General features: G+C 63.7%; 41 protein-coding genes and 1 tRNA gene (1 of these 42 running past the window's edge). 19 read left to right on the forward strand and 23 right to left on the reverse strand.

Annotated features, from left to right (window positions below; genetic code table 11):
* Nucleotides 1–159 (forward strand): ureidoglycolate lyase (locus tag PCA31118_RS22790; RefSeq protein WP_174990570.1); only part of this gene is annotated, 159 nt, incomplete at its 5' end.
* Between the two features lie 131 nt (nt 160–290).
* Here the strand turns inward: PCA31118_RS22790 and PCA31118_RS22795 are convergent.
* The 9 genes from PCA31118_RS22795 to PCA31118_RS22835 form a co-directional block, all read right to left on the reverse strand.
* On the reverse strand, nt 291–701 hold the full coding sequence (locus tag PCA31118_RS22795; RefSeq protein ID WP_150627371.1) for a RidA family protein: 411 nt from the start codon (nt 699–701) through the stop codon (nt 291–293).
* 2 nt (nt 702–703) lie between these two features.
* On the reverse strand, nt 704–1,174 hold the full coding sequence (locus PCA31118_RS22800; RefSeq protein WP_150627266.1) for an acyl-CoA thioesterase: 471 nt from the start codon (nt 1,172–1,174) through the stop codon (nt 704–706).
* An 81-nt stretch (nt 1,175–1,255) separates the two neighbouring features.
* Entirely contained in the window at nt 1,256–2,899 is a 1,644-nt protein-coding gene (locus tag PCA31118_RS22805; protein WP_150627267.1) for an AMP-binding protein, read from the reverse strand.
* A 184-nt stretch (nt 2,900–3,083) separates the two neighbouring features.
* Nucleotides 3,084–4,268 carry an acyl-CoA dehydrogenase family protein gene (locus PCA31118_RS22810; RefSeq protein WP_150627268.1) on the reverse strand — a complete coding sequence of 395 codons (1,185 nt, stop codon included), beginning with the start codon at nt 4,266–4,268 and terminating at the stop codon, nt 3,084–3,086.
* 2 nt (nt 4,269–4,270) lie between these two features.
* The gene (locus tag PCA31118_RS22815) at nt 4,271–5,134 is read right to left on the reverse strand and encodes an enoyl-CoA hydratase family protein (RefSeq protein WP_150627269.1); all 864 of its coding nucleotides are present in this window, start codon (nt 5,132–5,134) and stop codon (nt 4,271–4,273) included.
* Between the two features lie 216 nt (nt 5,135–5,350).
* Nucleotides 5,351–6,190, reverse strand: a complete 840-nt coding sequence (locus PCA31118_RS22820) for an SDR family NAD(P)-dependent oxidoreductase (protein ID WP_150627270.1) — start codon at nt 6,188–6,190, stop codon at nt 5,351–5,353.
* A gap of 9 nt (nt 6,191–6,199) precedes the next feature.
* A complete protein-coding gene (locus PCA31118_RS22825; RefSeq protein ID WP_150627271.1) occupies nt 6,200–8,542 on the reverse strand; it encodes a bifunctional salicylyl-CoA 5-hydroxylase/oxidoreductase in 2,343 nt (780 codons plus the stop codon).
* 260 nt (nt 8,543–8,802) lie between these two features.
* The gene (locus tag PCA31118_RS22830; RefSeq protein WP_150627272.1) at nt 8,803–10,197 is read right to left on the reverse strand and encodes an MFS transporter; all 1,395 of its coding nucleotides are present in this window, start codon (nt 10,195–10,197) and stop codon (nt 8,803–8,805) included.
* Complete coding sequence (locus PCA31118_RS22835) at nt 10,194–11,591, reverse strand: M20 family metallopeptidase (RefSeq protein ID WP_150627273.1); 1,398 nt, start codon at nt 11,589–11,591, stop codon at nt 10,194–10,196. The genes PCA31118_RS22830 and PCA31118_RS22835 overlap by 4 nt, the downstream gene beginning before the upstream one ends.
* Before the next feature lie 327 nt (nt 11,592–11,918).
* Here PCA31118_RS22835 and PCA31118_RS22840 point away from each other — a divergent pair, with 327 nt between their 5' ends.
* Entirely contained in the window at nt 11,919–12,836 is a 918-nt protein-coding gene (locus tag PCA31118_RS22840; protein ID WP_150627274.1) for a LysR family transcriptional regulator, read from the forward strand.
* Nucleotides 12,837–12,873: 37 nt separating this feature from the next.
* Here the strand turns inward: PCA31118_RS22840 and mdtD are convergent, their stop codons facing one another.
* The 4 genes from mdtD to gloB form a co-directional block, all read right to left on the reverse strand.
* On the reverse strand, nt 12,874–14,328 hold the full coding sequence (mdtD, locus tag PCA31118_RS22845; protein ID WP_246190390.1) for a multidrug transporter subunit MdtD: 1,455 nt from the start codon (nt 14,326–14,328) through the stop codon (nt 12,874–12,876).
* 219 nt (nt 14,329–14,547) lie between these two features.
* Nucleotides 14,548–16,449: a propionate--CoA ligase gene (locus tag PCA31118_RS22850; protein WP_150627275.1), complete on the reverse strand. Its 1,902-nt coding sequence runs from the start codon at nt 16,447–16,449 to the stop codon at nt 14,548–14,550.
* A 301-nt stretch (nt 16,450–16,750) separates the two neighbouring features.
* A complete protein-coding gene (locus PCA31118_RS22855) occupies nt 16,751–18,436 on the reverse strand; it encodes a transglycosylase SLT domain-containing protein (protein ID WP_150627276.1) in 1,686 nt (561 codons plus the stop codon).
* A 377-nt stretch (nt 18,437–18,813) separates the two neighbouring features.
* Complete coding sequence (gene gloB, locus PCA31118_RS22860; RefSeq protein WP_246190391.1) at nt 18,814–19,659, reverse strand: hydroxyacylglutathione hydrolase; 846 nt, start codon at nt 19,657–19,659, stop codon at nt 18,814–18,816.
* Nucleotides 19,660–19,673: 14 nt separating this feature from the next.
* Between gloB and PCA31118_RS22865 the strand changes: the two genes are divergently transcribed.
* The 4 genes from PCA31118_RS22865 to PCA31118_RS22880 all read left to right on the forward strand — a co-directional run bounded on the left by PCA31118_RS22865 (nt 19,674) and on the right by PCA31118_RS22880 (nt 22,174).
* On the forward strand, nt 19,674–20,540 hold the full coding sequence (locus PCA31118_RS22865; RefSeq protein WP_150627277.1) for a methyltransferase domain-containing protein: 867 nt from the start codon (nt 19,674–19,676) through the stop codon (nt 20,538–20,540).
* Nucleotides 20,541–20,551: 11 nt separating this feature from the next.
* Complete coding sequence (gene rnhA, locus PCA31118_RS22870) at nt 20,552–20,998, forward strand: ribonuclease HI (protein ID WP_150627278.1); 447 nt, start codon at nt 20,552–20,554, stop codon at nt 20,996–20,998.
* Nucleotides 20,999–21,094: 96 nt separating this feature from the next.
* Entirely contained in the window at nt 21,095–21,832 is a 738-nt protein-coding gene (gene dnaQ / locus PCA31118_RS22875; RefSeq protein ID WP_150627279.1) for a DNA polymerase III subunit epsilon, read from the forward strand.
* 267 nt (nt 21,833–22,099) lie between these two features.
* Nucleotides 22,100–22,174, forward strand: a tRNA-Val gene (locus PCA31118_RS22880).
* 103 nt (nt 22,175–22,277) lie between these two features.
* On the opposite strand, the gene PCA31118_RS22885 is transcribed toward PCA31118_RS22880, so the two are convergent.
* Both PCA31118_RS22885 and PCA31118_RS22890 read right to left on the reverse strand, forming a co-directional pair.
* On the reverse strand, nt 22,278–23,531 hold the full coding sequence (locus PCA31118_RS22885; RefSeq protein ID WP_150627280.1) for a hypothetical protein: 1,254 nt from the start codon (nt 23,529–23,531) through the stop codon (nt 22,278–22,280).
* Between the two features lie 79 nt (nt 23,532–23,610).
* Nucleotides 23,611–24,984, reverse strand: coding sequence for a surface lipoprotein assembly modifier (locus PCA31118_RS22890; protein WP_150627281.1), 1,374 nt, complete (start codon nt 24,982–24,984; stop codon nt 23,611–23,613).
* A gap of 629 nt (nt 24,985–25,613) precedes the next feature.
* Between PCA31118_RS22890 and PCA31118_RS22895 the strand changes: the two genes are divergently transcribed.
* Nucleotides 25,614–27,854: an NADP-dependent isocitrate dehydrogenase gene (locus PCA31118_RS22895; RefSeq protein WP_044456426.1), complete on the forward strand. Its 2,241-nt coding sequence runs from the start codon at nt 25,614–25,616 to the stop codon at nt 27,852–27,854.
* A gap of 216 nt (nt 27,855–28,070) precedes the next feature.
* On the opposite strand, the gene PCA31118_RS22900 is transcribed toward PCA31118_RS22895, so the two are convergent.
* From PCA31118_RS22900 to PCA31118_RS22915, 4 genes are all read right to left on the reverse strand, one after another.
* Nucleotides 28,071–29,381 (reverse strand): MFS transporter, encoded by a 1,311-nt coding sequence (locus tag PCA31118_RS22900; protein WP_150627282.1) that lies wholly within the window; start codon nt 29,379–29,381, stop codon nt 28,071–28,073.
* A 400-nt stretch (nt 29,382–29,781) separates the two neighbouring features.
* Nucleotides 29,782–30,984, reverse strand: a complete 1,203-nt coding sequence (locus PCA31118_RS22905) for an arabinose transporter (RefSeq protein WP_150627283.1) — start codon at nt 30,982–30,984, stop codon at nt 29,782–29,784.
* Between the two features lie 407 nt (nt 30,985–31,391).
* Nucleotides 31,392–32,999 (reverse strand): Na/Pi cotransporter family protein, encoded by a 1,608-nt coding sequence (locus PCA31118_RS22910; RefSeq protein ID WP_150627284.1) that lies wholly within the window; start codon nt 32,997–32,999, stop codon nt 31,392–31,394.
* 37 nt (nt 33,000–33,036) lie between these two features.
* Complete coding sequence (locus PCA31118_RS22915; protein ID WP_246190392.1) at nt 33,037–33,687, reverse strand: TetR/AcrR family transcriptional regulator; 651 nt, start codon at nt 33,685–33,687, stop codon at nt 33,037–33,039.
* A 150-nt stretch (nt 33,688–33,837) separates the two neighbouring features.
* Here PCA31118_RS22915 and PCA31118_RS22920 point away from each other — a divergent pair, with 150 nt between their 5' ends.
* The 3 genes from PCA31118_RS22920 to PCA31118_RS22930 all read left to right on the forward strand — a co-directional run bounded on the left by PCA31118_RS22920 (nt 33,838) and on the right by PCA31118_RS22930 (nt 37,485).
* Nucleotides 33,838–34,677, forward strand: a complete 840-nt coding sequence (locus tag PCA31118_RS22920; protein ID WP_150627285.1) for a metal-dependent hydrolase — start codon at nt 33,838–33,840, stop codon at nt 34,675–34,677.
* Between the two features lie 371 nt (nt 34,678–35,048).
* Complete coding sequence (locus PCA31118_RS22925) at nt 35,049–36,089, forward strand: porin (protein WP_150627286.1); 1,041 nt, start codon at nt 35,049–35,051, stop codon at nt 36,087–36,089.
* Nucleotides 36,090–36,192: 103 nt separating this feature from the next.
* Nucleotides 36,193–37,485, forward strand: a complete 1,293-nt coding sequence (locus PCA31118_RS22930; protein ID WP_150627287.1) for an NCS2 family permease — start codon at nt 36,193–36,195, stop codon at nt 37,483–37,485.
* Nucleotides 37,486–37,584: 99 nt separating this feature from the next.
* Here PCA31118_RS22930 and PCA31118_RS22935 read toward each other — a convergent pair whose 3' ends face one another.
* Entirely contained in the window at nt 37,585–38,310 is a 726-nt protein-coding gene (locus tag PCA31118_RS22935) for a GNAT family N-acetyltransferase (protein ID WP_150627288.1), read from the reverse strand.
* A gap of 105 nt (nt 38,311–38,415) precedes the next feature.
* Between PCA31118_RS22935 and pdxR the strand changes: the two genes are divergently transcribed.
* Nucleotides 38,416–40,005: a MocR-like pyridoxine biosynthesis transcription factor PdxR gene (pdxR, locus tag PCA31118_RS22940; protein ID WP_174990571.1), complete on the forward strand. Its 1,590-nt coding sequence runs from the start codon at nt 38,416–38,418 to the stop codon at nt 40,003–40,005.
* Nucleotides 40,006–40,082: 77 nt separating this feature from the next.
* On the opposite strand, the gene PCA31118_RS22945 is transcribed toward pdxR, so the two are convergent.
* Nucleotides 40,083–41,339, reverse strand: a complete 1,257-nt coding sequence (locus PCA31118_RS22945; protein ID WP_246190393.1) for an MFS transporter — start codon at nt 41,337–41,339, stop codon at nt 40,083–40,085.
* Between the two features lie 142 nt (nt 41,340–41,481).
* Nucleotides 41,482–46,470 carry an NAD-glutamate dehydrogenase gene (locus tag PCA31118_RS22950; protein ID WP_150627289.1) on the reverse strand — a complete coding sequence of 1,663 codons (4,989 nt, stop codon included), beginning with the start codon at nt 46,468–46,470 and terminating at the stop codon, nt 41,482–41,484.
* Nucleotides 46,471–46,688: 218 nt separating this feature from the next.
* On the opposite strand from PCA31118_RS22950, the gene dbpA reads away from it, so the two are divergent.
* Together dbpA and PCA31118_RS22960 are read left to right on the forward strand one after the other, a co-directional pair.
* On the forward strand, nt 46,689–48,128 hold the full coding sequence (dbpA, locus tag PCA31118_RS22955; protein ID WP_150627290.1) for an ATP-dependent RNA helicase DbpA: 1,440 nt from the start codon (nt 46,689–46,691) through the stop codon (nt 48,126–48,128).
* A 45-nt stretch (nt 48,129–48,173) separates the two neighbouring features.
* Nucleotides 48,174–48,776, forward strand: a complete 603-nt coding sequence (locus PCA31118_RS22960) for a hypothetical protein (protein WP_150627291.1) — start codon at nt 48,174–48,176, stop codon at nt 48,774–48,776.
* 15 nt (nt 48,777–48,791) lie between these two features.
* Here PCA31118_RS22960 and PCA31118_RS22965 read toward each other — a convergent pair whose 3' ends face one another.
* Entirely contained in the window at nt 48,792–49,751 is a 960-nt protein-coding gene (locus PCA31118_RS22965; RefSeq protein WP_150627292.1) for a LysR family transcriptional regulator, read from the reverse strand.
* 244 nt (nt 49,752–49,995) lie between these two features.
* Here PCA31118_RS22965 and PCA31118_RS22970 point away from each other — a divergent pair, with 244 nt between their 5' ends.
* The 6 genes from PCA31118_RS22970 to PCA31118_RS22995 form a co-directional block, all read left to right on the forward strand.
* A complete protein-coding gene (locus PCA31118_RS22970; protein WP_174990572.1) occupies nt 49,996–51,252 on the forward strand; it encodes a D-amino acid dehydrogenase in 1,257 nt (418 codons plus the stop codon).
* Between the two features lie 146 nt (nt 51,253–51,398).
* Nucleotides 51,399–52,298: a transporter substrate-binding domain-containing protein gene (locus PCA31118_RS22975; protein ID WP_150627294.1), complete on the forward strand. Its 900-nt coding sequence runs from the start codon at nt 51,399–51,401 to the stop codon at nt 52,296–52,298.
* A gap of 86 nt (nt 52,299–52,384) precedes the next feature.
* On the forward strand, nt 52,385–53,113 hold the full coding sequence (gene cuyB / locus PCA31118_RS22980) for a cysteate racemase (RefSeq protein ID WP_150627295.1): 729 nt from the start codon (nt 52,385–52,387) through the stop codon (nt 53,111–53,113).
* 522 nt (nt 53,114–53,635) lie between these two features.
* Nucleotides 53,636–55,417 (forward strand): putative bifunctional diguanylate cyclase/phosphodiesterase, encoded by a 1,782-nt coding sequence (locus tag PCA31118_RS22985; protein WP_150627296.1) that lies wholly within the window; start codon nt 53,636–53,638, stop codon nt 55,415–55,417.
* 22 nt (nt 55,418–55,439) lie between these two features.
* Nucleotides 55,440–56,939, forward strand: a complete 1,500-nt coding sequence (locus PCA31118_RS22990) for an HDOD domain-containing protein (protein WP_150627297.1) — start codon at nt 55,440–55,442, stop codon at nt 56,937–56,939.
* Between the two features lie 506 nt (nt 56,940–57,445).
* Nucleotides 57,446–57,671, forward strand: partial view of a nucleobase:cation symporter-2 family protein gene (locus PCA31118_RS22995; protein WP_150627298.1) — the beginning only. It continues 1,145 nt past the right edge of the window; 226 of the gene's 1,371 nt are visible here — the first part of the coding sequence; it begins with the start codon at nt 57,446–57,448; its stop codon lies beyond the right edge, outside the window.

Raw genomic sequence — 57,671 nt, forward strand, 5'->3', positions numbered from 1 at the left:
TGGCATCACCCGCTGCTGGCATTGCACGAGGTGAGCGACTTCATCGTCGTGGACCGGGGCGGCGATGGACACAACTGCGACGAACTGGATCTGCCCTCGACGTACTGGCTCACGCAAGCGGAGCTGGACGCCGCACAGGGCAGACCAAAAGCGGCGTGATTCAGAAGGCGCAGGCGGCGTACAGGACCTGGAGGAAGCAAAAGAAGCAAAGGAAGCCGGCATGAAAAAACGCCGGGCAGTTCAAAACGCCCGGCGTTTTCCATGGAACCGATGACGACGTCGTTGTGGGCTCAGGCGGCAGGCGGCACTACAGCGGTCACTTCGATCTCGACCTTGGCCTCGTCCTCGACCAGATCGGCGACTTCCACTGCCGTCATCGCGGGAAAGTGCCGACCGATCACGGCGCGGTAGTGTTCACCGATGGCGGGATAGTTGGCCACGTACTCGCGTTTGTCCTTCACGTACCAGGTCATGCGAACGATGTGCTCCGGCTTCGCATTCCCTTCGGCCAGAATCGCCACGATGTTCTCGAGGGTCTGGCGCACCTGAAGCGCAAAATCATCGGTTTCGAAACGTTGCTGCCCGTTCCAGCCGATCTGACCGCCAACGAACACGATGCGGCTGCCGGCCGTCATCTCGAAAGCCATGCCATTGGCGTAACCGCGCGGTTTCGCCCATTCGGGCGGTTGCAGAACTTGCAGCATCAGGACACTCCTTCAATCACAGAATCAGGTGCGGCAAAGCGCACGATCGCTTCACGCTGGGCCGCAGGCACAGCGATCGGGGCGGGCCTGCCGCCCTCGCCTTTCGCGACCCAGACCAGCACCAGCGTTGCTTGCAGACGCGTCTCGTCGTTCGCGCCGGCGAATCGAATACGCAGCGTCATCGACGAACGGCCAAGGCGCGTGACTTCCAGCGAGCGCACGAGCGTGTCGCCAAGAAAACTCGGCGCGCTGAAGCAGCATTCGATATTTGCCGTCGGCACGCCCATCCCGTCGCGCAGATGCATCTCGCCGAACGACAGGCCCAACCCTTCGGCGCACCAGTCCTCGACAAGATCGTTGATCATCTCGAAGTAGCGCGGATAAAACACAATGCCCGCCGGATCGCAGTGTTTGAACCGCACCAGCAATGGCTTCACGAAAGCGTGTCGCGCCACGTCAGCCTCCGTCATCGTCTGCCTCCGTCCTCATTCGTCTTCCCCACAAAAGTCAGTGGGCGCCCACTGGAGCGCCCACTCTCCCATCACGACCGCTTATTGCGCCATCTGACGCAGCTTGAAGCGCTGCAACTTGCCGGTCTCCGTGCGCGGCAGCGTGTCGACGAACTCGATCGCGCGCGGGTATTTGTACGGCGCGATGTTAGCCTTCACATACTCCTGCAGTGCCTTCACCATCGCGTCGTCGCGCGGTTGGCCCGCCTTGAGCACCACGTAGGCCTTCACGATCTGGCCGCGTGCGTCATCGTTGGCGCCCACCACGCCGCACTCCGCAACCGCCGGATGCTGCAACAACGCAGACTCCACCTCGGGACCCGCGATGTTATACCCGGCGGAGACGATCATGTCGTCCGAGCGCGCCTGATAGTAGTAATTGCCCGCTTCGTCGCACATGAACGTGTCGCCCGGCAGATTCCAGCCGTTCTTCACGTAATTCTTCTGACGCGAGTCCGCCAGATAGCGGCAGCCCGTGGGGCCTTTCACGGCCAGCTTGCCCACCGTGCCCGGGGGCACCGGCTGCATCTTCTCGTCCACGATCATCGCGATGTAGCCAGGCACCGGCTTGCCGATCGCGCCCGGCACCACGTCGCCGTTGGCCGCCGAGATAAAGATGTGGATCATCTCCGTGCCCCCGATGCCGTCGATCATCTCGATGCCGGAGGCCTGCTTCCAGAGTTGACGCGTCGCGTCGGGCAACGCCTCGCCCGCCGACACCGTCTTCTTCAGACTGGACAGATCGTACTTGCCGACCAGCGCCGCCATCTGACGATAGAACGTGGGGGCCGTGAAACAGATCGTCGCGCGATAGTCGGCAATCGCTTGGAGCAGACTGTCCGGCGTGAGCTTTTCCAGCAGCACCGTCGCCGCACCGACGCGCAGCGGAAACGTCAGCAGGCCGCCCGTGCCGAAAGTGAACGCTAACGGGGGAGTGCCGCAGAAGATGTCGTCCGGTCCCGGCTTGAGCACATGACGCGGGAACAGATCGCACATCGCGAGCACGTCGCGATGGAAATGCATCGTGCCCTTCGGCTGCCCCGTCGTGCCGCTCGTGAAGGCAATCAGACAGACGTCGTCGACCGCCGTGTCACAGGCCTCGAAGCTCGCCGGCTGACGCGCCATGCGCGCCTCCAGTGAGTCCTCACCAACGTCATGGAAGTACACGACGCTCGACAGTACCGGGCAGTAGTACTCGTGTCCGGCCTGACGATTGAACTCCAGCTCCTCTTTGAGCCGGCCATCGCACAATGCGGCGCTCACTTGCGCCTTGTCCACGATCTGCTTGAGTTCCTTTGCGCGCAACAACGGCATCGTCGGCACGCCGACCAGCCCTGCCTTGATCACGGCAAGCCATGCGGCGGCCATGAACAGATTGTTCGGTCCACGCAGCAGCACACGGTTGCCCGGCACCAGCGCCATATCGTTACGCAACACGTGGGCAATGCGATCGACCATCTCGCGCAGGCCGAGATAGGTCGTGACGGTCGGCTTGCCGTTCTCGACCGAGTAGATCGCGGGTGCGTCGCCGCGTCCATCGGCAATCGCGCGGTCGAGCAATTCGGCGGCGCAATTGATGCGCGCCGGGTATGCCACGTCCGGATTGTCGAGCAGAAACTCGGGCCACTGATCGGCAGGCGGCAGATTGTCGCGTGCGAAAGTGTCGAGATGTCCAGATCGTTCCATGTGCTTCTCCTTGCCCCCGGTAATCAAGCATGACGCCGGCGCATCGCGCCGCGCGCAGTCCTAGTGCTTCCAAGTGTTATTGCAAGACGCCATGCCATCCCTGTCTCCGTGGGTTGCCACTGCGCACATCACAAACCCATCCAACATGTCCAACATGCCCCGCACGTCGAACGCCAGGCCCGAATCAACCGTCCTTGAGCAGTTCGCGCGCGATGATCAGTTTTTGTACTTCCGTTGCCCCTTCGTAAATACGCAGTGAACGGATCTCGCGATACAGGCGCTCCACCACCGCCCCCGACACCACACCCGCTCCACCGAACATCTGCAAGGCGCGGTCGATCACCTGCTGCGCCGATTCCGTCGAATACATCTTGGCCATCGCCGCCTCGCGCGTCGTACGCTGGCCCAACACGTCGCGCTGCCACGCGGCGCGATACGTGAGCAATGCGGCGGCGTCCACCGAGGTCGCCATGTCGCCCAGCGCGGCCTGCGTCAGCTGGAAGTCCGCCAGCGTCTGCCCGAACATCTCGCGCGACTTCGCGCGCGCCAGTCCCTCGTCCAGCGCACGCCGCGCAAAACCCAGCGCCGCGGCGGCCACCGACGCACGGAAAATATCCAGCGTCATCATCGCGACCTTGAACCCCTGCCCCGCTTCGCCCAGACGTTGCGACGCCGGCACGCGGCAGTTGTCGAACTTCAGGCGCGCCAGCGGATGGGGCGCGCTCACGTCGATGCGCTCGGCAATCGTCAGCCCCGGCGTGTCGGCGTCCACGACGAACGCGCTGATCCCACGCGCACCCGGCGCCTCTCCCGTGCGCACGAACACGCAATAGAAATCGGCAATGCCGCCGTTCGAAATCCACGTCTTCTCGCCGCTCAGCACGTAATGGTCGCCGTCGAGCGTGGCGGTACACGCCATCGCCGCAACGTCGGACCCGGCGTTCGGCTCCGAGAGGGCGAACGCGGCAATCGCCTCGCCCGACGCCACACGCGGCAAATAACGCTGCTTGAGTGTTTCACTGCCCGCGAGCGTGATCGCACCGCTGCCCAGTCCCTGCATCGCAAAGGCGAAATCAGCGAGGCCGTCGTGGCGGGCCAGCGTCTCTCGCAGCACGCACAGCGCGCGCGAATCGAGCTTGTCCAGCGCGCCCCCGTGGCTTTGCGGCACGCAGTACTTCAACCAGCCTGCTCGGCCAAGCTGACGCACCAGCGACACGCACGTGGCGTCCGTATCCGCGTGATGGTCGACGCTCAGCTCGCGCGTACACCAGTCGTCCAGGTCCGCGCCCAGACGCCGATGCGCCGCGTCGAAAAACGGCCACGCGAGAAAGTCGGCGTTCCGGGCGTTGTGAGGAGTGAGGTCGCTCATCGTCAGTCGCCCTTGAAAACCGGCTTTTGCTTCGCCACGAAAGCGTCGTAGGCACGACGAAAGTCTTTCGTCTGCATGCAGATCGCCTGGGCTTCGGCTTCGGCCTCGATGGCCTCGTCAACGCCCATGTTCCATTCCTGATGCAGCAACTTTTTCGTCACGCCATGCGCAAAGGTCGGGCCGCATGCGATCTGATCGGCCAGCGTCTGCGCTGCCGAGAGCACAGCACCGCCGTCGTGCAGCGCATTGAAAAAGCCCCATTGCAGACCTTCGTCCGCCGTCATCACGCGTCCGGTGTAGAGCAGTTCCGACGCGCGCCCCTGACCGATCATGCGCGGCAGCAACGTGCAGGCGCCCATGTCGGCGCCGGCGAGACCGACGCGCACGAACAGGAACGCCGTCTTCGCCTGCGGCGTGCCCAGGCGCATGTCCGAGGCTAGCGCCACCATGGCGCCGGCGCCGGCGCAAATGCCGTCGATGGCGCTGATGACAGGCTGCGGGCAGGCGCGCATCGCCTTGACGAGATCACCCGTCATGCGGGTGAAGTCCAGCAGCTCCGGCATGCTCATCTGCGTGAGCGGACCGATGATTTCGTGGACGTCGCCGCCCGAGCAGAAATTGCCGCCCGCCCCGGTCACCACGACGGTCTTGATGTCCGTTGCATAGACCAGCCCGCGAAACAGATCGCGCAGCTCGGCATAGGAATCAAATGTCAGCGGATTCTTCTTGTCGGGACGATTCAGCGTGATCGTGCCGATACTCGGACGCCCTTGCGCGTCGTTCGACACCGACCACAGAAAGTGTTTGGCTTCATAGTTCGCGAACGGGCGCTTGTGATGCGCCATGGTCAGTTTCACGTCACTCATTGGCCGATCTCCTTTGATATTGCGCTGTCATCGCTTTGATATCGCGTTGACGTTGCTTTGACATCGCCCGGCATGCTCGTTTCGGCATCGTGTGCCGATGACGCCCGGCGGTCCTGCTGGTTGGAACGACGTCGCGCGCTATCGCACCGCGTCGACATCCTGAAATATTGCTGTCGCTACCGTTGCTGTCTTTGCCGTCTGCCTGCGTCCGGGGCGTCACCCAACCGTCACTTCGCCGCCTGCCACGGCGATCGACTGGCCCGTGACGGCACCGGCGCCCGGCTGGCACAACCACAGCACCGCGTCGGCGACTTCCTGCGGCTGCACGAGACGGCCCTGCGGATTGCGTTTGGCCAGCTCGGCACGCGCCTCGTCTTCGCTACGCCTCGTCTTGGCCACGATGTTCGCCACCGCGTCGCGCACGATGTCCGTTTCCGTATATCCCGGGCACACGGCATTGACCGTCACCCCTTTCTTCGCCACTTCGAGCGCCAGCGCACGCGTGAGGCCCACGACACCATGCTTGGCCGCGCAATACGCCGTGACGTACGGGTAGCCGATCAGCCCGGCAGTACTCGCCACGTTCACGATACGGCCCCACCCTGCGCCGAGCATGGCGGGCAACGCCGCCGCGATGCAGTGATAGGTGCCTGTCAGGTTGACGTCGATCATCTGTTGCCAGAGCTGCGCGTGCGTTTTGCCGAACGGTGCGCTCACTGCTTGCCCGGCGTTGTTCACCAGCACCTGCACCGGGCCGAAACGCTGCGCCGCACGTGCGAACGCCGCTTCTACGGCACCCGCGTCGGCAATGTCAGCCGCCACCCAAGCCACCTCGCCGAGCGCGGCCAATGCCTGCACGCCCTCGGCCAGTCGGGCTTCGCTGCGCCCGAGCAGCGTCACGCGCGCGCCCTGGGCGAGCAGCGACGCCGCGACCGCTTCGCCGATGCCGCGCGCACCGCCCGTGACCAGCGCGTGCACACCGTTGAGCGTTGCCGGCGCCCCGCCGGTGGCCGCTGCCGTGGGCGTTGCGGTGGTCGTGTTGTCCGTAGCCGTCATGAACTGTCCTTATTTACCGATCTGTTGCGCGTAGGCGGCAGCACGCTCCAGATTGGTCTCGTACTGGCGTTTGCCGGCATAGTACTGCGGCGGCCACGGCAAGTCCTTGTAACCGATCTTCGCCGCTTCGTGCAGCGTCCAGAACGGGTCGGCCAGATGCGGGCGCGCGAGTGCACAGAGGTCGGCACGCCCGGACGCAATGATGCTGTTCACGTGGTCCGCCTCGAAGATCGCGCCAACCGCCATCGTCGGCACACCGGCGTCGTTACGCACGCGATCGGCGAACGGCGTCTGGAACATGCGGCCATAGACCGGCTTTTCTTCCTTGCTGACCTGCCCCGACGAGCAGTCGATGAGGTCTGCCCCCGCGCCCTTGAAAGCGCGGGCGATGGCGACGGCGTCGTCCGGCGTGATACCGCCCTCGACCCAGTCGTGCGCCGAAATACGCACCGACATCGGCTTGGCGGCAGGCCACACGTCGCGCACCGCTTCGAACACTTCGAGCGGATAGCGCAACCGGTTCTCCAGCGAGCCGCCGTATTCGTCCTGACGATGGTTCGTGAGCGGCGAGATGAAGCTCGACAGCAGGTAGCCGTGCGCACAGTGCAGTTCGAGCCAGTCGAAGCCCGCTTCGGCGGCGCGGCGCGCCGCTTGTACGAAGTCGTCCTTGACGCGGTCCATGTCGGCGCGGGTCATTTCGCGCGGCGTTTGCGACACCCCTTCGATGTACGGCAGCGGCGACGCCGAGATCAGCGGCCAGTTGCCGTCGTCGAGCGGTTGATCGATGCCGTTCCAGGCAAGGCGCGTCGACCCCTTGCGACCGGCGTGACCGATCTGCATGGCGATCTTGGCGTCGCTGCCCGCATGCACGAAGTCGACAATGCGCTTCCACGCGTCGCGCTGCGCATCGTTCCACAGACCGGGGCAGCCCGGCGTGATGCGTGCGTCCGGCGACACGCAGGTCATCTCCGCGACGATCATGCCGGCGCCGCCGAGCGCGCGGCTGCCCAGGTGAACGAGGTGAAAGTCGCCAGGCACGCCGTCGACGGCGGAGTACATGGCCATCGGCGACATCACGATACGATTCTTGAGCGTGAGTTCGCGCGCGCGGAACGGCGTGAACATCGGCGGAATGGCGTGCTGCCCCGCCGCCCGCTTAACGCCTGCCTGTTCGGCGAGCCAGTTCTCGTATCCCTCGACGTAGCTCGCGTCACGCACGCGCAGGTTCTCGTGCGAGATACGCTGCGAGCGCGTGAGTAGCGAGTAAGCAAACTGCTCCGGCGCGAAGCGGGCATACCGGTCGACGGTCTCGAACCATTCCGTCGAGTTGCGTGCGGCGTTCTGGATCTTGAGCACTTCGATGCTGCGCGCGGCTTCGTAGTCGGCCAGCACGCCGGGCAGGGCGTCGATCCCCTGGGTGCCCAGGCCGTCGGCAAGGGCAATCGCGTCTTCGAGCGCGAGCTTGGTGCCCGAGCCGATGGAGAAGTGCGCAGTGTGCGCAGCGTCACCCATGAGCACGACGGGCACGCGCTTGCCGTCCATGTCATGCCAATGAACCCAATGCTCGCAAATCACACGCGGGAACTGAATCCAGATGGCCGAGCCGCGCAAATGTTTGGCGTTGCTCATCAGCGGGTTGCCGCCGAGATACTTGGCGAAGAGGTTTTCGCAGAACTTGACCCCCTCCTCCTGGCTCATCTGGTCGATGCCATGGGCACGCCAGACCGACTCCGGCGTTTCTACGATAAACGTCGACGTGTCGGCATCGAACTGGTAGGCGTGCGCCTGGAACCAGCCATGCTCGGTCTTCTCGAAAGCGAACGTGAAGGCGTCGAAACGCTGGTGCGTGCCGAGCCAGACGAAGCGGTTCTGACGCGTGTCGATGTCGGGTCGGAAGGTCTCGGCGTAGCGGGTGCGGATACGGCTGTTGAGGCCGTCCGAGGCGATCACCAGATCGGCCTGATAACGGCGCGCGATTTCCTGATCGTCGCTCACATCGGTCTCGAAGACGAGTTCGACGCCGAGCGCTTCGCAACGCGCCTGCAGAATATTCAGAAGCTTCTTGCGGCCGATGCCGATGAAGCCATGCCCGCCCGAGGTGATCGTGCGGCCTTCGAAGTGGATGTCGATGTCGTCCCAGTGGTTGAAGGCGGCGTTGATCTCCGCGGCGCTCGTCGGGTCGGCTTCCTGGAGGTTGTCCATGGTGGCGTCGGAGAACACCACGCCCCAGCCGAAGGTGTCGTATGGCCGGTTGCGTTCCACGACCACCACGCGATGGGACGGTTCGCGCAGCTTCATCAACAGCCCGAAATACAGGCCCGCGGGACCACCGCCGATACAGACGATATTCATCTCCACCCTCCGGATTCACAAGATCGCCACGGCGCGCAGCAGGCGCACCGTCGTTCGCTCTTTGTTAAATCGTAAATAGTTTATGCCTAAAATACTAGCGAAAAAAATTTCCGACGGCAAGGTCGGCGGTAAGACGAAATCGGGAGGGAAAGTACTTAGACGAGAGAGGCGCGCGAGGGCGTGCGGAGGGGTGGAGAGAAGCTGCGTGGGCGGGTCGCGGTAAGGGCGTGGAAGATGAACCCTCCCACGCCCGCATTGCTTCAGCGCGCGCCCATCCTCACGCGTGCAATCAGGAGTGTCGTCAGACTGATCACCGCCCCCACCATCAGGTACAACCCCGGCGCCAGCTTGTTCCCCGTCGCCGCAATCAGCCATGCCACGGCCAGCGGGGTGAAGCCACCGAAGATCGTCGTGCCCAGGTTGTAGCCGACCGCCATGCCGGTAGCCCGTGTCCGGGTCGGAAACAGCGACGACATCAGCGCCGGAATCGGTGCGAAATAGACCGCCTTCAACGTGCCGACCCACAGCATCACGATCATCATCGTGGCGAGCGATGCATGCGCGTTCATGAAAGCGAACGCGGGATACACCGTACACAGGAACAACACCCCGGCGGCGAGCATGATACGAATGCGACCGACCTTGTCCGACCAGTGCCCGACGAACGGCGTGAGCGTCATGATCACGAACCCTGTCACCAGCGTGGCGATGAAACCCTGGGCCGGCGGCAGACCCAGCTGTTTCGTGGCATACGTCGGCATATACAGAATCATGTAGTTGGCCGTGGTCGTGAGAATGAGCGCTCCGATACAGACGAGCAGGCGCGCCTTTTGCGTCGCGAGCACTTCCCATACCGGCGACCTGGCGAGCTTCCCGACATCGGCGCCATCGGCAAGCGCTCCCGCGGCGCTCGTTTCCCCGGCCTGTCGACGGGCAACGTCCTTGGCGAACGCCGGTGTCTCGTCGACATATTTGCGGATGTACAGACCGATCGGCCCGACCAGCATGCCGAAGAGGAACGGAATGCGCCAGCCCCATGACTCCAGCTGGGGCTGTGTCAGCGCGCCCGTCAGTACCGCCCCGAATGCCGACGCGAGCAGCGTGCTCGCGCCCTGACTTGCGAACTGCCAGCTCGACATGAAGCCCGGCCGATGCGGCACGTGCTCGACCAGAAACGCCGTCGAACTTCCGAATTCGCCGCCCGCCGAAAAGCCCTGCATCAGCCGCGACGCGAAAATGCCGATCGGTGCCCAGACGCCGATCGCAGCGTACGTCGGCATGAACGCAATCAGCCCCGTTCCGACCGTCATCATGGCAATCGACAGCATCAACGACGCGCGGCGGCCCCGGCGATCGGCATACGCGCCGAGCACGAACGCCCCCAGAGGGCGGGCCAGGTACGACAGTGCGAACGTGCCCAGCGCCATGAGCAACGACACCGTCTCGTCGTGCGCGGGAAAAAACAGCTTTGAGATCGTCACGGCAAAGTAGCCGTACACAATCAGGTCGTACCATTCCAGCGCGTTGCCGATGGAGGTCGCAACGATCAGCTTGTAGACCGGGACCTCGGCGCGTGCCCCGGCGCTGGCGTCCCTGGCATCGCCCGAGGCGTCGTGGGCGTGATCCGCCCCGGAGGCGGCAGCAGAACTGTTCATCGCGGCTTCCCCTCTTTCAGATTCACTTCACCAAGATCCCAGAACAGCCCGGCCATGATCTGCAACGCCTCGCGCGCGACAGAGCCGAGCAGGTGTTCGTCGGGTGCGTGCTGGGAACACGCGGGATAGGAGTGCGGCACCCACAACGTAGGCAGCCCGAGCACGTCCGCAAAGACATCGTTGGGCAACGTGCCGCCAAGGTTCGGCAACAACACCGGGGGTTTGCCGGTGGTCTCGCGCATCGACGCCAGCGCCCACAGCACCCACGGGTCTTCCGGATCCAGGCGCGTCGCCATGACCCCGCGCTCCACCTCGACCTCCACCATCGGGAAACCGTGGGCGTCGAGGTGCGCGCGGACGATCTCGCCCAGACGCTCCCAATCCGTGCCGACGACGAAGCGAATCTGCATGTGCGCGTAGGCATACGGCGGAATGGCGTTGACCGGTTTCTCCGGATTGCCGGTCTTGAACGCGAGCACTTCGATGTTGTTCCAGCCGATGACGCGCTCGGTCGGCGTCAGCCCCGGTTCGCCGTAGTCGACGTCGACTGCCGGGTCGTTGGGACCGCCGCCGACTTCCAGCCCGGTCAACGCCCGGCGCACCGACGCGGGCAACGCGGGCGGACGCAACCCTTCGACGAGGATCTTGCCGTTGCCGTCGACCATCGACGCGATCGCATTGGCCAGCACGATGCCCGGATTGCGCAGCAAGCCGCCCCAGTTCCCCGAATGATGACCGCCTTCGCGCAGATTCAGACTGAGCTTGAAGTTCACGAGTCCGCGCGAGCCGAGGAACACCGTCGGGCGCGCCGCCGACAGGCGCGGACCGTCCGACGCAATCAGCACGTCGGCACGCAGTTCATCGCGCAGTTGCTCGCAAATCGCGTGCAGTCCGGGCGAGCCCATCTCCTCGCCCATCTCCACAATCATCTTCACGTTGTAGCCGAGCTTGCCGCCACGCACGGCCAGCACTTGCGCCAGCGCCGACAGATTGATCGTGTGCTGGCCCTTGTTGTCCGCGGTGCCGCGGCCGTACCAGCGATCGCCTTCGACAACGATCTCCCACGGCTTCAGCCCGTCGCGCCACTGCGCGTCGTAGCCACGCACGACGTCGCCATGCCCGTAGGTCAGCACCGTCGGCAAATCGTCCCCTTCATGGCGCTCGGCAATGAGGAATGGCCCGCCCCCTGCCACGGGATTCGGCACGATGCGCGACGTGAAACCCAGCGCCGCCAGCGCTGGCGTCATTTCGTCGGACAGGTACGCGTGGAGCACGTCGCCGCTGTCGGGCTCCTGACTCTCGGTCTTGTAGGCGACGCGACGATTGAGGGTGTCGAGAAAGGCGCCCGAATCGTATTGGGCGGTGGCTTGGGAAATCGCTGCGCTACGGGTCACTGCTTGTCTCCAGATGGCGTTGTGGATACGGTTGCGGATCTCGCACATCGCTGCGACGCGTGTCGGTGGCACGCTGCGGCACAACCGTTCAGGCCATTCTAGGAGCGGGTATTTTTGACAACAATGATAATATTTCGAAGGTTTCGTTGCCGTTTCGGCAAAGCAGAAAGACCATCCTGACAGAGCATTCGGAGCGCTTGCAGTATTTCGGACGCGTTCGACGCCGCTCGCACTCGCGTGGCTGACGCGGCGGACGTGTCTGCTACGGCTGATTCAACGGACACCGCTTCCGCCCTTCCTCCCTTCCCGACTTCTGAGGTGCTTTCCATGCAAACTCATGCACTGCGCTACTTCCTCGAAGTTGCCCGCACCGGTTCGCTCAGTCGGGCGTCGGAGCGCCTGCATGTGGCGGTATCGGCACTGAGCCGACAAATCGCGAAGCTCGAAGAGGATCTCGGCACGCCGCTGTTCGAACGGCGCCCGCGCGGCATGGTCCTGAGCGAGGCCGGAGTGTTGCTTGCCGATCATGCGCGCCGGGTCCTGCTCGATGCCGAGCGCGTCACGTCGGAAATTCGGGGATTGACCGAAGCGGGCCGCGCAACGATTCGCGTGGCGAGTGCGGAAGGGGTGGCGCGCGACTTCCTGCCTCAGGTCTTCGCGCGCTTTCGGGAAACCTATCCGGGCGCGCATTTCCTGCTGGACGTCGTCTCCCCATTTGTCGCAACGGAGCGTGTGCGCGACGGCGACGCGGATATCGCCGTGTGCTTCAGCGTCGCGCCCGAGAAAGGCGTGCAGGTGGTTCACACCCAACCCGCGCCCATTTATGCGTTGATGGCAAAAAAACACCCGCTTGCCAAACGACGCAACATTGCCCTGGCCGACTTGCTCCCGTACCCGATCGCCCTGTCGAACGCCGGTGTCACGATCCGTCAGATGTTCGATCTGTGCTGCTCGCTCGAAGGCCTGCTGTTCGAGCCGGTTTTCATCAGCAACTACCACGCCGCGCTACACAGCTTCGTGCGCTCGGGCAATGCCGTCACGCTCACCGGCCTGCTCACGGTACGCAGCCGCCTCGCCCCGGAGGGCCTCGTGGCGATCCCGATCCGCAATCCGGCATTGCATCAACGATCGCTGCAAGTGCAAACCATGGCCGCACGCACGCTGCCCGCGCCCGTCGAGGCGTTTCTCGGTCTGCTCATCGACGCCATTCGCGCGCCGGAAATTCTCGACAAGCCCTTCTCATGACGTCACACGCCGTGGCTGCAGACGTTGAGAACGCGCGTTAATTCGCCGGTGGCGGTGGCGTCGTTGCGGCCGCCTTCGCCCGCGCATCGCCGTCGTCGGAGGCCATTTGTTCGCGATCGGTCAGTTGCGCGAAGATCCACGCCGAGCAACATGTGATCAGCCCCACGCATGCGAACGTCGCACGGAATGCCGGCAACGCCCCCACCCCGGCGCTCTCGCCGAATGTGCCGGTGAAAGTCACCAGCAACGCGCCGCCCACGGTCAGACCGAAGCTCATGGCCAGCATTTGCACCAGCGAGAACAGGCTGTTGCCACCACTCGCGTCGTCCGGATTCAGATCCTTGAGCGTAAGCGTGTTCATGGCCGTGAACTGAATCGAATTGATGCCACCGAGAATACCGAGCTGCACGATGAGCAAGGGCACGGGGTAATTCGGCGTCACCACGGCAAAACTCGCCATCACGCAGCCCGCCAGAATCGTGTTCCAGACCAGCACGGGCCGATAGCCGTAGCGAACGACGAGATGTGTCGCGAGGCTTTTCGCGAAGATGCCGGTAATGGTGATCGGCAGCATCAGCAACCCGGCTTCGAATGCGGAATATCCGAGACTGACCTGCAACAGCAGCGGCACGAGATACGGCACTGCCGCGATGCCGATACGCGCGAACAGATTGCCGAGCAAGCCGACGCTGAACGTGTGCACTTTGAACATTGCCAGCGAGAACAACGGTTGCGGCGTGCGATTTGCATAAAGGCCGTAAGCGACGAAACCGGCGAACCCCAGCACCAGCAACACGAGCATCAGCGCGTGCGCCCCCGCCATGTCGGCATGACGATCGAGCGCCAGCGACGTGGCGACCATGCCCACGCACAGCAGCAAATACCCTTTGATGTCGAACGCCGTTTGATGCGGCGCGCGCGCGTTCGTGAGGAAGAAATGGGCCGCCACGCACCCCGCCGCGCCGACCGGCACATTGATCAGGAACACCCAGTGCCACGACGCGACTTTCACGAGCCAGCCGCCGAGCGTCGGGCCGATCAACGGACCGATCATGCCCGGCACCGCCACGAATGCCAGCGCCTGCAAGTACTGTTCGCGCGGGAAGGTGCGCAACACGGCCAGACGTCCGACCGGCAACAGCATGGCGCCCCCGAAACCCTGGACCACGCGCCAGGCGACCAGCGCATCGAGCGTGCTGGAATAGGCGCACATGGCCGAGCCGAGCGAGAAGATCGTGAGCGCACTGGAGAACACCACGCGCGTGCCGAGCCGGTCCGCCAGCCACCCCGACAGCGGGATGGTCACCGCCATCGTCAACGCGTAGGCGATCACCACGGCCTGCATGTGAAGCGGCGATTGACCGAGATCGCGCGCCATGGCGGGCAGCGCCGTGTTGACGATGGTCGAGTCCAGCGTCTGCATGAAGAAGCCGACGGAGACTACGAAGAGCATTGCCTTGCGCCGCCACGCGGCCGGATCGGAGGATGTCATGTCGATGAGCGATGAACGGGCATGAGCACGTACGCATCATACCGGCGTTGCGTCGACACTTGTCGGAATGCGACGTCGGCTGTCGATATCGAAACCAGTTCGGCATCCCAATGCACTGCGGCGCAATCCGACAATCGGATGCGCCGCAGGGTTGCTTCATTGCGCTCGGTCGATCCTCATGATCCTTATCGACGCTGATGATCGTTGCCGAGCAAGGCCCTACGCTCCCTTCACCGCATCGCGCACCTGCTCAAGCGCTGCCGGGTCTTCGAGCGTGATCAGATCGCCCGTCTCGCGTCCCTCGCAGATCGCCTGAATCGCGCGCCGCAATAGCTTGCCGGAGCGCGTCTTGGGCAGCATCGAGACGAAAAACACGCGTGCCGGACGCGCCACCGCGCCCAACTGCTTGTCCACGGTCTTCATCACATCGCCCTCCAGCGCGAGACGCGCCTCGGGCGTCTGCGCTTCGTCCGGGCGCCGGAGCACCGCAAAGGCCATGGCGACCTGCCCCTTCAAGGCATCCTGCACACCGATGACCGCAACTTCGGCCACCGCCGGATGGCTCGCGATGCTCTCCTCGATTTCGCGCGAACCGAGCCGGTGCCCTGCCACGTTGATCACGTCGTCAGTGCGACCGAGAATGAAGTAGTAACCGTCCTCATCGCGCACGCCCCAATCGAAACTGGAATACAGCATGCGCCCCGGCACCGTCTGCCAGTACGTTTTGACGAAGCGCTCGTCGTCGCCCCAAAGGGTGCTCAGGCAGCCCGGCGGCATCGGGCCCTCGATCGCCAGCACGCCCTTTTCATTCGGCCCGCAATCCTCGCCGGTCGCCTCGTTGACGAGTTTCACGTCGTAGCCGTACACCGGCTTGCCCGGGGACCCGAGCTTGCCGGGCAGCACCTCGACCCCGCGCGCCATGCCGAGAATCGGCCAGCCCGTCTCCGTCTGCCAATAGTTGTCGACGACCGGCTTGCCGACGCCTTCGGTGAGCCATCGCGCGGTCGGCTCGTCCAGCGGCTCGCCGGCAAGGAAGATGAGACGCAGCGACGTGAGATCGTACTGCGTCAGATAGGCGGGATCCTGCTTCTTGAGCACGCGAATCGCCGTGGGCGCAGTGAAGAGCTGGGTCACCTTGTACTTTTCGACGATGCGCCACCAGATACCGCCATCCGGGCGAATCGGGGTGCCTTCGTACATGACGGTCGCAATTCCGGCGAGCAGTGGCGCGTACACGATGTAGCTGTGGCCGACGACCCACCCGATGTCCGAAGCGCAAAACATCGTGTCGCCCGGTTTCGCGCAGAAGATATGCTGCATCGACGAGGCCAGCGCGACCGCGTAGCCGCCCGTGTCGCGTTGTACGCCCTTGGGTTTGCCGGTAGTCCCGGAGGTGTAGAGCACGTACGACGGGTCGCTCGACTCCATCCATTCGCAGGGAACGAACGCATCGAGATGCTGCTCGCGCAGCGGTGCGTAGTCCACGTCGCGGCCGGCTACGCGCGCCATCGGTGCGAGTCCGCGGTCGATCAGCAACACGCTCGACGGCTTGTGCTGCGCGAGCGCAACGCCTTCATCGAGCAAAGGCTTGTACGGCACGACCTTGCCATTGCGTGAACCGGCGTCGGCAGAGACGATGACCTTGGGTTGTGCGTCGTCGATACGCGCGGCGAGGTTCACGGACGCGAAGCCCCCGAACACCACCGAGTGAATCGCGCCGAGCCGCGCGCAAGCGAGCATCGCGAACAATGCCTCCGGCACCATCGGCATGTAGATCAGCACACGCTCGCCGCGCGCAACGCCCAACGATTGCAGCGACGCGGCCATGCGGTTGACCTCCGCCGAGAGCTCGTCGTAGGTATAGACACGCTCCTGCTCGGTTTCCGTGGACACCCAGACGAGTGCGTTCTGTGTGCCGCGCGACGGCAAATGGCGGTCGATCGCGTTGTGGCAGAGGTTGGTCCGTCCGCCGACGAACCAGCGCGCGAAGGGCGGATTGTCGTAGTCGAGCACCTGGTCGAACGGGGTCTCCCAGTCGATCAGCCTGGCCTGCTCCTCCCAGAAGGCCGCACGCGAGTCCGGTGCAATCGAACGGGCGTGAAACGACGCATATGAAGTCATGGTGTCTCCTTCCATTTATTTTGCAACCAGTGTGCGCGTTGACGCTTACGGAAGGCTTACCGGAGACATCCCGTGATCCCGGACATGCTAGGGGATTACGCGGAGATAGCAGGAAGATTGAGCGAGATCAAAAGCATGGGGGCGGCACGGGCATCTCAGATGGGTTCGGCGCGTTAGGCGAGATCGCGGGCATGCACGACGGAGGGCGGGTCTCGGTCTATCCGGTCCCGACAAAGCAAAACGCCCGTGAGGCATGACCTCACGGGCGTTTTGCAGACGGTACGACTGTCGCGGCCTTGGCTTAGCGTTGCGCGGTCTTGGTGACCTTCGTCGCTGGCTTTGCTGCGGCCTTGGCGACCGGTTTGGCGGGCGCCTTCGATGCCACCTTCGCGGCCGGTGCGGCCTTGCTCGCCGTCGCGGTCTTGGCCGACTTTGCCGAGGTGGCCGGGCTGGCCGCCGGACGGTGGTCGACCACGCGGATCATCTTGCCGTTCTTGCCCTTGACCAAACGGGTGCGCGGTGCGTCGTCGTCATTCTTCGCGGCAACCGGTTCCGGCGCCGACGCCGCGAGCACGCGGGAAGCGTCCTTGACCGGCACGTGAAGCACCAGCAGTTGGCCCGAGGTCAGCGTATCGCGACGCAGACGGTTCCAGCTCTTGATCTGCGCCACGCTCACACCGCTGCGTGCGGCAACACCGGCGAGCGTGTCGTGCTTGCGGGCACGCACCATCACCTTGCGCGTGTCCGGCAGATCGGGTTCGAGCGCCAGCACGGCGCTGGTGGCGACCGACGCACTGATGTCCTGATCGATGTCGTCCGAGCGCGGCACCAGCAGCGTGGACCCGGCCTTCAGACGCATACGCGGCGCAATGTTGTTGACCGAACGGATGACGGCGGCGTCGACGCCGAGCTTGCGCGCCACGTCTTCCGGACGCTCGCGCGAGGCCGACGTATAAGTCGTCCAGCTCGACAGCGGCTTGTCGTAGCTCTTCAGACGGCGCTGGAAGACTTCGGCGCTATCGAAGGGCAACAGAATCTGCGTTTGCGCAGCGCCCAGAATCACAGGCTTGCGGAACGACGGGTTGAGCGCACGGAATTCGTCGAGCGGCAGATCGGCCAGTTTGGCGGCCAGCGCCACGTCGATGTCGCGCTTGGTGGTGACGCTGACGAAGTACGGGTGGTTCGGGATCTCCGGCAGCTTCACGCTGTAGATATCCGGATGCGCAATGATGTTCTTGATCGCCTGGAGCTTCGGCACGTAGTAGCGCGTCTCCGTCGGCATGCGCAGGCTCAGGTAGTCGGTCGGCAGCCCCTGTGCCTGATTACGGTCGATGGCCCGCTGCACGTTGCCTTCGCCCCAGTTATAGGCAGCGAGCGCCAGGTGCCAGTCGCCGAACATGGCATAGAGCTTCGAGAGGTAATCGAGCGCGGCAGTCGTCGATGCGAGCACATCGCGGCGCTCGTCCTGGAACATGTTCTGCTTGAGGTTGTACGTCTTGCCGGTACTCGGAATGAACTGCCACATACCGGCCGCCTTGGCCGTCGAGAGCGCTTGCGGGTTATAGGCGCTTTCCACGAACGGCAGCAACGCGAGTTCCGTCGGCATATGGCGACGCTCGAGCTCTTCGACGATATGGAACAGGTATTTCTCCGAGCGCTGAATCATGCGCTCGACGTACTCCGGACGCTGCGCGTACCACTGCGTGCGGTCCTGCGCGAGGTCGGTGTCGAGATTGGGGATGGAGAAACCGTGACGGATACGCGACCAGAGGTCGGCGTCGTCGCTGCCGTATGCCAGGTCGTTGATCGAATCGTTGTCGAGGTCGATGGGCTGATCGCTGGAGACGCGCTGCTTGCCTTTTGCGGTCGAAGCGACGGGCGACTTGCTCTGCGCCGTGGGTGAGGAATTCGATGCACCTGTAGTCGGCGCTGTGCTGGCACACGCTGCCAACAGCAGCGTCAGGAGCAAGCTAACGATAAGTCGCATTGATCGGGCTCGATTTGGGTTACATCTTCATGAAATTGGCAAGGATGGTAAGGAAACCCTTCAGATGCGTCAACCATTCTGCCTAATTTTTTTGCAAAATTTACGCAAAAAGGCCCTAAAAACAAGGGTTATCCCTTAAGTCGAATTCACGAAATGTGGCCGAACCGACACGCGTTTTCACAAGGCTTTGTCACGCAGCTGCCGTATACGATGCCATCGACAAGATGGTCGATCTTCGCACTAGGGATGATTCGTCGGGCAGGAGCAGGCGACACCGAACCTGTCAATATCCGCTTTGTGACAGAACGCGTCGCACGTCGTGCTGTTGACAGTTTCCGTCGGCAACATTACGCGCTTGCGTTCAGCACCGATGTCGTTTAGCGGAAGGTATCTTTCCAGCCGCGCACGGCGGCGAAAACGGCTTCGCGGGAGAGTTCCGTTTGCCCGACGTGCTGCTGAGCCGCCGCAATCACGGCAGGCGCGTCGCTGCGCAGGAACGGGTTGGTCACGCGCTCCTGTGCGAGTGTCGTGGGCAGCGTGGGACGACCGGCGGCGCGCAGCGCCGTCGCTTCCTGATGCCACGCGTTGAGGGCCGCATTGTCCGGGTCCACGGCAAGCGCAAACCGGATGTTCGACAGCGTGTATTCGTGTGCGCAGTGCACGAGCGTTGCGGGCGGCAATGCGGCGAGCGCGTCCAGCGAGGCGAGCATTTGCGCCGGGGTGCCTTCGAACAGACGGCCGCACCCGCACGAGAACAGCGTATCGCCGCAGAACAGACGCGGCGCACCGGCCGCCCCTGCCCCAAGGAAGTAGGCAATGTGACCCGACGTATGGCCGGGAACGTCGATCACCTCGAGCGTCATCGCAGGCGCATCGATGTGCACTGTCTCCCCACCGTGATGCGGATGATCGACGCAGGCGATCGCTTCGCGTGCGGGACCATGCACCGGCACGTCGAACCGTTCCAGCAATGCGTCGACGCCGCCGATGTGATCGGCATGCTTGTGCGTGATGAGAATGGCGCGCAGCGTGAGGCCGCGCGAATCGAGATAGGCGAGCACGGGGGCGGCGTCGCCCGGGTCGACCACGACGGCATCTTTGCCGTCATCGATCACCCAGAGATAATTGTCCTGGAACGCGGGGACGGGAAAGACGGTCAGTGTTCCGGCCGACGACTTGCTTATCTCACTCACCGTACTCACCGCATCTGCGTGCGCATCCATATATACTCGCCACCATGTCAGAACGTCCGATTATAGACTGGCCCGTCTGGCTCGTCTCACCGCCAGGCCGCTACGCGCTCGCATGGGAACAGGCCCTTTTCGACCAATGGGTCGGGGATCTGTTCGGCTATCACGCGCTGCAACTGGGGCGTCCCGAGCTCGATACGCTGCGCGAAAACCGCATGCCCTACCGCGGCCTCATTCTTCCCGCCGCACGCGGCCCGCAAGCGCCCCCTCTCATGACCAAGGCCGCCAGCGACACGACCGCCGTCGGGACATCCTGCGACTCTGGGTCCGGCGCCGCCGACATGGTCGCACGCGACATTCTCGTGAGCCGCTTCGACGAGCTGCCCATCGCGACCGCCAGCACGGATCTCGTGGTGCTGCCGCATGTGCTCGAGTTCGCCGAAAATCCGCACGACATTCTGCGTGAAGTCGAGCGCATTCTGGTGCCCGAGGGACAGGTCATCATCACGGGCTTCAACAACCTGAGCCTGTGGGGGGCACGCGAAGAGCTGGGGCGACTGGCGGGCACGCCGTTCCTGCCCCCTGGGGCGGATCTGATTGCGTTCACGCGCCTGAAAGACTGGCTCAAGCTGCTGTCGTTCGACATCGATCGTGGCCGCTTTGGCTGCTATCGTCCGCCGCTGCGAGGCGAGCACTGGCTGCAGCGCTTCGAATTCATGGAGCCGGCCGGCGACCGCTGGTGGCCGATCTTCGGGGCGCTTTACGCCGTGCGCGCCGTCAAGCGCGTCAAGGGCATGCGCTTGGTCGGTAAAGTTCGCAAGCGTATACTCGGCCTCCAGCCGGCGGCGGCGCCGGTCGCGACACCCAACACGACCCACCGCCAGATGGCAGAAGCGACCGACGCGTCCGATTGAACGTTTGAGAGATGACCTTGCCGCAAGTTGAGATTTATACCGACGGTGCCTGCAAAGGCAATCCCGGCCCCGGCGGCTGGGGCGCCCTGCTCGTCGCAGGCAAACACCGCAAGGAAATGTTTGGCGGCGAACCGAATACCACGAACAACCGCATGGAATTGCTGGCTGTCATCCGCGCGCTCGAAGCGCTGAACAAGCCGTGCCATGTCGTGCTGCATACCGATTCGCAGTATGTCCAGAAAGGCATCAGCGAGTGGATTCACGGCTGGAAAGCGCGGGGCTGGAAGACCGCTGCCAAGGAGCCTGTGAAGAATGCCGACCTCTGGCAGACGCTCGACGCCGTGTCGCAAAAGCATGACATCGACTGGCGTTGGGTGAAGGGCCACGCGGGCCACGACGGCAATGAAGCGGCCGATCAGTTGGCCAATCGCGGCGTGGAGAGTCTGCGCCGCGGCTGACCCCTGCTCTCCGTTTCAGCACCATACGCGCGCTGCGCAAGGCCAAGCGGCCCACAGCGCGCCAATTCCGAAAGTCCATCAACCTGATCGAACCTCATGCGACAACTGATCCTCGATACCGAAACTACAGGCCTGAATGCCAGGACGGGTGACCGTCTGCTGGAAATCGGCTGTGTCGAACTGGTCAATCGCCGCCTGACCGGCAACAACCTGCACTTCTATATCAATCCCGAGCGCGACAGCGATCCGGGCGCACTGGCGGTGCACGGGCTGACGACCGAATTCCTGTCCGACAAGCCCAAGTTCGCCGAGATTGCCGAGCAGTTGCGTGAGTACTGTCGCGGCGCCGAAATCATCATTCACAACGCGGCCTTCGACCTTGGCTTCCTCGACATGGAGTACAGCCGTCTGGGCTGGCCGCCTTTCATGGAGCATTGCGCCGGACTGATCGATACCCTATTGCGCGCGCGTGAGATGTTCCCCGGCCGACGCAACTCGCTCGATGCGCTGTGCGAACGACTCGGCGTGAACAACGCGCATCGTACGCTGCACGGCGCCTTGCTCGATGCGGAACTGCTCGCGGACGTCTATCTTGCGATGACGCGCGGTCAGGAAAGTCTCGTCATCGACGAAGGTGAAAGCGATCAGGGGAACGATGGCGTGACGCGCGAGAAGATTTCGCTGCGCCAGTTCGAGTTGCCGGTGATCCTCGCCGCCGCCGAAGAAATCGAACTGCACGACGGCGTGCTCAACGGTATCGACAAAGGCATCAAGGGCACCTGCGTCTGGCGCAAGGAACCGGAACCACCTGAAGGTGAAGCCGCCGCTGCGTGAATCCCGGGACGAATGGGAACGGCTTGCGAAAATTTCGCGTGAGGCCCTTCCCAAATGAAGAAAACGTCCCTATAATCGCTGTCTTTGCTGCTTGCGAGTCATCGCAAGAAACGGCGTGAAGTGATCGAGAGATATCGTCACGACGGCAGCAAAATAGATCGAAAAGAAAGGTTGCAGAGTTCTACGAAAACAGTTAAAGTTCTGCTCCTGATTGCGAAAGAAGAACTTCAGCAATCGACACTAAATCATTGATTTAGTTAATGATTTGGGTGGTTAGCTCAGCGGTAGAGCACTGCCTTCACACGGCAGGGGTCACAGGTTCAATCCCTGTACCACCCACCAAATTCGAAGGGCCGACAATGCGTCGGCCCTTTTTGCATTCCGCGTCTGAATTCGGGATGGGGTGCATCCGATGCGCCCCATCCTGCCCATCCTCCACCACTCGTCAGCGCTTGAATCCCGCCGCGCCGATCACCCTCACGTCCGAACCGTTCAGCGAGTAGACGATCCCCGCATTGTTCGCCGCCGCGCCGGTCAGCACGCCTTGCGTCGAGAACGTGCACGCACCGCCCGAACATGTGCCGCCCGTGACGTTCTGCGTCATGGTGCTGAACGTCGCTCGCGCACCGTCCGGTCCCACCGTCGTCGCCCCAGCACCGGTCACATACGTTCGTCCCGGCATCGCGATCGTCAGATTAGGCGTCACGTTGTACTGCGCATTCTGAAAAGCGATGCTCAGGGAACCCGACACCGTGCCCGTCGCGCCCGCGACCATATCGATGGCACTGGTGGCGCCAACGAGTGCGTACGTCATCGTGCCGGACACCGGCAAATTCGCATCCAACGTGGGTTTGCCCACGACGAATGGCATGCCCGCCAATCGCGTCGACAAGTCCATCGGCACGCCGTGATCCGTGACCTCGCCTGCCGTCCAGCGCCCCCATCCGAGATCGTCCAGCTTGCCCGCGTCGGCCACCGTCACCGCGGAATTCACCACGAATGGCATCGCCCCATTCGCAAACTTCGTCAGCGCGCTCTGTGCGTCGAACGTCGCCGTGCCCGCGCCGAGGCTCGCAAGTCCGTCCGAACCCCAATTCATGAACGTGTAACCCGGTCCGCTTTGCAGCACGATGGGGGGCGGCAGCGTCGGCCCCGAGGGAAGTGACGGAACGATAGACCCCGGATTCCCCACCCCGCCCGAGCCGCCCGGCAATTGTGTTATCGGTGGCGCCACCAGGATCGGGGGCGGCGGGACGGTGTCGTTCTGCGCCGGCGGCGGCAAAAACGGCGACGGCCGCGGCGCGAACGCCAGCCCCGGATTCTGAGGCAAGATAATCGGTGGCGCTGTCGTTGGCGGGACGAAGCCGAACTGTCCGGGCGAAAAGATTGCCGAGCCGCCGGAATTCGTGACGGCAATCGCACCCTCCAGCACAGAGACATAGAGCCCGGGTTGAACCCCCGGCGTTACGGGCCGCGCACCGTCACCGCCCCCCGCGCCGACGATCGACGATGTCGGCCCGGCATAGCGGCTGGGATCGAACGCGATGGTTTGCGCGTTCACATGCGACACACATGCGATCATCGCCGTCGCCGCGATGACGCGAAGCGAATTCGCGAGTCGCGTCCAAGCCCGATTGGCAACGGCGGCCGAGCGGACATCGCATTGCGTGGAGACCGTACGCGGCGCGAAGGCTGTCATACGTCGCGTCAACCCGATGTTCAACAGACAGCCATCGACCGACATCGCCGTCCGACGCCCACGCGGCGCACGACGTGTCTTAGCGGAAGTCATAGCGAGCGACGATTTCATAAACACTCCGGTGATAGTCGTACAACGTCAGACTGGAACGATTTCGGGTGAAGCTGTATTGCGGCGTGATCGAGAAAGCTTTCGTGACGAAGTAGGAGTAGCCAGCCCGCACATCGAGCTGGCGATCGCGCCGCTCCACTAGGAACATGCTGTCGAGCGTGTCGTAATCGCGCCGCTCGAAACTCACGCTCGCGAACAGCACCTGATTGGGCATGACGTGCCATTCGCCACCGGTGCGCCCGCCCCACAGATCGTTGCCGAACGCCGCCGCATTGCCGTCCTTGGGACTTTCGCGTCCGCCATACATCGACGCAAAAACGACGGGTGCGCCATAAACGCTCGAGAACCCCTTGACCACCGACGCCCCGCCGACTGCCCGGTTGACGTCGCGCACGTTCGTGCCCATGTAGCGCAGCGGCGTGTATTGCCCGAACGCGGCTGCCTGAAGCCCGTTGCCGAGATCCCTCGTCCATTGCGCCGAGAAACCGTTCAGATTGCGATAGCTCTCGGCGTCGAGCCACATGTGCTGATTGACGTACTGCACGCCAAAGTTGTTCGGGCCGGACAACCAGTTCGCGCCGAGCTGCAACGTATAGCTGCCCTGATCGAAAGCGCGAGCGTTGCCGCCATACCGACGAATGTCGAAATCCGCACCGCCCGAGACGACGAGATGGTCCGTCACCGCGTGACGCACGAGCACGCCACCGCTCACGTCCCCAAAGTTCGCCGGCGTGCCGCGCGCCGTGCCGTCGAGTACGAAGACGAGACCGCCCAGCGACGGAATGGCGATGGACGAATTGGTCGTGGCATTGTTGGCGTTGGTGTCGCGTCCGAAATTGCCCTGGACATAACCGGTCACCGCCGTACGTTCCCCGACCGGCACGTCGATGGCGTTCAGATAGGCCTGAATCACCGGCCTGACACCCTCCGGTACATCGCCGGACGCCACACTCTCGAATTCACGTCGCGCGTCCTCTCGCTGCCCCAGCGCGAAATAGACGCGAGCGAGTTCGAGTCGCGCGGGCCCGTCCCCGGGGCGCTGCGCCACAGTTCGCTTCAACGCACGCTCGGCAACGTCGAGGTGCCGCGTGTCGGCCGCCGCAATGCCGAGCAGGTAGTCGTACTCCGCATCCCCGGCAAGACGGCCTTCGAGCGGCGCCAGCACCGCATACGCCTCTTCCGGCGATTTGGCCTTCATGAAGGCACGGGCCTGCGTGATGGCAGGATCGCGCGTGTTCGCGCCGGACGCCGCCGATGTGTCGGCAGCATGCGCGACCGACGTCATGACAACGGCAACCGCCGCCGCGACGATGACGCGTCGGCTACTCGATAAAACAGACATTCAATGAACCCCCGGTACGACGAAACCTCCGGCACTGCCGGTAGCGTCTTGCTGGCTTGTTGATTGTTTTGCTTATTGCAACTGCATGGCCGAACCACGTCGCGCGCGCATCTCTTTTGCGTGCGACGTCATGGCGAACGTCCGGCGGAAGTCGGGGGGGGGATGACTGCACCCGGGCGTAGGTCGCCCGGGGCCGGTACGTTGGGCGCCATTAGAGCGCAAGGCGCAAGCGCTGACAAGCAGGAAATCAGCCTGTTGGACGGCGAACACAGATGACCGGCTTCTGGTCGGCAGAACGGACTGGCGCGGACTCACGCCGAAATTCATCGCCGGTTTTTCATAGATTTTTACTATTGAATAAAGAAAATCATTATGAATTCGCTCATCAAATGCCTTCCAAATCGCTGTCTGTTACCCACGCCGCCCCGGCCTGCGGGGTTTTCGACGGCGTTATGGGGACTTCCGTGCCAGTCTTATATAAGACCCGAGCATTCACATTACGAAAAGGCATTTCAGTTTTGCCCCCGACCCGTGTCACAATCGGGGGAAATTTGTCATGGCTAGCGGACTGTCACCCCAGTCGGCGGCGTTCCCCCACCTTTTCCTGATTCTTGAATCCGAGACCAGCGATGAGTACGCAGCAACCCAGCATCATCTACACCCTGACCGACGAAGCACCGCTTCTGGCCACCGGCTCTTTCCTTCCGATCATCCGCACCTTCACCGCCCCGGCGGGCGTGGCGATCGAGACGAGCGACATTTCGGTCTCGGGCCGTATCCTCGGCGAATTCCCCGAATTCCTGACCGAAGAACAACGCGTGCCGGACAACCTCGCCGAACTGGGCCGTCTGACGCAGGACCCGAACACGAACATCATCAAGCTGCCGAACATCAGCGCATCGGTTTTCCAACTCCAGAGCGCCATCAAGGAACTTCAGTCGAAGGGCTACAAGGTCCCGGACTATCCTGAAGATCCGAAGACCGACGAAGAGAAAGCCATTCAGAAGCGCTATTCGAAGTGCCTCGGCTCGGCCGTCAACCCGGTCCTGCGCGAAGGCAACTCGGACCGCCGCGCACCGCTCGCCGTCAAGAACTACGCCAAGAAGCACCCGCACAGCATGGGCGAGTGGAGCATGGCTTCGCGCACGCACGTCGCGCACATGAAGCATGGCGACTTCTACCACGGTGAAAAGTCGATGACGATCGACAAGGCCCGCGACGTCCGTATGGAGCTCGTCACCAACAGCGGCAAGACGATCGTGCTCAAGCCGAAGGTCTCGCTGCTCGACGGCGAAATCATCGACAGCATGTTCATGAGCAAGAAGGCGCTGTGCGAGTTCTACGAAGAGCAGATGGAAGACGCACGCAAGACCGGCGTCATGTTCTCGCTGCACGTGAAGGCCACCATGATGAAGGTCTCGCACCCCATCGTCTTCGGCCACGCCGTGAAGATCTTCTACAAGGAAGCCTTCGAAAAGCACGGCAAGCTGTTCGACGAACTGGGTGTGAACGTCAATAACGGTCTCGTGAACCTGTACGAGAAGATCGAAGCCCTGCCGAGCACGCAGCGCGAAGAGATCATTCGCGATCTGCACGCCTGCCACGAGCACCGTCCGGAACTCGCGATGGTCGACTCGGCCAAGGGCATCTCGAACCTGCACGCACCGAACGACGTGATCGTCGACGCTTCGATGCCTGCCATGATCCGCATCGGCGGCAAGATGTGGGGCGCCGACGGCCGGCCGAAGGACACGAAGGCCGTGATCCCGGAAAGCACGTTCGCTCGCATCTATCAGGAAATCATCAACTTCTGCAAGACAAACGGTGCATTCGACCCGACCACCATGGGTACGGTGCCGAACGTCGGCCTGATGGCGCAGAAGGCGGAAGAGTACGGCTCGCACGACAAGACGTTCGAGATCGCCGAAGACGGCGTGGCGAACATCGTCGACATCGCCACGGGCGAAGTGCTGCTCTCGCAGAACGTGGAAGCCGGCGACATCTGGCGTATGTGCCAGGTCAAGGACGCGCCGATCCGTGACTGGGTGAAGCTCGCAGTGAACCGCGTGCGCAACTCGGGCATGCCGGCCGTGTTCTGGCTCGACCCGTACCGTCCGCACGAAGCCGAACTGATCAAGAAGGTCGAAAAGTACCTGAAGGATTACGACACGACCGGTCTCGATATCCAGATCATGTCGCAAGTGCGCGCCATGCGTTACACGCTCGAGCGCGTGATCCGTGGCCTGGACACCATCTCGGTGACCGGCAACATTCTGCGCGACTACCTGACCGACCTGTTCCCGATCATGGAACTGGGCACCAGCGCCAAGATGCTTTCGATCGTGCCGCTCATGGCCGGTGGCGGCATGTACGAAACGGGCGCCGGCGGTTCGGCACCGAAGCATGTCAAGCAACTGGTGGAAGAGAATCACCTGCGCTGGGACTCGCTGGGTGAATTCCTGGCGCTGGCCGTGTCGCTGGAAGACCTCGGCATCAAGACGGGTAACGAACGCGCCAAGATCCTCGCCAAGACGCTCGACGCCGCTACGGGCAAGCTGCTCGACAACAACAAGGGTCCGTCGCCGAAGACCGGCGAGCTGGACAACCGTGGCAGCCAGTTCTACCTGGCAATGTACTGGGCGCAGGAACTTGCCGAGCAGAAGGACGACGCCGAACTGGCCAAGGTCTTCGCCCCGCTCGCCAAGCAACTGACCGAGAACGAGAAGACCATCGTGGGCGAACTCGCCGACGTGCAAGGCAAGCCGACCGACATCGGCGGCTACTACAAGCCGGACTTCGCAAAGCTCGAACAAGTCATGCGCCCGAGCAAGACGTTCAACGCTGCGCTGGCAAGCGTCGCCAAGGCGTAAGTCGTCAGCCGACAGTCGCTTCCGTACGACTTGTACGACGGCGCTGTCGGCGTAAGTCCGCAAGGATTGCGCCGACAGCTGCCAATAAAAAAGCGGGTCCATTTGCGTGGACCCGCTTTTTTTTGACCTCGCTTCACCGCATTACCGCTTGCAGTGAAGGCAGCCGGAGGAAGTGCGGGCGACGCCGCCCTTCACTTCCCCCTCCGGAACGAACGATCAGCGATTGACCTGTTCCTTCGACTGGGTCAGCGCCAGCACGGCACCCAGTGCCAGCGCGGCCGACACGCAGTACATGCCTGCGTTCGTGCTTTGCGTCACATCCTTGAGCCAGCCGATCACGAACGGGCTGACGAAGCCCGCCAGATTGCCGATCGAGTTGATCATGCCGATGGCGGCAGCCGCGGAGCCGCCGACGAGCAGCGCGCTCGGGTACGTCCAGAACACCGGCATCGTTGCGAGCATGCCGGCCGTGCCGACCGACAGCGCCACCATGGCGAGCGGCACATTGCTGCCCCACACCGTGCTCAGATACAGACCGACGGCGCCGGCGAGCGACACCACGGCAAAGTGCCAGCGACGCTCACGCGTACGGTCCGAGCTGCGCGCCACACCGATCATGCTGACGACGGCGCAGGCGTAAGGAATGGCGGTCAGCAGACCGACGTCGAGCGCACTCTTCACGCCGCTGGCCTTGATGAGCGTCGGCAGGTAGAAGCCAATGCCGTAGAGACCCATCATGCAGCAGAAGTAGATCACGGCCATGAGCCACACGCGGCCGTTCGTGAACACCGACGCGACCGATTGCGGCGCCTTGCCCGCGCTGTCCTGCGCGATGTTGCGCTCGAGCACGGCCTTTTCGTCTTCCGTGAGCCACTTCGCGGCGCGAATGCCGTTGGGCAGGTACATCAGCGTGATCACACCGAGAATGACCGACGGAATGGCTTCGATGAAGAACAGCCATTGCCATGCCTTCCAGCCGCCCACACCGTTGAACGCTTGCAGAATCCAGCCCGAGAGCGGACCACCGAACACGCCCGCAACGGGAATGCCGATCATGAACAGCGCGTTCATGCGACCACGGCGCTGGGCCGGGAACCAGTACGTGAGATACAGCACGATGCCGGGGAAGAAGCCCGCTTCGGCCACACCGAGGAAGAAGCGCACGACGTAGAACTGCGTGGGCGTCGTCACGAACAGCGTCGCTGCCGAGAGCACGGCCCACGAGATCATGATGCGCGCAATCCAGCGGCGCGCACCGACCTTGTGCATGATGATGTTGCTCGGCACTTCGAAGAAGAAGTAGCCGATGAAGAAGATGCCGGCGCCCAGACCGTAGACGGTCTCGCTGAACTGGAGGTCGTTCAGCATTTGCAGCTTGGCGAAGCCGACATTCACGCGGTCCAGATAGGCCGCGACGTAACACAGGAAAAGGAACGGCAACAAACGCCAGGTCGCTTTTGCGTAGGCTTTCGCCTCGATCTCGCGCGTCTGCGCGTTGGCTTTGACACCGCTAGCGATAGTACTCATGGTCTCCACTTCGAACCTCGGCTGCCCAGCAGCCTGAATTGACTGCAACGCTGCACCCGGACCACTCGCACGATCACGCTGCCTTACCTACTCGACCGCTCTGAAGACCTCGCGATTCCCGCCATACGAGAATCGCTTCCGCGGGGCCCGGAGGCATTGTCTCCGGACGTCACGCCCGGCCCGTAAGCCGTTTGCGACGTTTCTCACCCTGCCATCCCCTTCTGTGATTGGGAGGCCGAGCCGGATTGTAAACCATAGGACACCTCCCGATATGGAACGCTTCCTCAATCTTTCAGCGTTTTCTTAAATCTCGATCGTCGGGAATGTCGTAAGGACGTGATGCCGTGGTGATGCCGTGGGTAAATTGGCACGCAGCGACACCGTTGCTGCGTGCCAACAATCAGCGCTGCCGCGCGCGCAATGTGACCACCACCATGACCCCGATGACCGCTGCGATGGCGCCGCACAGGAACACGGCGCGGTAACCGAACGGGTTGGCAACGGCGCCGGCCAGCGGCCCGGTGGCGAGAATCGCAATGTCCTGAAACGCCGCGTAAGTGCCCAGACTCGTGCCACGGCTGGCCGCCGGCGCACGCTTGACCACTTCGATGCCCAGCGACGGGAAGATCAGCGATGCGCCCGCACCGGCCAATGCCGTGCCGAGCAGCGCCAGCCAAGCCACGGGCGCTTGCCAGACGATGAGCAGACCGATCGCTTCGACAGCGAGCGAGACTTGTGCCACACGCAGATTGCCGAGGCGCTCGGGCCAGCGTCCGCCGATGAGCCGCATGAGCACGAATGCCGCGCCGAAAGCCGACAGCGCGATCGCGGCACCCGTCCAGCGCGACGCTTCGAAGTACAACACCACGAACGCACCGACCACGGCAAAGCCAACGCCCTGCAACGCGAGCGCCAGGCCGGGCATAAACACGATGCGCAGCACCTGCGAATACGGCAACGCGCCGCCCGCGTGATGCGCGGGCGCGACACCGGGGATACGCGCGATGACGGCCCAACCGGCGAGCGGCAGCAGACAGATCGCGACAGCGACACCCACGAGTGCCGTCGATCCATACAATGCCAGTCCCAGCGGCGCCCCGACCGCAAATCCGCCAAAGACGGCGGCACCGGTCCACGACATCACTCGCCCCGATTGCGGCGCGCCGAGGCTGCCGATGGCCCACGTGAGCGTGCCCGTAATGACCAGACTCTCGCCAACACCGAGCAGCAAACGCGCCACCGTCAACATGGCCAGGCGCGGCGCAGGCGCGATCGACAGCAGGCTGGTGGCGAGCAGCGCAACGCCGGACAGCGCGACGAACGACAGACCGCGTATCAGTGCAACGCGTGCGCCGCGCTGATCAGCCGTGCGTCCGGCGAACTTGCGGGTTAGCACCGTGGCGAGCGACTGCACGCCCACGGCGAAACCGACGATGACGTTGTGATAGCCCAGCGTGTTATGCACGAATAGCGGCACGACGGACAGGGACATGCCGATCGTCAGGCATGCGAGAAAAACGTTTAGCGAAAAGCGCAGGAGCAACGCCGTAGCGTTGGCGGGCGCGGCGGCCGTCTGATGGGCCGATGCAGCGGAGGACGACATACGAAAAAACTCCAAGGGTTGCCGCGCGGCGCTGAACGAAAGCTTGAAGACGTAGAGACGCAAAGACACAAAGACGCGTACGCCCAACAAGAAACGACAGACGCCAGCCGGCAGACGAACAACCGCAACGGGGGATCGGATCGAAACAGGCAAATCGGGGAGAGACGGCGCTTGTGGCGCTCAGAGAACCCGGAACAGCGCTGAATGGGCTGACCGGCCGTTCACCAGCGAACGCACGCCCCTCGACCGAGTCGCCGGATCACCGGCCGCTGTCGCGGGGAATGCGTTGGATGACGTGAACGCTTACGTGACACCGGCGATGGTCCGCCAATGCCAAAAATCTGTCCTTATTCTAGCCACGCATGTTGCGTTGCGCAAGCGCCGCAGACGCCGCGGACGCCGATGGCTCAGTCGATCGGATCCGTGCCCTTTGCCCGGCGTGTGCTGGCCTTGATCGTCTGTTGCAACGCACGCCGCAGCGCGCTGTAGCGACGCAACGCCTCTTCCATCACCGAGATGCGCGCATTGCCCGCAGCGCCATCGGCGAGCAACTTGGCCTTGAGCCCGCCGTAGGCGGCTTCCATCGCCACGGCGTGCGTGCCGAGAGAGTCGCCGCCGTCCACGGGCAACGCATCGCTTTCGATGTGATCGAGCAACGCGGTCGACTCACGCAGGAACGACGTGTACACGTCGGAGAGCCCCGTGGCCGTCGCCGTCTGGTCCTGCAACGCGGCAGCGGCGATCGCCTGCTCCGCGGCACTCTCGTAGTACCGCAGGGTGCGCAAGGTATCGGCGAGTCGTTCGGCGGAGCCGGCCTCCATCGCCACGCGACTCATGCGCTCTGCAAACGACTGGCAAACGCTGCCCAGTCGTGTCACCGACGCGTGCTCCTGCGCCAGCACGCCCGGGCTCATGCCTGTGAGCGCGCCACGCACCATATGCCGACTCATGGCGCCAAGGCGCTCGACTTCACGCTTGAGCGCGTCCACGGCCAGTTGCGGCACCTGCAACACGTTGTCGTCGAGAAACTGTGGCGCGCCTTCGTCTTCCTCACGGGTCCGGAAGCGCCGCTGCAACCAGTGAAGCAACGGCGTGGCGAGCGGAATCATCAGCAGTACGCCCAGCACGTTGAATGTCGTATGGAAGATCGCGAGCTTGATGGCAGGATCGGTGTCGTATCCCATCCACGTCATACCCGCCGAGATGGCGCGGATCATCCACGGCAACAGCAGCAGCGCGACCACGGCGGCGACAACGTTGAACGCCACGTGCGCCATCGAGGCGCGGCGAGCGTTCGGCGTGGCCCCGATCGCCGCGATCACGGCCGTCAGCGTCGTGCCGATGTTTGCACCGATCACGACGGCAGCCGCACCTTGTGCGCTCAGCAGGCCGTTTTGCGCCGCCGTCAGCGTAATGGCCATCGCAGCGGCGGACGACTGCACGATGCACGTGAGCACGAAACCGACGATGACCTGCATCAGCACGTCGAGCGGCCCGTCGCCGTCGGGCATGCGGATCATGCCGGCCATATCGATGAACGCCGATTGCAGCAGCGAAATGCCGAAGAAGAGCAGGCCGAAACCGGCAAGCGCATTGCCGATGGCACCGCGTCGGGTGCCCGCACCGCTCAGGCGCATCGCCACGCCGACGGCGATCATCGGCAATGCGAATGCGTCGATATTGAACTTGAGGCCGATGACCGCAACGATCCACCCCATCATGGTAGAGCCGAGGTTGGAGCCGAACATGAGCCAGAGCGCACCGCCGAGCTTGAGCAATCCAGCGTTCACGAAGCCGATCGTCGCAATCGTCACGACCGACGAGCTTTGCGTGATGGCGGTCACGAGCACGCCTGAGGCAAAAGCTTGCCAGCGCGTTCGCGTTGCACCGGCGAGAATCCGCTCCAGCGCCGGCCCAGCGGCGAGTTTGAGGCCATCGGTCATCATCGACATGCCGATGAGGAAGATACCGACGCCACCTGCCAGAATGCTTACCGCCTTGACGATCTCGCCCATGCAAAGCGTTCCCTCGTGAGACGCCCCGTTTGAGGCGTCAGTTATCGGCGCGCAACAATCCCCAGCATAACCGGTAAAGCTCGTCTTCGAACTCCGGAGTGCCAAGTAATGGCGAGTCCTCCAGCACGGCCGAGCGGAGCGTGCCCATGAAGGCGCGCGTCAGCACGAAGACGGTGGCGGCCGTGGGTTTGCGCATCTCGGGAGCGTCGCGCCTCGCCATGGCAATGGCGATGTGTTCGGCGGCCTCGCGCATCGCCTGCATGACATTCTCGTGGTGGTCCATCTGCCACGCCATCTTGATGAGCGAGCGCTTCACACGCCCACCCGAGCCAAACGCTTCGATCAGCATCCGGATTCGCTCCCGGATCACCCGCTCCGGATCGTCTCCTTGCGCGGCGGCTTGCGCGAGGCGCTCGTTCATTTCGTCCATGACACGACGACGTTCGCGCGCAATCATCGCCAGCAGAATCGCCTCTTTGGTCGGGAAATATTGATACAGCGTACCGATGGAAAAGCCGGCCTTTTTCGCAATGCGGTTGGTGGTGAGCGCGGCCTCGCCTTCTTCGTCGAGAACCTGAGCGGTTGCCTCGAAAATGGTCTCGACGGTGTGTTGCGCGCGCGCCTGCATGGGCCGCTTTCGCATGGTGGACGCGGCATTCGGCGTGACAGGCGGCTTGGATGAGGACATAACGAAAAACCTGAGCGGGAAGCGAGTTGCGGCAGGATGCCGGAAAAATGAATAATGCTCACATTCGCTACGAAATTCAAGAGACGGCGTCATGGGTGTCGTCGGCATCATCGGTGTCGTCGGCGTCACATTGAAGAGAGGTCAGCCATCATGAGCAACGACATTTCCGCCCTGACCGTGCGCAAGCTGAGCATCGATCTGGCCAGCGGCTTCGATCGTCACTGGCACAGCGGCGACGCCTATCGCACCATGTATTACAACGCTTTGTCGATGAGTTTCCCCGTCGGCGAGCAATCGTTCATCGATTCGGTACGCGACACGATGGATCGTCTGCCGCAGGATCCGCGCTACGACAAGCTTCGCGCCGACATCGCCCAATTCATCGGACAGGAAGCCACCCATCGCCATCTGCATGGCCAGTACAACGCGCACCTCGCCAAACAGGGGCTCGTGAACCACTGGGAAAACTGGGCGACACGACGTATCCGATTCGCCCGGCGGCGCAACTTCTCGCCGATGTACATGCTGGCGATCACCGCCGCGTACGAACACTGCACGGCGGTCTTCGGCGACGGCGCATTGCGTTACGACAACTGGCTCGCGAACGCCGAGCCGAAAATGCGCCTGATGTGGCGCTGGCATGCGGCGGAGGAAACCGAGCACAAGGCCGTCGCATTCGATTTGTATCGTGCGCTGGGCGGCAGCGAGCGGCAGCGCGTGTTGTCGTTCCTTTATGTCCTGCTCATGTTCGCGCTGGAGAGCCACGCGCAGACGATCAACAATCTCTGGCACGACGGCACGCTGTTCAAGCCGCGTACCTGGATGGGCTTTTTCTCAATGTTCTTCGGGCGCGACGCCGTCTTCTGGCGTACGGCCGGGCCGATGCTCAAATATGTATTGCCGTCGTTTCATCCGAATCGCCACGGCGATCCCGCCCTCGCGCAGAACTGGCTCGAAGCCCATAACGCCAACTGGCGCGCCGTTCGCTGATTCCCCGGCGCCACCGGTCTTTCCAGCCGCTTGCGCATCACGCGTCTCCTGCCTCTCATCCCTTGCCGCTGACCTCCCACGGTCAGCGGCTTTTCCTTGTCTGTCCTGCCCCGCAAATCGCGCTATGCAATAGCCAAACCGCCGGTGTTAACCCGAAAAGTGTGACGGTAACAACGGAATACCGAGTATCAACGTCGCGTGATATTTCGTGTGAGGCAACTTGATAATAATGATCACGCCTCAACGCAACACCGATAACCGCGCGATGCGAAGTCAGTGTGTCAATGACTCAGGCGTGCCCCCCTTGCACTCTTCGGTGAAAAGAGACAGTCCGAGGCACGCACATACGAAAACGAGACGGAGACACATTCATGAGCAAGGCAGCAGGTTGGCTGCGAGGCGCGCTCGCGCTCGCAGTTTGCGGCGCGGCGGGCGTCGCGCAGGCGCAATCGAACGTATCCCTTTACGGTCAGGTCGACGCCTGGGTCGGCGCGGCCAAGGCCCCCGGCGGTGAACGCGCGTGGACCCAGGGCGGCGGCGGCATGTCGACCTCGTACTGGGGGATGAAAGGATCGGAAGACCTGGGTGACGGCCTCAAGGCCATCTTCACGCTGGAAGACTTCTTCCTGCCGCAGAGTGGCCGTTACGGCCGCTTCACCGGCGACAGCTTCTTCTCGCGCAACGCCTACGTCGGCCTGCAATCGAATACGCTCGGCACGGTCACGATGGGCCGGCTCACCACGTCGTACTTCGTCTCGACGATTCTCTTCAACCCGTTCGTCGATTCCTATACGTTCAGCCCGATGGTCTATCACACGTTCCTCGGCCTCGCCGGTCAGGGCATTGTGGGCGACTCGGGCTGGAGCAATGCCGTGATGTACGCCACGCCCGACTACAAGGGACTCGGCGCGAGCTTCTCGTATGCGTTCGGCAACAAGGCGGGCGAGACAGGACAAAACAAATGGAGCGCCGCCGCGATGTACTTCCACGGCCCGCTCGCCGCCACCCTCGCCTACCAGCAAGTGAAGTTCGACTCGGTGCCCGACGATCAGGCCGGCATCACCGGCTTTCGCAATCAGCAGGCGGTGCAAGCCGGCCTCACGTACGACTTCAGGATCGTCAAGCTCTTCGGGCAGTATCAGTACATCAAGAACACCATCACCGGCGGCAATCTGACATCCAATGGCGGACAGCTCGGCTTTACCGTGCCTTTGGGTGGCGGCAACGTGATGGCGTCCTATGCTTATACGAAGAACTCGGGCGCGAACAACAGCAGCCGCAACACCTGGGCGATCGGCTACGACTACAGCCTCTCCAAACGTACCGATGTGTACACCGCCTACCTCAACGACAAGGTCTCCGGTCTGGAAGCCGGGAATACTTTCGGGGTGGGCATGCGCATGAAGTTCTGACAAACTCGTCTGCAAATTCGGTGGCGCGCACGCGCGCGCAGTACAATGCGCGCGCCCCCGCTGCACACGGACAACGGCATAACAAAGTCACAAGGAGAGCACGTTGCTGACCAAATTCTTCAAACTCGAGGAGCATGGCTCCAATGTACGGACGGAAATGGTGGCGGGTCTCACGACCTTCCTGACCATGTCGTACATCATTTTCGTGAACCCGAACATTCTCGGCACGACCGGCATGGACAAGAGCGCCGTGTTCGTGGCGACATGTCTTGCGGCCGCCATCGGCTCGGTCGTGATGGCCTTCGTGGCGAACTACCCGATCGGCATGGCGCCGGGCATGGGCCTCAACGCCTTCTTCGCCTTCACGGTCGTGGGCGCGATGGGCTACACATGGCAGCAAGCGCTGGGGGCTGTGTTCATCTCGGGGTGTCTGTTCATCATCCTGACGGTAACGGGCGTGCGATCCTGGCTCATTGCCGGGGTACCCAAATCGTTGCGATGCGCCATCGCTGCGGGTATCGGTCTGTTCCTCGCGATCATCGCCCTCGGTAACGCCGGGGTGGTCGTCGCCAATCCGGCCACGAAGATCGGTCTGGGCGACCTCCATTCGCCGCAGGCGCTGCTCGCGATCTTCGGTTTCTTCCTGATCGCCGTGCTCGACGCCCTGCGCGTGCGTGGCGCCATCCTGATCGGCATTCTGGTGGTGACGGTGCTCTCGATGGTGCTCGGCCTGAACCAGTTCCAGGGCGTGTTCGCCATGCCCCCGAGCCTGGCGCCGACGTTCCTCCAGCTCGACATTCCCGGGGCATTGCACGCCGGCTTCGTGCACGTGATTCTGGCGTTCGTGCTGGTGGAAGTGTTCGATGCGACGGGCACGCTCATGGGCGTGGCCAAGCGCGCCGGACTGCTCGAAGGCACGCATTACAAGGGGTTGGGACGCGCCCTGTTCGCCGACTCCATCGCGATCTTCATCGGTTCGCTGCTGGGCACGAGTAGCACGACGGCGTATGTCGAGAGCGCCTCGGGCGTTCAGGCCGGTGGCCGCACGGGTCTCACGGCGCTCACGATTGCCGTGCTGTTCATCCTCGCGCTGTTCATCGCGCCGCTCGCAGGCTCGGTTCCGGCCTATGCCGCTGCACCGGCCCTGCTCTATGTGGCAGGCCTGATGCTGCGCGAGTTGCTCGACGTCGAGTGGGACGACGTCACCGAAGCCACGCCTGCGGCACTCACCGCGCTGGCCATGCCGTTCACGTACTCCATCGCCACGGGTCTGGCCTTCGGCTTCATCTCGTACGCCGTGCTCAAGCTGTTCACGGGCCGCGCGAAGGACGTGCATCCGGCCGCCTGGGTCATCGCAGCGCTGTTCGTGCTGAAGTTCGTCTTCTTCCCTGGCTGATCCAGCCACCGCTGTACGTCGTATCGAAGCATAACGTGACAAAAACGGCCCGCCGGACCATGGTTCGGCGGGCCGTTCGTTTTGTGTCTCGCGACGGGCTCAGGCCCGGGCGGCGGCGATCAATGCGGCCAGTCCAGCACGGTGCTGGCCGTGGGCGTCGAAATTCTCCGGCGAAAGCCACTGCTCGAAGCCACGGCTGATGGCCGGCCATTCGCTGTCGATGATCGAGAACCACGCGGTGTCCCGGCTTCGGCCACGATAAACGATGGCCTGTCGGAAGATGCCCTCGAACGTGAAGCCATAGCGGGCGGCCGCGCGACGCGACGGCGCGTTCAGTGCGTCGCACTTCCACTCGTAGCGGCGATAGCCGAGTTCATCGAACGCGCGACGCATCAGCAGATACTGGGCTTCCGTTCCCGCACGCGTGCGCTTGAGCAACGGCGAATAGGCCACGTGGCCGACTTCCACCACACCGTTCGCCGGATCGATGCGCATGAGCGCCAGCGTCCCGACGGCTTTGCCGGTCACGGTATCGACGATCGCGTGATGCAGCGGATCGGTGGACGCCGCGAGTTTGGTGGCATAGGCGTAGTAACTGTCGAAGTCCGGGAACGGACCGCCGCTCATGTAAGTCCAGTCCCGGCCGTCGGGGGCGGTGGCATAGGCGTCGAAGAGGTCTTTTGCGTGACGCTCCACGTCGATCGGCTCCAGACGGCAGTAGCGCCCCTGGATCGGCGTGCGCGGCGGGAATGCACGTGGCTTCCAGTCGGGCAGCGGCGGGCCGATCGGCTGATCGTAATCGTTGAAGTTCGGGGCGTCGGTCATGGCTGTCTGATCTCCGGCAAGTGGCTGGCAAGATGGTGGCGATACTTAAGTTATCGCTTCGGTGGTACGATGAAAAGCACCACTCAAAGCCAATCTCTTGGTGCCATGACTTCGCTGCCCAAATCCCGACTCGCCGCCGCCGAGCCTGCGCCCGAAAACGTCGCCGCGCTTTTCGACAGTCCGCTTGCGACCGGCCCGGGTCGCAGTACCTCGCTCCAGAAGCAACTGCTCTCGCGTCTCAAGCATGCCATTCTGGAAGGACGCCTGCCTGCCGGCGCGCGGCTCCCGGCGTCGCGCACGCTCGCCGAGGACCTTGCCGTCTCGCGCAACACCGTGTCGATCGTCTACGATCAGCTCGCCGCCGAGGGCTTCATCGTCCCGCACCGGCTCGGCACACGTGTCGCGCAGCTTTCGCTCGATCCGGACATCGCCGCGCAGGCGGCACAGGTGGCCAAAACGATTGTCCGAACGCACACCACGCAGGCCGCGCCCGCCATCGCGACGCAAACCGGCAGCACGCCGCTCGCTTCGCGCCGCATCCAGCGCCTGCCCGCCACGCGCCACGCCGCGCGCGCCGACGAAACGCCGCTGCCTTTCACACCGGGCGTGCCCGCCCTCACCCGCTTTCCGGCCAGCACGTGGCGTCGTACGCTGGAGCGTGTGATGCGCGAGGCGCAGCCGCGTCACTATCATTACGGCGACCCGCTCGGCGAACCGGCGCTGCGCGATGCCATCGCCAGCCACCTGCGCATCTCTCGCGGCGTGCGCTGCGACGCGTCGCAAGTCGTCATCACGGAAGGCGCGCATGAGGCATTGATTCTTTGCGTGCGTCTGCTCACCGACCCGGGCGATACGGTGTGGATGGAAGACCCCGGATATCGCGGCGCGAAGGCCGCCTTCCATACGAGCGACGTGCGCTTGCAGGCGTTGCGTGTCGACGACGAGGGCATCGTGATTCCGGAAGGTCTTTGGGAACGATCGCCGCCCCGGCTGGTGTATGTGACGCCATCGCATCAATACCCGCTCGGGAGCGTGTTGTCGGCGTCGCGCCGCCTCGATCTGATCGCGCAGGCGCGACGCCACGGCGCATGGATTCTCGAAGACGATTACGACAGCGAGTTTCGCCATCAGGGCGAACCGATCGCCGCGATGCAGGGCATGGTGCCGGACGCCCCTGTCGTCTACGTCGGGACATTCAGCAAGACGATGTTCCCGGCGTTGCGCCTGGGCTTTCTGATCTTGCCGACGACGCTCGCCGCACAAGCCCGCGACGCGCTCGATGAACTCCTGCGTGGCGGCCATCGCTTCGAGCAGCTGGCGCTCGCGGATTTCATTCGCAGCGGGCAGTTCGCACGGCATCTGGGACGGATGCGGCGGTTGTACCGGGAGCGTCAGACGGCGTTGCGCGAGGCACTGGCCACGCACTTCGATCCCGCATACGCGGTCATCGGAGAGCGCTGCGGATTGCATCTGACGGTACGTCTCGATCCCGCGTTTCCGGACAAGGCAATCGTGGCGGCGGCGCAGCGCGAAGGCATCGGCCCGCGCGCGCTGTCGAGCTTTGCGCTAGACCCGCAGCCGGCGGACAACGGGCTGGTGATCGGTTACGGAGACACGGACGCGTCTCGCATTCCCGGGCTGGTCAGGCGATTGGCAGCGATCGTGGCGGCGCAAGCCGGGCAAACGAGCGCGTAGCGGTGAACGCCGACCTCCGTCCACGACGGACGGAAGGACCGCGGCGATCAAGCAGAATCAGGCCAAATCAGGCCAAATCAGGCCGAAGACGCGGTCCGCGTCGGCTTGCCGCCCGGCTCGCCAGAGGCTTCGGTGCCATGCGCCGCGCCGACGCGCGCATTGCGCGACATCCACAGCGTGAGAAGGACAGCGGCAATAGCTGCCAGCGCCGCGCACAGATACACCTCGGCGTAGCCGTACGCGCCGACGATAAGACCCGCCACCGGCCCCGTTACGCCGAGCGCGACATCGAGAAATACGGAGTACGCCCCGAGGGCCGCGCCACGGTTCTGGGCGGGCACGAGGTTCACCGCGGCCACACCCAACGACGGGAAGACGAGCGAGAAGCCTGCCCCCGAGAGTGCCGCGCCGAGCAGCGCCGTAAAGCCGGTCGGTGCGATACCGAGCACGATCAGGCCGAACGCTTCGAGCGCGAACGAGGCCATGGCGACGCGATAGCCGCCGAAGCGCCCGATGCTGCTGCCCAGCAGCAGACGCACGCCCATGAAGCACAGTCCGAATGCCGTCAACGCCAGCGCGGCGTTATCCCAATGATGGCTGGCGTAGTAGAGCGTGATGAATGTGGAAATGGCACCAAAGCCGATCGAGCCCAGTGCAAGGCCCATGCCGAACGGCAGCACGCGCCCCAGCACGGCGCGAAACGCCAGACGTTCGCCGTGAATCACCGGCGTTGCGCGCTTCATGCGCGCCAGCAGCAGACCGAGGATGCCGGAGGCCGCCACCGCGCCGCCCACCGCCTCGATGCCGTACGCATTGTTGAGCGCCACACCGAGCGGCGCGCCGAGGGCCAGCGCACCGTAAGTCGCCACACCGTTCCATGAAATGACACGCGCCGTGTGCGACGGACCCACTTGCCCGATGCCCCACATGATCGCGCCCGTGGACACCCAGCTCTCGCCGAAGCCGAGCACCAGACGTCCCGCAATCAGCGCGAACAACGCCAGCCACGGCACGCCGCTGAGCACGCCGCCCAGTGCGACGAGCAACCCCGAGGCCCCACACGCGACAAGACCGCACAGGACAGTACGCTTCGGGCCCCATGCGTCGGCGGTGCGTCCCGCATAGGGGCGGGAGAGCAGCGTGGCGAGATACTGAACGCTGATGGCCAGCCCGGCGATCACCGAGCTATACGCCAGATCCACGTGAACGAACGACGGCAGCACGGCAAGCGGCAGGCCGATCGTCAGATAGCAGAGGAACGTGAAGAACACGGTGGAGACGATCTGCAACGTCGTGGCGAACTGGCCGTTCGCAGGGCGGGTGTCGGTAGGCATTGCGCAGGGGATCAGGAATCGACGAAACCCCAGGACGCGACAACCCGCACGACGGGCAAGCATGCGTGCGGGTTGACTCGATCCTAGGGTTTTCCCGGATCATACGCCGGTTTGCCACTTTTGTGTAAACGCTTAAAAAACCCTAACGCCCAACCTCCGCCAGCGATTTCAGGCTGACCGACAACATGGCAAGGTCCGCGTTGCCTGTCGCGACCTGATCGGCCAGCACGCGGTGATAGCGGGCGAGCGCTTCGGCATGCGCGGTCTGCCAGTTCGCCACCAGTCGGCTCGCAGGGCTGCCCTGTGCGGTCTCGTCCGACGGCGCAGCGTCGCCCGGCCCACGGCTTGCCCGGTCGAGCACGCTCGCGGTCAGACGTCGCCGCAAGACCGACAGTTCTTCGAGCAACGTGGCGCGCGCGAGTCGCTGCCAGTGCGTCTGCATCGGCAGACCGAGCACGCCGGTGTGCAGCCAGCCGTAGCCGAGCGGCGCATCGAGTGCGAAATACACCTGCGCCGCGAGCGCCGGCTCGCATCCGGTGGTGCTGGCGACTTCGGCAATGTCGAGCAGCGCCACGCGCGCCCCGATACCCGCCGCCGTTTGCGCGAGCAGCGGTGGCACCCCGGCGTCGATCATCGCCTGACATCGGGCTTGTGCCTCTTGCGCCGCGTCGCCGCTCACCAGCGTGTCGAGTGTCGGCAAGATGGGATCGAGCACACTGCGCAAGCGCGCGACGGTCTGCGGTACATCCGTGAGCCGCCGACGCAGGAACCACAATGTCGCCTGCTCGTGCCACTGGTCGAGCGCAGCGAAGAGCGACGCCTGCGTTTCATGCGACACCCGGGCGTCCAGCGCATCGATATCGCGCCACAAGGCGTCCAGTCCGAAGGCGCCGCGCGCAGCTAGACTTGCCCGCACAACGTCCGCGGGCTCCGCCCCGGTCTCTTCGCTGAGCCGATGAACAAACGTCACCCCGGCCCGGTTGACAAGCGCATTGGCCTGCATCGTCGCGAGAATTTCCCGTTTGAGCGGGTGACGCTGCATTGCCGCGCCACAGCGGGCGGCAAGCGGTGTCGGAAAGTAGGATGGCAGCCCCTCGGCGACGAAATCCGCGTCCGGCAGATCGCTTGCCAGCAACAGGTCGTACAGCCACATCTTGCTGTAAGCCATCAGCACCGCCCGCTCCGGCGAGGTCAGCCCTGAACCTGCCGCGCGGCGCGCGTCGAGCGCTTCGTCATCGGGCAGAAACTCGATAGCGCGCGCCAGCCGCTGCGCCCTTTCCAGATAGCGCATGAAACGTGCATCTGCGTCGAGCGCCGCCGCCGAGCGCAGCCGGCCAAGCGATAACGCCTGCGTTTGCAGATAGTTGTCACGTAGCACGAGCGTGCCGACTTCCTCGGTCATTTCCGCGAGCAACGCATTGCGCTGCTTCAGTGTCATCTCGCCATCGGTGACGACGAGACCCAGCAAGATCTTGATGTTGACCTCGTGGTCGGAACAGTCGACGCCCGCAGAATTGTCGATGGCATCGGTATTGATGCGCCCGCCGTGTTGCGCATACTCGATGCGGCCGAGCTGCGTGAGCCCGAGATTGCCGCCCTCGGCCACGACCTTGCAGCGCAGCTCCGCCCCATTGACCCGCAGGCCGTCGTTCGCCCGGTCGCCGACCTGGGCGTGCGTCTCGGTGCTTGCCTTGACGTACGTGCCGATGCCGCCGTTGTAGAGCAGGTCGACGGGCGCCGTGAGCAGTGCGCGCAGCAGATCGTTGGGCGCCATCTCGGTGGCATCGACCCCGAGCCATTCCCTGATTTGCGGCGACAACGCAATCGTCTTGGCCGTACGCGCGAAGATGCCCCCGCCCGGCGAGATCAACTTCGCGTCGTAGTCGGCCCAACTGGAACGCGGCAACTGGAACAGCCGCTCACGCTCCGCAAACGACGTCGCCGCGTCCGGCGTGGGGTCCAGGAAGATGTGGCGATGATCGAATGCGGCAACGAGCCGGATGTGCCGCGAGAGCAGCATGCCGTTGCCGAACACGTCGCCCGACATGTCGCCAATGCCCACGACCGTGAAGTCCTGCGTTTGCGTATCGACGCCCATCTCGCTGAAATGCCGCTTGACGGACTCCCACGCACCGCGCGCGGTGATGGCCATTTTTTTGTGGTCGTAGCCGACGGAGCCCCCCGAGGCGAAAGCGTCGCCCAGCCAGAAACCGTATTCGGCGGAAATGGCGTTCGCGTAGTCCGAGAACGTGGCCGTGCCCTTGTCGGCTGCGACAACGAGATAAGGATCGTCGCCGTCGATGCGCACCGTCTGCGGCGGCGGCACCAGTTGGCCGTCGACATAGTTGTCGGTGAGGTCGAGCAGTCCGCGCAGAAACGTCTGATAGCAGGCCACGCCTTCGGCCAGATAGGCGTCGCGATCGCCCGGCGACGGCGGCTGCTTGACCACGAACCCGCCCTTCGAGCCGACCGGCACGATGACCGTATTCTTCACCATCTGCGCCTTGACCAAACCAAGCACTTCGGTACGGAAATCCTCGCGACGGTCCGACCAGCGCAGGCCACCACGTGCTACGCGCCCCCCACGCAAATGCACGCCTTCGACGCGGGGCGAATACACCCAGATCTCGAACATCGGCTTGGGTTCGGGCAGCCCCGGCACCTTCGACGGATCGAACTTGAACGACAGGTATGCTTTGTGCGAATCGTGCGGGTCATGCGAGCTTTGCGCGCCGCCTTGGAGGGCGTCCTTCGCGCTCTGGAAGTAGTTGGTACGCAGCGTCGCTTCGAGCACCCCGAGGAACTGACGCAAAATGCGGTCTTCGTCGAGATTGGGAACGTCTTCGAGCGCCGCATGGATTTGCGCACGGAGTTGCTCGGCACGCGAATCGCGGACATCCGCACTGAGCGATGGGTCGAAGCGTGCGAGGAACAGACGTACCAGCATGCCCGCGATCGACGGGTTGCCGGTCAGCGCGTTCTCGATATACGCATTGCTGAACGTCGAACCGACCTGCCGTATGTACTTCGCGTACGCCCGCAAAATGCGCACCTCGCGCCACGTCAGGCCCGCTTGAAGCACGAGGCGATTGAGATCGTCGTTCTCGACGTCGCCCGCCCAGATGCGGGCGAAGGCGTCTTCGAAGCGCGCGCGGGCGTGCTCCAGGTCGACGTCCGCGCCATCGAGACTCGTCATGCCGAAGTCGTGCATCCACACGACGCCGGTATCGGCCGGCTCGATGCGGTACGGGCGCTCGTCGTTCACGCGCACGCCAAGGTGTTCGAGCATGGGCAGGCTGCGCGACAGGGCGATCGGCTCGCCCGCCTGATAGATCTTGAAACGCAACGTGCCGGGCGACGCTTCCAGGGGCCGGTACAACTGCATGGCGAGCGGCGTGGCGCTACCCATGCCGGCCGTGTCCGAGGCGCCGGTTTGCGATGCGGGCGGTTGCGCGCTCAACAGGGGCTCGATCAATGCCACGTCGCGCACGGCCACGCGTGCGGCGTAATCCTCGCGATACCCCGCAGGAAACGCCTGCGCGTAACGACGCATTGCGCGCGTACCGCGTTCTTCGCCGAGTTGCTCGCGCAGGGCGTCCGACAGATCGTCCTGCCAGCGGCGGGTGGTCTCGACGATGCGGGCTTCCAGGTCGTTGACGTCGACGTCCGGCACCTTGCCCGGTTCGGTGCGCACCGTGATCTGGATGCGCGCGAGCATCGACTCCGAGAGTTGCGGCGTGAATTCGACACTGGTGCCGTGATAGGCCGCGAGCAGGAGGTTCTGCACGCGGATACGAAGATCGGTGTTGAATTTCTCGCGCGGCACGAACACCAGACAGGACACATAACGGTCGAAGCGATCGCGTCGCACGAACAGCCGCGTGCGCTGACGCTCCTGCAACCGCAAGATGCCCATGGCGATGTCGGCAAGCTGATCGACCTCGATCTGGAACAGTTCGTCGCGCGGATACTGTTCGAGAATCGTGGCGAGTGTCTTGGCGAGGTGCCCGTTCGGCAGGAAGCCCGTGCGCCGGATGACTTCGGCGACCTTGCGGCGCACCAGCGGAATTTCGTCGGCAGGCACCATGTACACGGTGGACGTGTAGAGGCCGAGGAAGCGCCGCTCACCGCATACGTTGCCTTGCGCGTCGAAGCGTTTGACGCCCACGTAGTCGAGGTACCCGGGCCGATGAACGCTCGCGCGCGAATTCGCTTTCGTCAGGAAAATCGGCGCACTGGCCTGCACGATGCCAATGGCCCCCGGCGACAGGCGAGTCACGTCGGGCGTGCTGGCATCGCGCCGCGACTCGCGCAACACCCCCAGCCCCGTGCCCGTCACGCCTTGCAGATAGTGTTCCCCGTCGCGCTCGACCAGTTCGTAGTCGCGATAGCCTAGGAACGTGAAGTGACGCCCGAGCATCCAGTCGAGGAACGCCTGCGCTTCGTCGATCTGGGTGCGCTCATCGGCGCTCACGTCCTTGCGCGCGGCGCGTTGCGTGAGGGATTCGATGGCTGCGTGGGCGGCGGCCTGCATGGCCCGCCAGTCCTCGACCGCCGCCCGTACATCGCCCAGCACGCGTTGCAGGCCGTCGGCAAGCGCCTGAATGCGCTCCGGCTCCGAGAACCGGTCGACCTCGATATGGATATACGATTCGAAGCGGCTGCCGTCGTCTTCCGTCGCCTCGCCGCCGTTGCTGCTGCCCGGGGCGACACTCAGTCGCTTGCCCGTCGCATCGCGCCGAATGCGATAGACGGGGTGGAACGCCGAATGCAACGCCAGCCCCTGACGGTTGATTTCCATCGTCACCGAATCGACGAGGAACGGCATGTCGTCGTTGACGATTTCCACGACGGTATGACTGCAATGCCAGCCGTGCTGATCGAGCGTGGGGTTGTAGATGCGGATGCGCGGCTCGCCGGAGACGAATTTCTGGCCGAGTTGCCAGTGCGCCATCGCTGCGCCGTAAAGATCGGCGACACTGCGCGAGACGACATCCTCGGCGTCGGCCAGACCGTAGTAATGCCGGACGAAGGGCTCGAACAAGGCGGCCACACCGGGCGCGCGCTCCTGGGCCATCGTGACGACTTCCGCCATGTGGTGGCGGACCTTCTCTTCCGAATTCGCGGGCATGATCACCTCGGCGGGGATGGACGAGACAGCGACTGGCAGGTTGCCTGCCCCTGCCCGTCCACGGCGCAACAGACACGATCCCTCAGACGCACCAACATGGGACCCGCATAGGAGCAGCAAGCGACAGCCAAGGCCATGCTACGCCCGGCGGCCCCGCGCTGGCAACGGCGGCTTGCCCTGTCCGACATATACCCTATATAAGGTCGGTATAATCGCGCATGAACTCAAAAGCCACCGATTCGCGCAACGACAGCGCCCCCACGACGTCTGCGAGCCCGGCGTCGTCCTTCTCGAGCCTGCCGCTCTCGCCTGCCATGCAGGAGAACCTCGCACGGCTCGGTTACGCCTCGATGACGCCCATCCAGCAGGCGTCGCTCCCCGACATTCTCGCGGGCCACGACATCATCGCTCAGGCCAAGACCGGCAGCGGCAAGACCGCCGCATTCTCGCTGGGCCTGCTCCAGCGTGTGGACGCGCGCGATTTCGCCGTTCAGGCCGCCGTGCTGTGCCCCACGCGCGAGCTCGCCGAACAGGTTGCGCAGGAAGTGCGCCGCATCGCCCGCGCCGAGGACAACATCAAGGTGCTCACACTGTGCGGCGGCGCCCCGCTGCGCCCGCAGGCCGACAGCCTCGCGCACGGCGCGCACGTGGTCGTCGGCACCCCGGGTCGCATCATGGATCACCTCGATCGCGGCACGCTCTCTCTCACCGACGTCAAGACACTCGTACTCGATGAAGCCGACCGCATGCTCGACATGGGCTTTTTCGACGACATCGCCGCCGTGGCACGTCAAACGCCCGCTTCGCGCCAGACGCTGCTTTTCTCGGCAACCTACCCCGAAGGCATCGGCAAGCTCGCGCAACGTTTCCTGAAAACGCCGCGCGAGATTCGCCTGGAAGAAAAGCACGACGCCAGCAAGATTCGCCAACGCTTCTACGAGGTGCGCGACGAAGAACGCCTGCACGCAGTAGGCCAGTTGCTCGATCACTTCCGTCCGGTGAGCACGATCGCGTTCTGCAATACACGCGCGCAATGCAATGACCTCACGGACGTGCTGCGCGCCGAAGGTTTCCACGCGCTCACTCTGCACGGCGATCTGGAACAACGCGAGCGCGACATGGTGCTGATCCAGTTCGCGAACCGCAGTTGCTCGGTGCTGGTGGCAACGGACGTCGCCGCGCGCGGCCTGGACATCGCGCAGCTCGAAGCGGTCATCAACGTCGACGTGACGCCCGACCCGGAAGTCTACGTGCACCGCATCGGCCGTACGGGCCGCGCCAACGAAGACGGCTGGGCGTTCAGTCTCGCGTCGATGGACGAAATGGGACGCGTGGGCAATATCGAGGCCGCCATGGGCGCCGAGGTTCAGTGGCACAAGCTCTCGGAACTCACCCCCACGGGCAGCGGCCGCCTGCTCCCGCCGATGGTGACGATCCAGATGCTGGGCGGCAAGAAGGACAAGATCCGTCCGGGGGATGTGCTCGGCGCGCTCACGGGCGAAGCCGGGTTCGCCGCGTCGCAGATCGGCAAGATCAACGTGCTGGAGAACTTCACGTATATTGCGGTTGAGCGCGATATCGCGCCGGTCGCGTTGCGCAAGATGGCCGACGGTCGCGTCAAGGGCCGCAAGGTCAAGGTAAGATTCCTTCAGGATTGATTTTCAGACTGTCCCCTGAGCGCCAGGCGCCACAAGGAGGCTGCAATGAGGTCACTGCGTACCCTGTTGTTCTTCCCTCCGATGTGGCGTCGCCCGCTGCTTCTCGTGACGGCCACGCTGCTGGCCGCATGCAGCACCAAGGGCGTCCCGCCCAACCCCGCACTCACCGAAGACACGCTCGACGAATACGCGCTCGTCATCGTCGGCCTCGACACGCCGTTGCAAAGCACCTGGGGTCCGTGGAATTTCTCGGATTACAGTCAGACGGTCAACGGCATCATCGGCGGCAAGATCACCCGCACACTCAATAGCAATCCCCCCACACGCGGCTACATCGCCATGCGGGTCTCACCGCTCATGCGCAACGAGCGTTTCGGGCCGATGGAATTCACGCCCGCCGACAACAGCTATCGCTTTCGCTATTGCAAGGGTCGCAAGGTGCCGACGGTTCAGGTCAAACGCGGAGACGTGATCTACGCGGGCACACTCGTGCTCGACAGCCACGACGGCAAACTATGGCTGCGCACCGAATTCGACATGGCGGGCGCGCGTCGCTTCGTGCAGGCGAACTATCCGTCGCTTGTCGACAAGCTCCAGCCACAGCCGTTCACCTATTTCGAAGTGAAGAGCGAGCCGAGTTGCCGCTAAGTCCGGCCGCGCGAATCAGTCGGTTTGCGGATCGTCGCTCGGCGTCAGCACGATCTCGCGCCCTTCGCACAGCGCGTCGGCACGCTCGCTGAGTTCTGACGCCACATCCGCCAGATGGCGACGCAGCGTGTCCGCCAGCACCGACTCGGGTGCGTGCGCAGGACGCAGCATTTCCACGGGAAACTCGATCGCGGGAGCCACACGATACAGTCGCTGCGCCTGCACATGCGCGCTCGCTGCCGTGAACTGATCGAGCAGCGCGTAGCCCAGACCATGTTCGACGAGCGCAGCGGCAAGCGAATAGGTCTGCACCATGACTTCGGCGTCTTGCAGCAGCGCAGTCTGATCCAGGCGCTCGTTGATCAGCGCGCCCAGCGGCGTGTCGTCGTGTAGTTTGATGAGGTCGCGCCCGGCCAGGGCATCGGCGCTCGCGGGGCCGCGTCGCGAGAGCTTCGGCCACGCGGCGGGCACGGCCAGCACGATATGCCCCTGCGCCACGGGACGACTGACGATGCCGGCCGCCATCGGCGGCGCCGAGACGATACCCACGTCGACCGACGACGTCAGAATCGCGGTGATGGTCTCGCTCGTGTGATGGGTGATGAGTTCGAAGACCACGTCGGGATGCGCGCGCCGCATGCGTTCGATGGCCGCGGGCAACAGACTCTGCGCGAGACTCGGTGTGACGGCGATGCGCAGGTGCCCCACGCCGTGCTGACGCAGGTTGCGCGACGTGGTCCTGAGCCTCTCCAGGTCCGTGAAGATGCGCTCGACGTCCGGGTAGAGCCGTTGCGCTTCGGCGGTCGGCACGAGACGTCCCTTCACGCGATCGAACAGCTTGAAGCCGAGTTGCTGCTCCGCGTGTTGCAACACGCGCGAGACGACCGGTTGCGAGACGTTGAGCAGTTGCGCCGCGCCGCTGGCCGACCCGGTCAGCACCACCGCGCGAAATGTCTCGATATGCCGCAATTTCATGCCTGACGTCGTCTCCCTGTCTTCGATGCCGTGCCGGCGGCGGCGCCGACCCTATAGCCAAAAGACATATGCTGCCTCAAATCCGCATAGGTTACCGAATTTTCTCCCTCTACACTGCGTAGCAAAGGGTGAGAAGACATCCCGCAGCAAGCGCCCCCAAAGGGCCACGCATGATGGCGCCACAGCTAGCCGCGAATTTTTTCCACCTTGCTTTCCCTCGCGTTTTTCGTTGTTATCTATCGTCATGCACATTGGAGTTATCGGGGCGGGCATCGTCGGCCTCGCCAGCGCGTATCAGCTGCTTCGCGCAGGCCACGAAGTTACGGTGATCGACGCCGCACCCGCACCGGGCGTCGGCACCAGTTTCGCCAACGGCGGCCAGCTCAGCTATGGCTACGTGTCGCCGCTCGCCGCACCGGGCGTGCTCTCGCAGTTGCCCTCGCTGCTGTTCTCGCGCACGGGGCCGCTGCGCATCAAGCCGTCGCTCGATCCGGACTTCTGGCGCTGGTCGCTCGCCTTCGTCAAACATTGCAATGCGGCGGCAAACGCCAGTTCCACGCTACGTCTGCTCTCGCTCGGGTTGCATAGCCGCGAGGTGATGCTGGAGTTTCTGGCGCAGGAGTCGGCGTCGTTCGAATACCGTCTGAGCGGCAAGCTCGTGGTGTATCGCGACGCAGGCAAACTCGCCGCCGCCGAACGCTCGCTCGAACTCGCCAATGGCCTGGGCTATGCGCAGCGCCGTGTCGACGCGGCGACATGCGCCGCGCTCGAACCCGCGCTGGGCAAAATCGCCGCAGCGCTTGCGGGCGGCATCCATACGCCGGGCGAAGGCACCGGCGATTGCCAGATGCTGTGCAAGGAACTGGCGCGGATCATTGCGGCGAACCCACGCGGCAAGTTGATGTTCGAGCGTGAAGTGACCGGGTTCGACGTGCAGGGCGGTGCCGTGCGAGCGCTTCGCACGCGCGACGGCGATGTGGCGGTCGATGCCTGCGTCGTGGCGAACGGACTGGCGGCCATGCCCCTGCTTCGCGCAGTGGGCGAGCCGGTCTCGATGTATCCGCTCAAGGGCTATAGCCTGACGTATCGTGGCGCGCCGTCCGATGCGCGCCCGCAGGTCTCCGTGACGGATGCGGACAACAAGGTCGTCTACGCCAGCCTCGGCGAGCACTTGCGCGTGGCGGGCATTGCCGATCTGGTCGGGTACGACTATCGCATCGCCGCCCATCGGATCGCGGCGCTGCGCACACTGTCCACCGGGTTGTTCCCGTCATTGCGCGGCATCCCCGCGCCACTGGAATGGACTGGCATGCGCCCGTCCACGCCGCATGGCCGTCCGATTCTTGGTCGCGCGGACACGCTGGGCAATCTGTGGCTGAACGTCGGCCACGGGGCATTGGGTTTCACGTTGTCGATGGGGGCTGCACGCGCCATCGCCGACGCCATCGACGGCAAGCGTCCCGCCGTCGATCTTGCAGGGTTTGCCCGTCTGGCCGCGTAGCGGCCGGTATCCGACCATGACGGGCCATTGGCATCACTCCCACGGGGATCGTTGGGGGAACGTGTCGGGTTGTATCAGTGTTTTTGGCTTTTGACATTCCAACGGCGCGGACCACCGTGCCATTCATTTCCGATAGGACAGAGACCATGAAGAAGCTGTTTGCTCCCCTGCTGCTCGTCAGCGCCGCCGCCCTGTTCGCCCAAACCGCGAGCGCGCAGGAACTGACTGGCACGCTCAAGAAGATCAAGGACTCCGGCGTGATCGCCCTCGGGGTGCGCGAATCGTCGATTCCCTTCTCGTACGCGGACAACAACGGCAAGACCATCGGTTACTCGCAGGAAATCGCCCTGAAGATCGTCGACGCGGTCAAAAAGGAGCTGAAGGCACCGAATCTGAAAGTGACGGAAACGCCGATCACCTCGCAAAACCGTATCGCGCTGATGCAAAACGGCACGATCGATCTGGAGTGCGGCTCGACCACGCACACCTTCGAGCGCGCCAAGCAAGTGGGCTTCTCGCACAACATCTTCCTGTACTCGATCAAGATGATCGCCAAGACGGGCTCGGGCATCACCGACCTGAACAGCCTGAAGGGCAAGACGATCGTGACGACCGCGGGCACCACGGCCGACCGCATCCTGTCGGGCAAGAAAGGCGAAATCGGCTTCAACCTGATTCAGGCAAAGGACCACGCGGAGAGCTTCCTGTCGGTCAAGGGCGGCCGTGCCGTTGCATTCGTGATGGACGAGCCGCTGCTGTACGGACAGCGCGCCGCATTGCCGGCGGACGAAGCCAAGACCTATGAAATCGTGGGTCCGAACCTTCAGTTCGAAAACTACGCGTGCATGATGCGCAAGGACGACCCGGCGTTCACGAAGGTAGTCGATACCGTCATCGCCGACATGGAGAAGTCCGGCGAAATGGAGAAGCTGTACAACAAGTGGTTCACGCAGCCGGTGCCGCCGAAGAACCAGAACATGAACTACCCGATGACCGCAGAAATGCGTGCCATGTTCAAGGATCCGATCACGAAGGCTTACGACTGATCCTGACGGACCGTCCGTCGTGCGGGGGCCCTGCTCCCGCACCGGGCGATCCCGTTTTTTTGCTGTTCCCGCAGATTGCCATCACCATGAATTCGCACGCCACGCTCGGTATCCTCGGCGGCATGGGTCCCGCCGCCGGTATCGACCTTTGCCGCAAGATCGTCGATCAGCACCCGGCCAACCGCGATCAGGATCACATCCCGTTCATCCTGTATTCGGTGCCGCAGATTCCCGACCGGACCGAAGCCCTGCTGCGCGACGGCGCTTCGCCGCTCGACGGCATGCTCGACGGCGTGCATGCCCTGGAGCAGTCCGGCGTCGGCTGCATCGCCATCGCCTGCAATACCGCTCACGCCTGGCTCGATGCGCTGCGGCGTCGCACCCGGCTGCCGGTACTGGACGTCGTGGAAGCCGTTGCGGGCGAGTTATCCCGATGCGTGCCGCCCGGTGCGCCCATCGGCCTGATGGCCACCGAAGGCACGCATCACGCAAATGTCTACCGGCCCCGACTGGAAGCGCTCGGCTACCGATTCGTCTCGGCGAGCGAACCGCTTGCGCATCAGACGCTGGTGAACGAAGGCATTCGCCTGACCAAGGCTGGTGAGATTCGCCGTGGCGGCGACGCGCTTGCCATGGCGATGGAGCAACTGCTTGCCGCCGGCGCGCAACGCGTCATTCTCGGCTGCACCGAAATCCCGGTAGCGCTGGCCACTTGCGAAACCCCGCTCGGACGTTTCGGTCTGGATGCCTCCGCCGCGCTCGCCCGCGCCTGCATCGACTGGTCCCTCGCGCACGAGGCGCCCGCCCACGCCTGATGTATCCGATGTGCCGATCGGGAACAGCGCTCGCCGTCGGCACATTCTCAATTTCCGGGTTTGACTCTCACCCGCCGCGAATCGCAAGCCCGCCCTCCGATACTGCGTTCGCGCCGCTGTTGCGATGTTGCATCGCAATGACAAAAATCCACGATTGCAGTGCCCTCAAGTGGCTCGCGCTTGGGTAGACTGGCGCACGCAAGTGGATCGCACCGGTGGAAATACCGGTGGCATGGAGGTGTTCCGGCGGACGATCTCGACCGAACGACGGTCGGACGCCACCGGCCGTGCCGGAAATATTCCCGATTGCCTTGTAGGAAAAAATCCAACACGGAAAATCCGGCGGAAAGCGGCGTGAAACGGGGAGTTGAGGTCACCAAAATCGCTGGCGTCTTTAGCTATAATGGCCCACAATCCATCGGACACCTGCCGGACCAAGGTCCGGCCATGAGCGCGTTTGCCTGAACGGGGAAGCACATGAGCGGCAGCGCGCTCGACGTGATGCATGCACAGACAACAACAATGAGTTCAGATCGACTCCCAGCCGGTGTGCCTTTGGTCGAGCCTTCGACCCTGGCATCGGCAATCGCCGAGGCGAATGCCGCGGCGCCGGCCCCGGCGCTATCCCGGGCGCTGGTCGAGCTGACCGGCGGACTATCGGCACACGTTGCAGCCGATGGCCGTTTCCTTTTCATTGCCGAAGCTTCCCTGCGCCTGCTCGAATACTCGCGCGAGTACATCGATCACGCGACGCTCTTCGAGCTGACCGGCATTGAAGACGTTCCCCTGCTGCAAGATGCCTTTTCCGCCGCGCAGACCCTCGGTCCCCAGCAGTGCACCGTTCGCCTGCTGCGCGGACTGACCGACCGGGTCTGGATGCGGCTGCGCATTGCCCAATACACCCCGCGCGTCGGCGGGGCTTCCGGCGCGGGCGCCACGTTCATCGTGCACGGCGAAGACATCACCGCGTTCAAGGAAAACGAAGCGCGCCTGTCCGATCTCGCCGTGCGCGACGCGGTGACCGGTCTGGGCAATCGTCAATATATTCAGCAATGCATCGTCGAGACGATCCAGCACGCGCGTGAAGGCGGCCCGAACTTTGCCGTTGCGCTGCTCGATCTGGACGGCTTCAAGAAAGTCAACGACTCACTTGGCCACGACGTGGGCGACCAGTTGCTGCGCGACGCCGGTCAGCGCCTGATCGCCCAGATTCGCGAGACGGACATGGCCGCACGCATGGGCGGCGACGAGTTTGTTCTGGTGCTGCCCGGCTGCGACAACGAACAGGCGCTCGGCGGCATCATGAAGCGACTGCTCTCGGCAGTGCAGCAGCCGTTTCAGGTCGGCGACCAGTTGCTGCACCTCACGACGAGCATCGGCGTTTCGTTCTATCCGCAGCACGGCGACTCCGCCGGCCTGCTGATCAAGCATGCCGATGCTGCCATGTATTGCGCCAAGGATCGCGGCCGCAACGGTCTGTTCGTCTACACGGACGATCTGGGCGACCTGCATCGCAAGGCGTTTTCGCTGGAATCGGCAATGTTCGAGGCGATTCACAACGGTGAATTCAGCCTGCACTACCAGCCGATCTGCGACCCGATTTCGCTGAACGTGAAGGGTGTCGAGGCACTGATGCGCTGGCATCCGGCGCTCGGTCCCGTCTCGCCGGCCGAGTTCATTCCGCTGGCCGAAGCCAACGGTCTGATCAACCTGCTGGGCGGCTGGGCGCTGCGCGCTGCCTGCATGCAGCTCGCGCGCTGGGATCGCACCCGGCTCGACGGCCTGTACATGTCGGTCAATGTCTCGGCACAGCAGTTTCACCATCCGTCTTTCCCGAGCCTCGTGTGGCAGGCCATTGCCGACTCCGGCGTAGAAGGTCACCGGCTGGTGCTCGAAATCACGGAAAGCGTGCTCATGCGCGACCCGGAGCAGGCCAATCTGGTGCTGCGCGAGTTGCAAACGCTGGGCGTGCGTTTCGCCGTCGACGACTTCGGCGCGGGCTATTCGAGTCTGGGATACCTCAAGCGCTTCCCGCTCTCTGCACTCAAGATCGACCGCAGCTTCGTCAAGGACATGCCGACGTCACCGAACGACCGTACGATCGTGACCGCCGTGCTGGGTCTGGCGCGCGAGCTGGGCCTGTCGTCGGTCGCCGAAGGGGTCGAGACGGAAGAACAACGGCAGATGCTGATCGATCGCGGCTGCCATTCCATCCAGGGCTGGCTGGTGTCCAAGGCCTTGCCTGCGGGAGAACTGGAGGCGGCCTTTGCGAGCGGGCGTCTCAACGTGGATACCGGCCACTGACCGGACAATCCCGCCAGCTACCATGAGTCTTACCAAAGAAAAAACGCTCGAATTGATGTGGCAGCGCATGGCCGAGCGCGGCGACTTTCCGTCGCTGCAACGCTCGGTCACGGGCATCGTGTCCGCCATGCAGAGCGAGAACACCAGCACCGCCGATCTGGCGTCTTCGGTGCTCTCCGATTTCGCGCTCACCCAAAAGGTCATTCGTCTGGCCAACTCCGCCATGTATGCGCCGTTCGGCTGCAACGTGACGACGGTCTCGCGCGCGATCATGATTCTCGGTGTCGATACGATCGGTCACCTGGCATTGAGCCTGAAGCTGCTCGAAGGCTTCGGTGAAGTGGCCGCGCGACGCGACGACATGGCGCGCGAGCTCGCCCGCGCCACGCTGGCCGGCGCCTTCGCGCGCGACATCACGTCGAAGAATGGCATTCGCGACGGTGAGGAAGCCGTCGTTTGCACGTTGCTGCATCATGTCGCGCGCTTGCTGGTGACCTACTGCTTCCCCGACGAATGGGTGCAGATTCAGGGAATCGCGGTGGCGCAAGGTATTAGCGACAGCGATGCCTGCGAACAGGTGCTGGGCATCTCGTTCCCGGAACTGGCCGAAGCAGCGGCGCGCAAGTGGGGGTTGCCGGAATCGATTGCGACCAGCATGCGCCCGATCGATCTGGAGGGCGACGCCCCGTTGTCGCATGCCGACTGGCTGTGCGCCGTGGCGAACATGTCCAACGAGATGGTCATGGAACTCACTCGCGGCGCGGATCCCGGCCGTCTCGCGGAGCTTGCCGAGCGTTATGCCGACCGCCTGGCGCTGGACATCAGCGAGGTGGTATCCGTCGGCGAGGAAATGGCGCGCGACACGAGCCATCAGGAATTCATCGCGATCGGCACCGGCGCATCGAATACGCGTCAGCCGCCGGCAGGCAAGCCGCTGGATTCGGCGCGACGCTTGGCCGACGGGCTCTCGGAAGTGCGCGCCGCGACCAGCGAGACCGACGCCGTCGGCCTGCTCAACCTGACGCTCGAAGCGATCCTGCAATCGTTGGGTTTCGTCAACTGCGCAGCCTTCGTGCGCTCGCCGGCGGGCAAGTGCTTCGAGATGCGATTCGGCATCGGGCGCGACGTGCAACCCCTGCTGGGTCTCACCTTCCCCGAAGCGTTCGAACCGGACGTCTTTCACCTGGCTCTGACCAACGGTCGCGCGATCCTGATCGACAACGCCCGCGAGCCGCGCATCGTGCCGCGTATTCCGCTGTGGCACCGTCAGCACTTCTCGAACGTGAAGTCGTTTTTCCTGCTGCCGGTGCGCCAGCGCAACCAGACCGTGGCGCTGCTGTACGGCGACTGGGGCGGTGCGTTGTGCGCAGGGGGCATCGGTCCGAAGGAAATGGAGTTCCTGCATTACATGGGGGACGAAATCTCCAGCAAGCTCGAGAGCGCGGCGCAGCAAAATGCCGCCACGGGCAACACGAGCGATTCGCTGGCCCGCAAGCCGTCGGGGACGACCGGCATGCGGTGAGCGTGCATTGAGATAGCCACGCGCCATCACGCCTCGAACGAGGCTCTGGCTGACGCCCGTCCGACTGTCGTCGACGGGCGTTTCTGTTTGCGCCGCGCCATGGCGTCGGGCGATGTCGCCGGGTTTCATATGCCAAACGCAATCTTTAGTATTGCGAATCCAGTATGTTGCCGTGCGGTCATCAGGCAATGCCCCGCGCGTACTGGATGATTCGAACGCACCCGACCGGCGATGCGCCGGAAGAATCCGCCGCTGCCGACGCCCTGTCTCCCATACGGCATAAGGCTTTCCTGCGTTTTCCGTCACGCCGTTGCTCAGGCGTACCATGTCGCCAGACCGAAGTTTTTCTCCATGACTGCGCGTCGATAGCGGGTCATGCGCCGCCCTCGGCACGTTCGCGTGTTTTTTGACACGACTCGCTGGCCTCCGATAAAAAATTTACGCTCGGTTCCACCTTGTGAATCACACCTAGTCAATCAAATCGTACGGACGGATCAGGAGAAGACATGACGCCATCTGCTGCAGCACCGGTGCATCCGGTCGACGAACGCCTGCCGCTGCCCAAGTTGTTCACGCTGGGATTGCAACACGTGCTGGTGATGTATGCGGGCGCGGTGGCGGTACCGCTGATCATTGGCGGCGCGCTCAAGATGTCGGTCGATCAGATCGCGTTTCTCATCAACGCGGACCTTTTCGCCTGCGGTATCGCCACCCTGATTCAGACCCTCGGCC

Source organism: Pandoraea captiosa (genome assembly GCF_902459775.1).
Classification (GTDB): Bacteria; Pseudomonadota; Gammaproteobacteria; order Burkholderiales; family Burkholderiaceae; genus Pandoraea; species Pandoraea captiosa.

Coding starts and splice junctions, on each gene's coding strand:
- PCA31118_RS22905 (WP_150627283.1), bottom strand. CDS start 30,984: ATGTCGTCCTCCGCTGCATCGGCCCATCAGACGGCCGCCGCGCCCGCC.
- PCA31118_RS22800 (WP_150627266.1), bottom strand. CDS start 1,174: ATGACGGAGGCTGACGTGGCGCGACACGCTTTCGTGAAGCCATTGCTG.
- PCA31118_RS22815 (WP_150627269.1), bottom strand. CDS start 5,134: ATGAGTGACGTGAAACTGACCATGGCGCATCACAAGCGCCCGTTCGCG.
- PCA31118_RS22925 (WP_150627286.1), top strand. CDS start 35,049: ATGAGCAAGGCAGCAGGTTGGCTGCGAGGCGCGCTCGCGCTCGCAGTT.
- PCA31118_RS22990 (WP_150627297.1), top strand. CDS start 55,440: ATGAGTCTTACCAAAGAAAAAACGCTCGAATTGATGTGGCAGCGCATG.
- PCA31118_RS22935 (WP_150627288.1), bottom strand. CDS start 38,310: ATGACCGACGCCCCGAACTTCAACGATTACGATCAGCCGATCGGCCCG.
- PCA31118_RS22855 (WP_150627276.1), bottom strand. CDS start 18,436: ATGCGACTTATCGTTAGCTTGCTCCTGACGCTGCTGTTGGCAGCGTGT.
- PCA31118_RS22825 (WP_150627271.1), bottom strand. CDS start 8,542: ATGAATATCGTCTGTATCGGCGGTGGTCCCGCGGGCCTGTATTTCGGG.
- PCA31118_RS22805 (WP_150627267.1), bottom strand. CDS start 2,899: ATGGAACGATCTGGACATCTCGACACTTTCGCACGCGACAATCTGCCG.
- rnhA (WP_150627278.1), top strand. CDS start 20,552: ATGACCTTGCCGCAAGTTGAGATTTATACCGACGGTGCCTGCAAAGGC.
- PCA31118_RS22865 (WP_150627277.1), top strand. CDS start 19,674: ATGTCAGAACGTCCGATTATAGACTGGCCCGTCTGGCTCGTCTCACCG.
- PCA31118_RS22890 (WP_150627281.1), bottom strand. CDS start 24,984: ATGTCTGTTTTATCGAGTAGCCGACGCGTCATCGTCGCGGCGGCGGTT.
- gloB (WP_246190391.1), bottom strand. CDS start 19,659: ATGGATGCGCACGCAGATGCGGTGAGTACGGTGAGTGAGATAAGCAAG.
- cuyB (WP_150627295.1), top strand. CDS start 52,385: ATGAATTCGCACGCCACGCTCGGTATCCTCGGCGGCATGGGTCCCGCC.
- PCA31118_RS22975 (WP_150627294.1), top strand. CDS start 51,399: ATGAAGAAGCTGTTTGCTCCCCTGCTGCTCGTCAGCGCCGCCGCCCTG.
- pdxR (WP_174990571.1), top strand. CDS start 38,416: ATGACTTCGCTGCCCAAATCCCGACTCGCCGCCGCCGAGCCTGCGCCC.
- PCA31118_RS22920 (WP_150627285.1), top strand. CDS start 33,838: ATGAGCAACGACATTTCCGCCCTGACCGTGCGCAAGCTGAGCATCGAT.
- PCA31118_RS22810 (WP_150627268.1), bottom strand. CDS start 4,268: ATGAGCGACCTCACTCCTCACAACGCCCGGAACGCCGACTTTCTCGCG.
- PCA31118_RS22850 (WP_150627275.1), bottom strand. CDS start 16,449: ATGACTTCATATGCGTCGTTTCACGCCCGTTCGATTGCACCGGACTCG.
- PCA31118_RS22985 (WP_150627296.1), top strand. CDS start 53,636: ATGAGTTCAGATCGACTCCCAGCCGGTGTGCCTTTGGTCGAGCCTTCG.
- PCA31118_RS22830 (WP_150627272.1), bottom strand. CDS start 10,197: ATGAACAGTTCTGCTGCCGCCTCCGGGGCGGATCACGCCCACGACGCC.
- PCA31118_RS22950 (WP_150627289.1), bottom strand. CDS start 46,470: ATGCCCGCGAATTCGGAAGAGAAGGTCCGCCACCACATGGCGGAAGTC.
- PCA31118_RS22960 (WP_150627291.1), top strand. CDS start 48,174: ATGAGGTCACTGCGTACCCTGTTGTTCTTCCCTCCGATGTGGCGTCGC.
- PCA31118_RS22895 (WP_044456426.1), top strand. CDS start 25,614: ATGAGTACGCAGCAACCCAGCATCATCTACACCCTGACCGACGAAGCA.
- dbpA (WP_150627290.1), top strand. CDS start 46,689: ATGAACTCAAAAGCCACCGATTCGCGCAACGACAGCGCCCCCACGACG.
- dnaQ (WP_150627279.1), top strand. CDS start 21,095: ATGCGACAACTGATCCTCGATACCGAAACTACAGGCCTGAATGCCAGG.
- PCA31118_RS22820 (WP_150627270.1), bottom strand. CDS start 6,190: ATGACGGCTACGGACAACACGACCACCGCAACGCCCACGGCAGCGGCC.
- PCA31118_RS22900 (WP_150627282.1), bottom strand. CDS start 29,381: ATGAGTACTATCGCTAGCGGTGTCAAAGCCAACGCGCAGACGCGCGAG.
- PCA31118_RS22885 (WP_150627280.1), bottom strand. CDS start 23,531: ATGACAGCCTTCGCGCCGCGTACGGTCTCCACGCAATGCGATGTCCGC.
- PCA31118_RS22915 (WP_246190392.1), bottom strand. CDS start 33,687: ATGTCCTCATCCAAGCCGCCTGTCACGCCGAATGCCGCGTCCACCATG.
- PCA31118_RS22840 (WP_150627274.1), top strand. CDS start 11,919: ATGCAAACTCATGCACTGCGCTACTTCCTCGAAGTTGCCCGCACCGGT.
- PCA31118_RS22970 (WP_174990572.1), top strand. CDS start 49,996: ATGCACATTGGAGTTATCGGGGCGGGCATCGTCGGCCTCGCCAGCGCG.
- PCA31118_RS22945 (WP_246190393.1), bottom strand. CDS start 41,339: ATGCCTACCGACACCCGCCCTGCGAACGGCCAGTTCGCCACGACGTTG.
- mdtD (WP_246190390.1), bottom strand. CDS start 14,328: ATGACATCCTCCGATCCGGCCGCGTGGCGGCGCAAGGCAATGCTCTTC.
- PCA31118_RS22965 (WP_150627292.1), bottom strand. CDS start 49,751: ATGAAATTGCGGCATATCGAGACATTTCGCGCGGTGGTGCTGACCGGG.
- PCA31118_RS22910 (WP_150627284.1), bottom strand. CDS start 32,999: ATGGGCGAGATCGTCAAGGCGGTAAGCATTCTGGCAGGTGGCGTCGGT.